The organism is Segatella copri, from assembly GCF_024330485.1.
GTDB classification, from domain to species: domain Bacteria; phylum Bacteroidota; class Bacteroidia; order Bacteroidales; family Bacteroidaceae; genus Prevotella; species Prevotella copri_L.
This window is the reverse complement of the sequence record NZ_JANDWX010000027.1, coordinates 1-42,996: the sequence shown is the minus strand read 5'-3', so window position 1 is coordinate 42,996 and position 42,996 is coordinate 1. Positions and strand designations below refer to the sequence as shown.

32 protein-coding genes and 1 pseudogene are annotated in these 42,996 nt (G+C 45.9%); 18 read left to right on the top strand and 15 right to left on the bottom strand.

Features of this window, described 5'->3' with window-relative positions:
- Window positions 1–124: 124 nt before the first annotated feature.
- The 3 genes from NNC77_RS12790 to NNC77_RS12780 form a co-directional block, all read right to left on the bottom strand.
- Window positions 125–1,960 carry a VapE domain-containing protein gene (locus tag NNC77_RS12790; RefSeq protein WP_254971257.1) on the bottom strand — a complete coding sequence of 612 codons (1,836 nt, stop codon included), beginning with the start codon at window positions 1,958–1,960 and terminating at the stop codon, window positions 125–127.
- Between the two features lie 152 nt (window positions 1,961–2,112).
- Window positions 2,113–2,565, bottom strand: a complete 453-nt coding sequence (locus NNC77_RS12785; RefSeq protein ID WP_254971258.1) for a DUF6078 family protein — start codon at window positions 2,563–2,565, stop codon at window positions 2,113–2,115.
- Window positions 2,566–3,360: 795 nt separating this feature from the next.
- Window positions 3,361–3,732, bottom strand: a complete 372-nt coding sequence (locus NNC77_RS12780) for a hypothetical protein (RefSeq protein WP_118081704.1) — start codon at window positions 3,730–3,732, stop codon at window positions 3,361–3,363.
- A gap of 247 nt (window positions 3,733–3,979) precedes the next feature.
- Here NNC77_RS12780 and NNC77_RS12775 point away from each other — a divergent pair, with 247 nt between their 5' ends.
- Entirely contained in the window at window positions 3,980–5,560 is a 1,581-nt protein-coding gene (locus NNC77_RS12775) for an ATP-binding protein (protein WP_254971259.1), read from the top strand.
- Between the two features lie 62 nt (window positions 5,561–5,622).
- Here NNC77_RS12775 and NNC77_RS12770 read toward each other — a convergent pair whose 3' ends face one another.
- On the bottom strand, window positions 5,623–6,462 hold the full coding sequence (locus NNC77_RS12770; RefSeq protein ID WP_200756420.1) for a LytR/AlgR family response regulator transcription factor: 840 nt from the start codon (window positions 6,460–6,462) through the stop codon (window positions 5,623–5,625).
- Window positions 6,463–6,495: 33 nt separating this feature from the next.
- Window positions 6,496–8,559 carry a tetratricopeptide repeat protein gene (locus NNC77_RS12765; RefSeq protein ID WP_254971261.1) on the bottom strand — a complete coding sequence of 688 codons (2,064 nt, stop codon included), beginning with the start codon at window positions 8,557–8,559 and terminating at the stop codon, window positions 6,496–6,498.
- A 212-nt stretch (window positions 8,560–8,771) separates the two neighbouring features.
- Between NNC77_RS12765 and NNC77_RS12760 the strand changes: the two genes are divergently transcribed.
- Window positions 8,772–10,391: an RluA family pseudouridine synthase gene (locus tag NNC77_RS12760; RefSeq protein WP_254971262.1), complete on the top strand. Its 1,620-nt coding sequence runs from the start codon at window positions 8,772–8,774 to the stop codon at window positions 10,389–10,391.
- 68 nt (window positions 10,392–10,459) lie between these two features.
- On the opposite strand, the gene NNC77_RS12755 is transcribed toward NNC77_RS12760, so the two are convergent.
- Window positions 10,460–12,118, bottom strand: coding sequence for a putative transporter (locus NNC77_RS12755; RefSeq protein ID WP_217326909.1), 1,659 nt, complete (start codon window positions 12,116–12,118; stop codon window positions 10,460–10,462).
- Between the two features lie 153 nt (window positions 12,119–12,271).
- Here NNC77_RS12755 and NNC77_RS12750 point away from each other — a divergent pair, with 153 nt between their 5' ends.
- The 7 genes from NNC77_RS12750 (at window position 12,272) to NNC77_RS12720 (ending at window position 21,026) form a co-directional block, all read left to right on the top strand.
- Complete coding sequence (locus NNC77_RS12750; RefSeq protein WP_254971263.1) at window positions 12,272–13,141, top strand: PfkB family carbohydrate kinase; 870 nt, start codon at window positions 12,272–12,274, stop codon at window positions 13,139–13,141.
- Window positions 13,142–13,207: 66 nt separating this feature from the next.
- On the top strand, window positions 13,208–15,283 hold the full coding sequence (locus tag NNC77_RS12745; RefSeq protein ID WP_254971264.1) for an AAA domain-containing protein: 2,076 nt from the start codon (window positions 13,208–13,210) through the stop codon (window positions 15,281–15,283).
- Between the two features lie 15 nt (window positions 15,284–15,298).
- Entirely contained in the window at window positions 15,299–15,700 is a 402-nt protein-coding gene (locus tag NNC77_RS12740) for a hypothetical protein (RefSeq protein ID WP_217745456.1), read from the top strand.
- Window positions 15,701–15,753: 53 nt separating this feature from the next.
- Complete coding sequence (locus tag NNC77_RS12735; protein ID WP_254971265.1) at window positions 15,754–17,118, top strand: MATE family efflux transporter; 1,365 nt, start codon at window positions 15,754–15,756, stop codon at window positions 17,116–17,118.
- Between the two features lie 103 nt (window positions 17,119–17,221).
- The gene (locus NNC77_RS12730) at window positions 17,222–17,773 is read left to right on the top strand and encodes a sigma-70 family RNA polymerase sigma factor (RefSeq protein WP_254971266.1); all 552 of its coding nucleotides are present in this window, start codon (window positions 17,222–17,224) and stop codon (window positions 17,771–17,773) included.
- A 10-nt stretch (window positions 17,774–17,783) separates the two neighbouring features.
- A complete protein-coding gene (locus NNC77_RS12725; protein ID WP_254971267.1) occupies window positions 17,784–18,434 on the top strand; it encodes a DUF4974 domain-containing protein in 651 nt (216 codons plus the stop codon).
- A gap of 21 nt (window positions 18,435–18,455) precedes the next feature.
- The gene (locus NNC77_RS12720) at window positions 18,456–21,026 is read left to right on the top strand and encodes a TonB-dependent receptor (RefSeq protein ID WP_254971268.1); all 2,571 of its coding nucleotides are present in this window, start codon (window positions 18,456–18,458) and stop codon (window positions 21,024–21,026) included.
- A 935-nt stretch (window positions 21,027–21,961) separates the two neighbouring features.
- Here NNC77_RS12720 and NNC77_RS12715 read toward each other — a convergent pair.
- Window positions 21,962–22,207 carry a hypothetical protein gene (locus tag NNC77_RS12715; RefSeq protein ID WP_117727369.1) on the bottom strand — a complete coding sequence of 82 codons (246 nt, stop codon included), beginning with the start codon at window positions 22,205–22,207 and terminating at the stop codon, window positions 21,962–21,964.
- A gap of 539 nt (window positions 22,208–22,746) precedes the next feature.
- On the opposite strand from NNC77_RS12715, the gene NNC77_RS12710 reads away from it, so the two are divergent.
- The 6 genes from NNC77_RS12710 (at window position 22,747) to NNC77_RS12685 (ending at window position 28,886) form a co-directional block, all read left to right on the top strand.
- Window positions 22,747–23,112 carry a DUF2946 family protein gene (locus NNC77_RS12710; RefSeq protein WP_254971270.1) on the top strand — a complete coding sequence of 122 codons (366 nt, stop codon included), beginning with the start codon at window positions 22,747–22,749 and terminating at the stop codon, window positions 23,110–23,112.
- A 39-nt stretch (window positions 23,113–23,151) separates the two neighbouring features.
- Window positions 23,152–25,371: a TonB-dependent receptor gene (locus NNC77_RS12705; protein WP_254971272.1), complete on the top strand. Its 2,220-nt coding sequence runs from the start codon at window positions 23,152–23,154 to the stop codon at window positions 25,369–25,371.
- A gap of 176 nt (window positions 25,372–25,547) precedes the next feature.
- On the top strand, window positions 25,548–26,912 hold the full coding sequence (locus NNC77_RS12700) for a sigma-54-dependent transcriptional regulator (RefSeq protein WP_254971274.1): 1,365 nt from the start codon (window positions 25,548–25,550) through the stop codon (window positions 26,910–26,912).
- Window positions 26,902–28,092, top strand: a complete 1,191-nt coding sequence (locus NNC77_RS12695; RefSeq protein WP_254971276.1) for a sensor histidine kinase — start codon at window positions 26,902–26,904, stop codon at window positions 28,090–28,092. Before NNC77_RS12700 ends, NNC77_RS12695 begins: the two co-directional genes overlap by 11 nt.
- A 78-nt stretch (window positions 28,093–28,170) precedes the next feature.
- Window positions 28,171–28,491, top strand: coding sequence for a nucleotidyltransferase domain-containing protein (locus NNC77_RS12690; RefSeq protein WP_022111204.1), 321 nt, complete (start codon window positions 28,171–28,173; stop codon window positions 28,489–28,491).
- A 5-nt stretch (window positions 28,492–28,496) separates the two neighbouring features.
- A complete protein-coding gene (locus tag NNC77_RS12685) occupies window positions 28,497–28,886 on the top strand; it encodes a HEPN domain-containing protein (RefSeq protein ID WP_089543306.1) in 390 nt (129 codons plus the stop codon).
- Here the strand turns inward: NNC77_RS12685 and NNC77_RS12680 are convergent, their stop codons facing one another.
- The 6 genes from NNC77_RS12680 to NNC77_RS12655 form a co-directional block, all read right to left on the bottom strand.
- Window positions 28,887–29,564, bottom strand: a complete 678-nt coding sequence (locus NNC77_RS12680; RefSeq protein WP_022121551.1) for an ABC transporter ATP-binding protein — start codon at window positions 29,562–29,564, stop codon at window positions 28,887–28,889.
- Window positions 29,565–29,628: 64 nt separating this feature from the next.
- Window positions 29,629–32,031, bottom strand: a complete 2,403-nt coding sequence (locus tag NNC77_RS12675; RefSeq protein WP_218487484.1) for an ABC transporter permease — start codon at window positions 32,029–32,031, stop codon at window positions 29,629–29,631.
- A 78-nt stretch (window positions 32,032–32,109) separates the two neighbouring features.
- Window positions 32,110–33,363, bottom strand: a complete 1,254-nt coding sequence (locus NNC77_RS12670; protein WP_254971279.1) for an efflux RND transporter periplasmic adaptor subunit — start codon at window positions 33,361–33,363, stop codon at window positions 32,110–32,112.
- 56 nt (window positions 33,364–33,419) lie between these two features.
- Window positions 33,420–34,763 carry a TolC family protein gene (locus NNC77_RS12665; protein ID WP_118066717.1) on the bottom strand — a complete coding sequence of 448 codons (1,344 nt, stop codon included), beginning with the start codon at window positions 34,761–34,763 and terminating at the stop codon, window positions 33,420–33,422.
- A gap of 147 nt (window positions 34,764–34,910) precedes the next feature.
- Window positions 34,911–35,591, bottom strand: a complete 681-nt coding sequence (locus tag NNC77_RS12660; protein WP_218434823.1) for an ABC transporter ATP-binding protein — start codon at window positions 35,589–35,591, stop codon at window positions 34,911–34,913.
- A gap of 51 nt (window positions 35,592–35,642) precedes the next feature.
- Window positions 35,643–37,994 (bottom strand): FtsX-like permease family protein, encoded by a 2,352-nt coding sequence (locus NNC77_RS12655; protein WP_254971281.1) that lies wholly within the window; start codon window positions 37,992–37,994, stop codon window positions 35,643–35,645.
- 244 nt (window positions 37,995–38,238) lie between these two features.
- Here NNC77_RS12655 and NNC77_RS12650 point away from each other — a divergent pair, with 244 nt between their 5' ends.
- The 3 genes and pseudogenes from NNC77_RS12650 to NNC77_RS12640 form a co-directional block, all read left to right on the top strand.
- Window positions 38,239–38,757 (top strand): response regulator, encoded by a 519-nt coding sequence (locus NNC77_RS12650; RefSeq protein WP_254971282.1) that lies wholly within the window; start codon window positions 38,239–38,241, stop codon window positions 38,755–38,757.
- A 38-nt stretch (window positions 38,758–38,795) separates the two neighbouring features.
- On the top strand, window positions 38,796–39,683 hold the full coding sequence (locus NNC77_RS12645) for a sensor histidine kinase (protein ID WP_118152701.1): 888 nt from the start codon (window positions 38,796–38,798) through the stop codon (window positions 39,681–39,683).
- Between the two features lie 34 nt (window positions 39,684–39,717).
- Window positions 39,718–39,972: pseudogene (locus tag NNC77_RS12640) on the top strand (MFS transporter); the annotation flags it as partial.
- Window positions 39,973–40,570: 598 nt separating this feature from the next.
- Here the strand turns inward: NNC77_RS12640 and NNC77_RS12635 are convergent.
- Entirely contained in the window at window positions 40,571–42,010 is a 1,440-nt protein-coding gene (locus NNC77_RS12635) for an AAA family ATPase (protein ID WP_118152703.1), read from the bottom strand.
- Window positions 42,011–42,441: 431 nt separating this feature from the next.
- On the bottom strand, window positions 42,442–42,996 hold a 555-nt coding region (locus tag NNC77_RS12630; protein ID WP_181976513.1), incomplete at its 5' end, for an IS3 family transposase.

Below are 42,996 nucleotides of genomic sequence, written 5' to 3'. Positions count from 1 at the left end.
CACTGGAGAAATATAGAGACTTACTTCCTGACCGATGGAAAAAGCAGTAGCAGCATTTGTTTAATCAGCTGTTACTGCTTTTTTTGAATTATGCAAGGTATAAACGCGGAGCCGTTTACATCCATCACGATTTTCTCACTACCAGATACCGCATTCCGTCGTTGAAACGCTTGCGATGGATGGTTGGCATCTGAGAAAGCTTGCGGCCGAAGGCTATGAGACTGTTCAACTTCAACGATGAACCGATGTGACTTTTCAGCTCTTGGAAAATCTCGGCTGCCGTAAGATACTCACCCTGTTTGGCATCATCGGTCAGGTCGAAATAGAGACCGAAATACTGGTCTACCGGCGAAACCACCTCAAACTTCCTGTTGTTCGCCATAATCAGTCGGGTCTGCTCCGCATCAAAATAAGTTTTCTCGCCTGCCCGTAATGCAGAAAGCGCCTGCGCATAGAGCTGTTCATAATTCGGACGCTGGCTCACATCGATAGGACCCGTGAGCTCCACACCCAGAAAACGGCGATTACCGGAAGGATCGGAGAGGATATCCTCCATATTGCTCGTGGCGATAAAAGATGCCATTCTCGGAAACTCCTGAACATGACTGCCATACGGAGGCTTTATCTTGACACTCGGCAACTGGATGATATTCTTCAGGAATCCCTGCTGCACCTGAGGAGAAATCTGGTTGAACTCATCCAGGTTGATAACCAGCGACTGGCACATCGCCTGAAGCACCTGCCGTTTCTCTGACAATACGAGATTATCATTATATCCCCATTGCAACTCCGGCGGAACCAGAGACCGGCAGAAAGTACTCTTGTTGTAGCCCTGCTTGGAAATGAGAAGTGGTGCCACAGAGTTGCCGTATTTGCGATGACTGTAAGCACGCCACTGGTCAACCATCGCCAGGAACCAGGTATAGAACCAATCCTCCCAATAAGGATTATCAGTAGGCACCGTGCGCGCCAAGGCACGGATATGATCCTTGCCGTCCCACTTCCCCTCACACTTGAACAGGAAGTTTTCTACAGGATTATAGGTAGAAAGAAGATCCGACTCCAGATAATTGCGCACATCCTTGATACTCACACGGATGTTGGCGAGCTGTACCTCCAGCGTCATACGCTTCTGCACACGGGCATCCACAGGCTGATAGCCCCAATAATCCTTTTCCTTCGGTCTATATTCTGTGCATTTCATTACCGAATTATAACGGAGATCATATTTCTTACACAGAAATCCGATCATACTCATGATATTGTCACTCAACTCCTTACGGTCGTTATCCACACCTCCGGAAGAGTGGTCAGCCTCCTTCTCATCAACGCTCTCCACAGGTTTTTCTGCACCATGAAAGACTTCATTCAACGTCAGGGGCAAGGCATCTTCACGATAATAAGGAAAAGAATCTCTTGTCATCAGAAAATCGGAAAAGATAGAAGGCTCGGGCATCTGCATCTTTGCCTTTACTAGCGTCTGATAAAGCGGAGCAAAGGTCAGGAAGGCCTGCTTGTAAATCCTGTCGGCTGCAACCTCCTCATCAGGTAACCTCCCCTTTGCCAGCGCATATTTCGCCAGAACATGCAGACTGATGCCATCGGCTCCCACAAAGGCTGCAAGAGTAGAAGGCAGACTGGCTACTTTCTGCTTGATGGCATCCACGCCTCCATCCTCATTTATATCAACAAACGTAAGCAGCAGAACTCCGTTGTTTTTCTTCATCTTCAGGAGTCCATTCTCCGATTTCTGAAATTCTGCTGCAGGGTGAACATGCATCCAGGTTGGCATATCCTTATACCCATCATAACCATTCGTGAGATAAGGTACATATTCACGGAAGTTCTCCACGGTATTCCTGGCGTCATCGTTTATAATGCGCCCCAGGAAACGTTCCAGACTCTTGGTACTTACCAGGAGCTGGTTCTTTTTATTTCTATGTGTTATGGTAAATTTCATTGTCTGTCATTTTAAAAAGTTTATCGATACGAAACAGTTTGGTTCATACCATGAAACAGTTTGGTTCAAGCGGAGAAACACTCTGTTTCACCCTGTGGAACAAACCGATACGTCGCATTCCCGCTGTGGATACATCGGCAGGGGATTGTGCTTTATTCGTAAACGAATCCGATTTCTTCTGCATAATGATCATAGGCAGGTTCCCCATAACCATATTCAGCAAAGACCTTCTTCACCTGCTCCTGCATTTCCGGCGTAAGATGTTTCTCCCCCCGATGTACACGATAATAGGTAGTACGGTTGCCCAGAACATCCATGATGCGGTACTTGATGGTCTGCATTTCGACATGTTTTACCTGGTCGTAGAGATGGGAAAATCCCCATGCTGCCTTGAACTGGTACACACGCATGAAATGGGAACAAGATGCATGGAGGTTAGCATCGGGATAAACAGCATTTCCGGCAGTAACATCATCGGGTTTGGACTTTGCCGAGATGAATCGGATGCATTCTGCTGCCCGAGGACAATCGGCATTGAAGCAGTACATCCAATGATAATCTACCAGACTTTTGATAAACGCAGGATCATTAAGATTTAATTCCATAAAAAATAAATTTTAAATTAAACATTAGGTTTCGCAGTGGTTATTGCCATTGTGGAATCTGTGTTGTCAACACTCCGCAAAGATACAAAATTTTAAAGCCAGATGCAAGCTTTGTCCCGAAAACTTTCATCTTTGTCCCGAATCACGTGCATAAAAAAAACACTTTCAGCAAGAAGATAAGCTGAAAGACGTGATGGATAAAGTCAATAAGTGATGGATAGCGTGATGGATTTTGTAAACATTTCGTCCATCTATCACGCTACACAAAAGAGGCAACCACCTCATTATCAAACGATTAAAGATTAAAAAAGAGAAAACGTGAGGGATGTGAGGGATAAAATGAGAAAAAACTTAGCGCAAGCAGAAAAAATGATTTTGCACTCAAGTTTTGCATATTCAGAATGAGCCGATAAATGAGCCTCCATCCAATCGACAAACAGCCGAGATTAACGTAAAAAACATTAAAAACGACAAGATTCTCTGAGAAAAGCATTGCCTTATCCTAGGAAATGTGTAAAATCCAGTATATCGAAACCTAGGAAACGTGTAAAATCTGGCATATCAAAAGCTAGGAAACGTGTAAAATCTAGCATTTTGAAAGCTAGGATACGTGCAACAACAAGAATACCAGGAAGTTATGAAACGTAAAATCTATAGTCAATTATTAACAGAACTTTCGCATGTGGTTCTAGTACGGGCTGAAGGCTCAAAAGCTCCTAGCTCAGGGCGCGTGGAGCAAACTTGCGTATATATTGTCAATAGAAGCGCTTTCAACCGTACAGATTGCCAGATTTACTATTTCCGTTTTTGCTGTTCTCTTATTATCCTAACCGTCAAATCGGCAAACTTTTTTATTGCTGCCTGAACCTGTCCTCGTCCGAAAGTCCAGAAGATGAGGGCGGCAGAGGCTGGTGCAGCATGTGTTCCTACATACTGGCGCATTTTAAGAACCGTGCAGTTTTCAATACCAAGTTCTTTCATGGCAGCGAATACTTGGGCTGCTGATACTTCAAAATCAGCCTTAGTGCGCTGATCTCTAAGTACCAATGCGGTCTTGTTTACCTTAACTACCTTGTATTCCTTATTGGCGTTACTGCGATATGTCTTGATAGTCTTAATCTTTTGAATAAAGTTATCGAATGTCAATATATTAATATCTTCCGTCATAACTAATGGGGTTTAAATGTTGTGGTGATAAGCAAATCATTCCACCTTTTGTTATAATTCTCCTCTATTATGGTGCAAAAGTAAGTTTTTTCCGTGAAAAAACCAAGAAAAAATGCATTTTTCTAGAGCATGTACAATATATTCTTTTATCAGGTATCTATTTACATCTTTTTAATTGCCAAAAACTTGCATGATTCAAAAATTAGCCGTATCTTTGCGGCTAAAGATAGGAATAGGAGAAAAGATTATGGCAAACAATGAATGCAGAAAGCTGCCGGTAGGCATACAATCTTTCAATGTCATCAGAGAAGAAGGATACCTCTATGTTGACAAAACTGACATGGTTTGGAAATTGGCGAACCAAGGTTTAAAGTATAATTACTTGAGCCGTCCTCGCCGATTCGGTAAGTCTGTGCTTGTTGATACACTCCAGGCTTACTTCGAAGGAAGGAAAGAGCTCTTCGAAGGACTGAAAATCATGGAGTTGGAGAAGGAATGGAAACAGTACCCGGTTATTCGATTCGACATGAGCCGAGGGGGAGCGACTGCACATGAAGTTAAGGCATACCTGGATCGAACTTTTGATGTTTATGAGCAATTATATGGCATCCATATCAAACCAACAGATTCACTAGGAAACCGCTTCGACCTAATCATAAAAACCGCCTATGAGCAAACAGGGCTCAAGGTTGCCATTCTTATCGATGAGTACGACTCTCCTCTCCAGCACTCGTGGAAAACTCCCGAGCATGAGGGTTGCACAGAAGTATATAGAAGCGTGTTTTCCATCTTGAAAGCTGATGATGCGTACCAACGTTTCGTCTTCATTACGGGTATCACCAAGTTTACGCAGATTTCTCTTTTCTCTGTTCTCAACAACCTGACCAATATCAGTTTCCTTCCTGAATATGCAGCTATCTGCGGTATTACAGAAGAAGAAATCGGGGAGAACTTCAAGCCGGAACTGGAAAGAATGGCTGAAGTGAACGAGTGGACCTTGCAGCAAACTCATGATAACCTGAAGGATTACTACGATGGATACCATTTCAGTCGCAGAAACATGGTGGACATCTACAATCCTTTCAGTCTCCTTAATGCACTCGACGCACAAGACTTGAGCTGTTTCTGGGTTTCATCAGGAGCAACCTCCATGCTACCTAAGTTTGTGGACAACATGGAACTGCGCTTACGAAATTTCGAAAATTGTCCGATTTTACGCAAGACTCTTGAGAGTTCTGATGTCATAAATGGTGGTGCCGAACTCTTTCTCTATCAGACGGGTTACCTTACCATCAAGTCGAGCGATGAATTTGGCTATTTCTTAGGTTTCCCAAACCAAGAAGTGAAACAGGATCTTTACGAGGTTGTGCTGCCAAGCCTGACCATGAAATCAGAAAGCGATATTATCAGTCTGCAAGGCAGTCTGTTCCGCCAATTGGGTACCGGGCAAATCGCAGATGCCATGAAAACGTTGAAAGCATTGGTTGCCGATGTGCCTTACAGCAACAAGAAACTTGCCTCGATGGATATGGAAGAGCGCTACCGTCTCATCATCAGTACTATTCTGAATGCCATCGGTCTGAAAGTGGAGGTAGAGCATATGCTTGCAACAGGAAGGATCGACCTCATCGCCCAAACTTCACGCTACATCTACGTGATAGAACTGAAACTGAAAAATAATGGTGGTAAGAAGGCTGCCATTCAGCAGATACTGGATAACAAATACCTGGAGCCTTTCATGGCTGACAATCGAAAGGTGATAGGCCTCGGCATAGAACTGGACGAGGAAGGAAAAGGGCTATTAGATTGGGGAATTACTGAAGAATAAAAACATAGAAGAAGAGGGCGTGCAAAGACTATATCTTGCACACCCTCTTTTTTTCCATATCCCTACAATATCTCCAACTGATCCTTTACCGCCTTATAGCAGCGGCGGGAAACCGTGATTTCTTCCTGGTCGAAAGGAGGAGAAAAGATGCAGCGGAGCGTATAATTCTCGATGCAGAGAAGATAATCGAGATTGATGATGCAATCCTGACGAACCTGAGCCAGAGAAGGCGACATGGAAAGGATGGTCTTTGCCGTGACCTGCCTCTTCAATTTATAAACCTGCCCATTCGACAACTTCAACTGCCAAAGATGAGTAACCTCATCAAAAGTGCAACTGAACACATCATCGGGCTTCAACATCAATAAACCCGAAATGGTCTGAATGGCAAGACGCTTGGCTGCTGTTCCCAGCATCCCATTCATTCCCGAAAAATCCTGAGCCTTCTGAGAAGCCAAGACTGATTCTGAAGAACAGGAAGAGGACTCTGGAACGGAAGAAGCATCTTCATCCACATCATCTCCATCTTTCATTTTCTGCCGGATTCGGTCTACCACCAGTTCAAACTCATCCTGCTGATAAGGTTTCAACAGAAAATCGAAGGCAGAGGCTCTGAGCGCATCAATCATATACTTATCGAAGGCGCTGTAAAATACTACGATAAGTTCCATCGGAATTTCATCTCTCAGAGATTGCAACACCTCAAAACCCGTCTGTCCAGGCATTTCAACATCGATGAACAGCACATCAGGCTGTATGCTCATCACCAGATTCTTTGCCGATACCGCCGAAGAGGATGTGGCAATCACCTCAAAATCTTCCAGAGTTGCCAAATCATCCTGCAACCTGTGGATGCTCTGTGGTTCATCGTCCACAATCACAACCTTAATTCTATCTTGCATGTTATTTCGTTTTAAATCCTTATGAAAAGTTTCTTACTTAAAGACATTATAATCGTAATTACATGGAACTCCGATACTTACACATATTCCTCTATTCCTGGTACCACCCTCCTCTTCTGATGCTCCTCTGTTGCTCTGCATCTTGAAAAACATCTTGCGTTCGTTGCTTGCATTAAGCATTTCGATGGTACTGTTCAGAATTCTCAATCCGGTTCCCGTACTGGCAGCACAATTTTTCTTTTTCTTGCCAACGGTACCCGAAACTCCACATCCGTTGTCTGTAACATCTATGCGGAGCATATCGTCCTCAACCCAGATGTTTACATCCAGCAAAGGCTTATCTCCCGTCTCTTTCATTCCCACAAAAGCATGTTTCAAAGCATTCTCTACAGGAATCTGGATAATCATAGACGGCAGCATGAGCTTCATATCCACATCCTTGGCAACATGGAACTGAGGCATCGGAAGGAACGGATTGGTTTCATGGCGAAGAGTAGAATAGCTCGTCACCATCTGCAGTTCCTCTTCCAAACTTACCGCCATCTTATCGCAAGAAAGCAAGTAGGCACGCAGTACCTGTATCAGGAGCTGAAGCGGTTTGACATTAACCCCCTTCGGAAGATTAGATACGAAGATATTGAGCACATTAAATACAAAATGAGGCGAGAAACGATTGCGCACATTCTCCATCTTCAGAGCCATCATCCGGTTCATCTCCTCATGATGCTGATGCTTGCTGCGCATCCATTTGTAACGGATGAAAGCGATGAGAGCCAACACGCTCATTACCAGCAAGCCGATAATCAGGAGCAGGATGACTCTAAAGGATCTTACCTCTGCTTGCGTGGTGCTAAGGGATAAATCACGTCGAACGATGGCCGTATCCTGCTTGAATCTCAATTCATTCTCCTGAACATTCGAAACCATCGTAGCGTTACGGAGCGAATCGTCGTACTGATTCATCAGTTTCTGATATTGCAGAGCCTTGGCATATTGTCCCTTGCGCTCACAAAGAGCCGCCAGTCCCTTATGATAAAGGTAAAGATAATTAGGCGACATCTTGGAGAGATCGTATGGCTTGTTCAAAATCTCAGTAGCCTTCGCCAGACTATCCTGCTTCAGAGCCAGAGATGCATTCAACCCATCCACATAGAATTGCACATCGCTCTGCATGGAGGGCTGGGCAAAGAAGAATTTCGTGGTAAGAGTCAGATATTTCTGTGCAGAATCCAACCGGTTGAGCTCCAGATAAGTCTGTCCGAGATTAGCATCAACAATAGCCGTCGCCAGGGGCTGTTCCATCTGCCGTGTAGCCTTTTGAGCCTTCAGGAAGCATTTCAGAGCCTCAGACGGTTTTTCCTGACTGCTGTACACATTTCCCCAACTGTTGTAAAAGAAATGAACATCTTTCGGATTCTTTGGCGGATACAGGCGTTCAGCCTTCTGGAAATAATGATGCGCCAGCTGATAGTTCTGCAAATCATTATAAACCTGTCCCAGTCCTGAGAGAATACTGTTCTGGGCTTCATGCTGATTCAGAGAATCTGCCAGGAAATAGGCACGGCGATACCAGGAAGAAGCATCCGCCAGCTTACCCATCTGTCTTGACGCATCGGCAATATTGATACATACATCAATCGCCTCGCCGCAACTGTCAAGGTTCATGATTTCATGATAAGCTTTCTCATAATAAATTAAAGCCTCCTTCCTCTTGCCGGAAACCAGCAAAAGTATGCCTTGCAGATTATCAGCATAAGAAAGAATTCTGTTGTCAGGAGTTTGTTTGCAATAAGCGTTAACCGAATCTATCAACGACTGGCATTGGGCATCAGCCCCCTTCATATAATAACATTTAGCTATTAATAATTTTTTCCATTGATCGCTTTTATCGGGATTACCTTCACATTTGAAATTTCTTATCAGCATGATCATCGAATCAGGATGACTCTGCATGAGAGATTGGTGACCGGACACAAATTCATCGATATCTTTATGCCACAACTCATCATCCTTCTGCCGATGAGAACAAGCGGCAAACAGCAGCAGCAGAACGAATAGCCACAGAAGGCACAGTCCGTTCTTAATCTGCATCGTCATTATCTTTCTATATACACTTACCATGATAGACTATTTAAATGAATTTATGTTTCAGTTGCGAAAGTACAACAAAAAATCCAAATAGACAAAAAAATAACTGAAAAACTCATTTTTTATATAAAATATGAACTAAAACGCGTTTAAATGTGTATCTTTGTAGCATGGAAATGCATTTATTCAAAAATATAGAACTAAATAATATGCCTGAAAGGATGAACAATCCATTCAGCTACGAACCTCATCCGCTCTGCATCGAAGCATGCAGAGAGTTGCAGGATGAACTCTCACAGCGAAACGACTGGCGGGAGGAAATAGACCGTGGAAAGATGTTCGGCGTACTTATCGTAGAAGCCGACAACAGTAAGATTGGCTATCTGAGAGCTTATAGCGGACAGATTGGCGGCAGAAGCGACTGGGAAGGTTTTGTGCCAGCCGTTTTCGATTATCTTCAACCCGACGGATATTTCAAGGTACATGAGGCTGAGATTTCGGAAATGAACCAGCAAATCAGACAGTTTGAAGCCAACGAAACCCTGATAAAGGCGAAAAGCCTGATTGATGATTTGCAGCAAAAGCGCCAGGAAGTTATCGCAAACTATCAGACAAAGATAAAAGAAGCAAAGGAAAAGCGAGATGCAAGGCGCCAGGAAGCCCTTTCGGCAGGAACGCCCCTGAGCGAGGAAGAGGAGAAAGCGATGATAAAAGAGAGCCAGTTTATGAAGGCAGAACTGAAGAGGCTGAAAAAGTCGATAAACGAAAAGACGGCGTACGAAACGCTATATGAAAACTACGAAAAGGATTTGAATAGTGCAAAACAGCTCCGCAAACAGTTATCTGAAGAACTTCAGGAATGGCTGTTTTCGAAATTTCAGATGCTGAATGCGGAAGGAGAAACCAAGGACCTGCTGGAGATTTTCAAGGACGAGGCGGTTAAGATTCCACCTGCCGGAAGTGGAGAATGCTGCGAGCCGAAACTCCTGCAATACGCTTACCAGTATGGCTACAAGCCTCTGCAGATGGCGATGTTCTGGTGGGGAGAGAGTCCGAAAGAAGAAATCAGACATCATCTTCAGTTTTATCCTGCCTGCAACGGAAAATGCAAACCGATACTACATTGGATGCTGCCTAAAACAGTCTTTGAAACCCAACAGACCGAAACTACTATATATAATAAGGTGGAAACGCTCTACGAAGACCGTGAACTGGCTGTCATCTATAAGCCCGAAGGTTTACTCTCGGTTCCGGGGAAAGATGCAGCCCAGCCTTCTGTCTACGCTCTGATGCGCAGGAAATATCAGGAAGCTACCGGTCCGCTCATCGTCCATCGTCTGGACATGGCAACAAGCGGACTGATGATTATTGCCAAGACCGAGTTTGCCTATCATCGCCTGCAGAAGGAGTTTCTGAATCATCGGGTTCAGAAGAAGTACGTAGCCATCGTTTGCGGAAAAGACAAAGAATCGTGCAACCGGATTCTGAAAGAAGCTGAAGGCGGAAGAGGTTACATCTCGCTCCCCCTGATAGCAGATTTCCTAGACCGTCCACGACAGATGGTAAACCGCGAACAGGGCAAGGAAGCCATTACAGAATACGAGGTTCTAGAGCGTATTGACGATACCCATCTTCGCCTGGCGCTCTATCCTAAAACGGGCAGAACGCACCAGCTGAGAGTGCATTGTGCTCATCAGGAAGGTCTGAATGCCCCCATCATCGGCGATCCGCTCTACGGCAACGAGCCGGCAACAAGACTGCATCTTCATGCAGAGGAAATCACATTTGAGCACCCGATGACGGGAAAGAAGATGACTATAACAAGAAAGGCTGATTTCTAACCGAAACCAGCCTTTCTTCATATCTGCGGATGACAGAATCCGCAGAAACAGATGAAAACATCGTAACATCAGACAAAGAACATCACGATAACCTGAGCTATCACCACTCTGATAAACATGCCGAGCGGATAAACCGTAGCATAACTGATACTTGGCGTATCGCCATCCAGCGTCTCGTTGGCGTAAGTAAGCGCCATCGGATTCGCCATACTTCCACAGAGGATTCCGCAGATACTGCCGAAGTCATACTTCTTGGTCTTCAGGATGATGAGACCTACGATAACCACAGGCACAACCGTGATAAGGAAACCGATGCCTACCCACATCAAACCTTCCGGACGGACTACCGTCTCGAAGAACTGTCCACCAGCCGCCAATCCCAGGCAACCGAGATAGAGGGCAAGACCCAGTTCTCGCAGCATCAGACCAGCACTTCGCGTCATGTAAGAGATGAAATGCACACGAGGCCCCAGCGCACCAATCAGAATACCCATTACGATAGGACCACCGGCAATACCCAGACGCACAGGAGCCGTCATTCCAGGAATATCCAGAGGAACGGTTCCTACGGCTAGACCGAGAATGATTCCGAGGAAGATAGCGCCGAGGTTCGGCTCGTTCAGGGTCTTTACGGCATTACCCAGAAACTGCTCTACATGGTCGATACTCGTAGGGTCGCCAACTACCGTCAGTCGGTCGCCGTACTGCAGACGGAGGTCATCTGTAGCAAGCAGACGGATATCACCACGAAGCACTCGGCTCACATTCACGCCATAGGAATTTCGCATCTGCAGACTGCCCAGGCGCTTGCCGTTCAGTCCCGGACGGGTAACAACGATAATGCGGCTTTCAACCTTCGCATCAATCGCATTCCAGTCTACCTTATCATTATTCCACTCCTTATCCACCTTCTTTCCGAAGAGAATCTGCATCGCCGAGACCTCGTCCTTATTGGTAACCACGAGCACATTATCATTCGTATGAAGAACCGTATCAGCCTGAGGAACTATCACCTGTTCGCCTCTCCACACACGGGAGATGATGAACTTGCGATGCGTCATCATCGTAATCTCTGCGATGGTATTGCCGTTCAGGGCAGGATTCACGATTACATATTGTCCGATAGACGTATGGTCGTCATCATCATTATTGCGAATCTCCAGATCTTCCGGTTTCACAAAGAGTTTGCGCAAGAGCATCATCGCCAGGATAACGCCCACAACACCCAACGGATAAGTAACGGCACAGCCCAGAGCCGCACCTTCGCTAGGCAAGCCCAACTGCTGCAACGCCTGCTGGGCAGCACCAAGGGCAGGCGTATTGGTTGTGGCGCCACACAGGATGCCCATCATATCAGGCAGACTGATTGGCAAAATCCAGCACAAGCCGAGCGAGAACAAGGTTCCCACCAGGATGACAGCCAGACTCCAAAGATTGAGTGAAATGCCTTCGTGACGCATCGAACCGAAGAAGTTAGGACCCACATAAAGACCCAGCACATACACAAACATGGTAAGGCCGAAGCTTTCTGCAAACTCCAGCATATTCTGGTCAATAGAGAGTCCGAGATGACCCGCTATAATACCCACGAAGAATACGAAGGCTATGCCAAGGGAGATTCCTTTGACATGAATCTTGCCGAGGGCAAGACCCAAAGTACAAATCAAAGACAGGATGACGATGCCTTGCACCGCCGAATGCACGTTGATTAAATTATCAAACCACATAATGTTTCTTTATATCTATTCTAGATAATATTTTAAAATTGCTTTTTCTTGATGCAAAGGTACATTAAAATGCGAACAAAACAAAATAATTCCCATTTTTTTTTGTATTATTCTCGATTTGCAGTATCTTTGCATCCGCAAAATGTAATAAAAATGAAAGATATTTGTTGTATTGGGCACGTAACAAAGGATAAAATCGTGACCCCGAGCAGTACAGTTTACATGGCTGGCGGCACCTCTTTTTATTTTGCCTACGCCATCAACCAATTGCCAAAGGATGTAAGTTTCTCGCTCATTACGGCGATGGATCCTACCGAGAAAGAACCGGTTGAAAAGATGCTCAAGGCTGGAATAGACGTCACCTTGAACCCATCGCGCAATACGGTTTTCTTCGAGAATATTTATGGCGATAATCCTAACGACCGTAAGCAGCGTGTGCTTGCCAAGGCAGATCCTTTCACCATCCAGCAGCTGGAGCATGTAGAGGCCAAGGTCTTCCACCTGGGCAGTCTGCTGAGCGATGATTTCTCGCCAGAAGTGGTTGCCTTTCTTGCCAAGAAGGGAAAAGTTTCCATCGATGTGCAGGGCTATCTGCGCGAGGTGAGAGACGAGAAAGTTTACGCCATCGACTGGAAGGACAAGCTCGATGTGCTCAAGAACACCTATTATCTGAAGGTGAACGAGACCGAAATGGAGACCATTACCGGACTGAAGGACCCGAAGGAAGCCGCCAAACTGATTCATGTCTGGGGCGTAGCCGAGGTTATCATCACGCTGGGAAGTGAGGGCTCTCTGGTTTATGTAGATGATACTTTCTACGATATTCCTGCCTATCCTCCTCATGAAGTAGTAGATGCTACCGGATGCGGCGATACCTATTCGGCAGGCTATCTCTACAAGCGCCTGCAGGGAGCCAATCCGGTAGAAGCCGGTAAGTTTGCGGCAGCCATGTGTACCATCAAACTGGAGCACAATGGTCCGTTCAACCGCACCATCCAGGACGTAGAACGCATCATGAAATAAATTTTAGATAATTTATCCTATTATCTTCTTATTTTTGCCTGAATTGGTGTAACTTTGCATCCAATTATGGAACAGATTTCACCAATTCAGGCATTATTGCAGCAACGCACCCTGCTCCAGCTGGAGTATTATACCGAGAAAGAAGCCTTCCGCAAGCTTACCGAACAGATGGGAATGCAGCGGAAGGTGAAACGAGGTGATGCCTGGTTCCCGCTACAGGTGGGAAAGAGCTTTTATAATTCGCTGAACCAGACAGCCATAGAGGTTTTCCGAACCTCTGACCAGGATATCGAGCACAATTTTGAGTTCGGTCGCCCCGTCATGTTCTTTATGGTCAAGAAGACGAGCAAGATGGGCAAGAATGAGAGCCAGGGCAACGCAGCCCTTCAGCAGCCAGAAAACGCTTCAGACGCTAATCATAAAGTTCAAAATTCAAATCTCAAAGGTCAAAGTATTAAATATTTCTCCTTCACCGGAACCGTGAGTTATGTGGATGGCGACAGAATGGTGGTTACCGTACCCGATTCTGCCCCTCTGCTCGAACTTCAGCAGTCAACCGATCCTATCGGCGTACAGCTATCCTTTGACGAAACCAGCTACAAACTGATGTTCGAGGCCTTGGACCGTGTGATGAAGGCGAAGAACAACCGTCTGGCTTATCTCCGCGATTTATTCTATTCCCATCAGAAGGCAGGAAGATTCTCCTTCGAACCGATGAAGTTCCCTTGGCTCAATCCTACCCAGGAAAGAGCTGTAAACGAGGTGCTATGGGCGAAGGATGTGGCCATCGTTCACGGACCTCCGGGAACCGGAAAGACTACAACCCTGGTGGAAGCCATCAACGAAACCCTGATGCGCGAAAGCCAGGTTTTGGTGTGTGCACAGAGCAATATGGCGGTAGACTGGATATCAGAAAAACTGGTGGATAGAGGCATCAACGTGCTCCGTATCGGAAACCCGACCCGCGTGAACGACAAGATGCTGGGCTTCACCTACGAGCGCCGCTTTGAGAGCCATGCTGATTATCCGCAGCTTTGGGCTATCCGCAAGGCTATCAGAGAATTAAGAAAAAACAGGAAGAAAGGAAGCGAGAACTATCATCAGAAGATGGACAGGCTGAAGAGCCGTGCTGCCGAAATAGAACTCCGCATCAACGCAGAACTCTTTGGCGAGGCGCGTGTCATCGCCTGTACCCTCGTAGGCTCAGCCCATCATCTGCTGGAAGGCATGAAGTTCGGTACCCTCTTTATCGACGAGGCTGCCCAGGCTTTGGAAGCTGCCTGCTGGATTCCGATGAAGAGAGCCAGCCGGGTGATTCTGGCGGGCGACCATTGTCAGCTGCCGCCTACCGTAAAGAGTATTGCGGCATTAAGAGCCGGACTGGGCAAGACCCTGATGGAGCGCATCGCCGAAAACAAGCCTGAGGTGGTAACCCTGCTGAAAATCCAATACCGCATGAACGACGAAATCATGCGATTCTCGAGCGACTGGTTCTACGGGGGCGAGGTGGAGAGTGCGCCTCAAATCAAATACCGGAGCGTATTGGATTATGACCATCCGATAACGTGGATTGATACTTCGAACGAGGAGAATCAGATAACCATAGAGGGGGAAGATGCTCCCGAGGATTCTGCTTCCACATCATCTTCTGTATCTGCAGCCAATCAGAATTCTGATTTGAACTTCAAGGAGCAGTTTGTGGGCGAGAGTTTCGGGCGTATCAACAAGGCAGAAGCCGAGCTAACCCTGCTGACTCTGGCGGAATACTTCACCAAGATAGGCAAACAGCGCGTTTTGGAGGAAAGAATCGATGTAGGCATCATTTCGCCTTATCGTGCTCAGGTACAATATCTCAAGAAGCTCATCAAGAAATATGAATTCTTCAAGCCTTACCGCCGCCTGATAAGCGTGAATACGGTAGATGGTTTCCAGGGGCAGGAAAGAGACGTAATTCTCATCTCCCTGGTACGCTCCAACGATGAGGGACAGATCGGATTTCTGAAAGACCTCCGCCGCATGAACGTGGCGATGACGAGAGCCCGCATGAAGCTCATCATCCTGGGCAACAAGGACACGATGACGAAACATCCTTTCTACAAGAAACTGTGGGAGTATGTGGAAGCTATCAACAACAACGAATAAAATAAAGACTATTTTATGCTACAACGAGACTACATACAGCGACTGATTCGCGAGTTTATGGCGGCACTCGAAAGAATGCTCGAAAAGAAAGAGGTGGAGGTGAGACGTGAGAAGATCAGGGAGCTCTACAATCAATACGTAGGCCCTTACGCCTTCTACAGCATCGCCACCATCGAGGACGTGATGAAGGCAATGGCAGGAATAGAGGACGAGGAGAAGCGACTCTCCAAGATGGACATGCTTGCCGAACTCTATTATCACGAGGCAGATATGGTGGGACAGCCCACAAGAGACGAACTCCTGAACAAGGCGTTCATGCTCTTCGATTATGTGGAAACCCACGGAGATACCTTCTCCATCGAACGCCGCAACAAAATGGCACAAATCAAACAGAAGATTGGAGATGCACTCAAATAAAGAGTGCATCCTCCTTATATTTTTAGGATAACAAAAACTAATCATAAAGTTCAATGGTCAAAGCTCAAAGTTCAAAGTCTACTAACGACATGACTGTAGGCTCGCCTTTGCGAGCCATCATCAAATTTGCAATTCCGCTGATTCTAGGTTACATCCTTCAGCAGATGTACCTCATCATCGATGCGGCCATCGTGGGAAGATGGATTGGCGTGGGGGCACTTGCGGCAGTAGGCGCATCCAGCTCCATCATGTTTCTCATCATGGGTTTCTGCAACGGCTCCTGTGCCGGTTTTGCCATCCCTGTCGCCCAGGCTTTCGGCGCCAAGGATTATGCCAAGATGCGGGCTTACGTAAGCAACAGCATCCGCATCGCCGTGGTGTTTGCCGTGGTCATCACCTTCCTTTCCTGCATCTTCTGCGGAAAGATTCTGCACCTGGTGAATACGCCGAAGGAGGTGTTCGATGATGCCTACATCTTCCTGATGCTGCAGTTTGCGGCGATTCCTTTCACTATCGCCTACAATCTGCTCTCCGGTCAGATCCGTGCTCTGGGCAACTCGAAACAGCCTTTCTATTTCCTCATCACAGCCTCCGTCATCAACATTATTCTCGATGGCATTCTGATTCTCGGTATGGGGTTAGGTGTAGAGGGAGCAGGTATTGCCACTTGGCTTTCTCAGGGAATTTCCGTGCTGCTCTGTATCTGGTTTATCAAAAAGAAGATGCAGATTCTGATTCCGAAGGGAGAAGAAAGAAAATTCGATAATAAGAAGATAAGCATTCTGCTGAACAATGGTGTTCCGATGGGTCTGCAGTTCTCCATTACCGCCATCGGTCTCATCATGCTGCAGAGTGCCAACAACGCTCTGGGAACGGTTTATGTGGCTGCATTTACTGCCTCTATGCGCATCAAATATCTCTTTACCTGCGTTTTCGAGAATATCGGAGTGGCGATGGCTACCTATTGCGGTCAGAACCTGGGAGCCAGGAAGTTGGATAGAATCGGTCAGGGCGTAAGGGCTTCCATCAGGATGATGCTGGTTTATTTCGTCTTCACCTTCCTGCTCATCTATCCGTTTGCCGACGAGATGATGATGCTCTTCGTGGATAAGGGCGAGGCAGAAGTGGTGACTTATGCTGCCCAGTTTATGCGCATAGCCAACTATTTCTATCCTTGTCTGGGCTTGCTCACCATCCTGCGTTACAGCATCCAGGGCTTGGGTTACAGCAATCTCTCGATGCTGAGTGGCGTAATGGAAATGATAGCGAGATGCGGTGTGAGTCTCTGGCTGGTGCCTGCCCTGGCATGGACGGGTGTCTGCTTCGGCGACCCTGTGGCGTGGGTCCTGGCAGATTTCTTCCTCATTCCCGCCTTCCTGTGGCTTTATAAGCATCTGAAGAAGGAGCAAGTCCGATAGGGTATTTTTGACGTTTTAAAAATTTGCATTAAAAAATATTCTGCTAAGGGTTAGGAAAATGAAAATTCGATTGTAATATAGGCAAAAGAAAAGAAATAAAGTAATGCAAATAAACAAAGAAACGATAGAACAGCTCTTCCGGCAGCATTATCTGAGGATGTACCAATTGGCCAGGGTACTTCTGAAGGATGATGCAGCCAGCAAGGATGTGGTGAGCGAAGTCTTTGCCGATGTGCTCGACGGAAAGATTCAACTGGGTCTTGATAACGAGACAATAGCCAGCGAACCGCCCCTGCCTTCCACCAACGCCGGGAGCTATCTTCTGGTGTGTGTGCGCCATAAATGCCTCAACCTGTTGAGCCGACAGAAGATGAAAGACCGGGTTCATCATCTCCTGAAAGCCGATACTTCGCCTTCGATAGTTCCCCTGGAAGCGACGATTGCCGAAATAGACAGGGAGACCGAAAAGTACGAGGCAATTCAGGCTTATATGGATGCTGAACTCACGCCACAAACCCGCAAGGTACTCGATCTCCGTTTTCGGCAGAAACTGAAATATCGGGAGATTGCTACGGAATTGGGCATCAGCGAAGTGGCAGTTTATAAGCATCTGGCGCAAGGCATCAGAAAATTAAAGCAAAAGTTTAACCCTTAGCAGATTTATTATGGACAAGTTTGAAAAAATACTGGATATCATCGACCATCAGGAGAAGTATTCTGATGAGGAGATTCGTGAAATATTGCAGGATGAGGAATGCCGAAAACTCTATCAGACGATGGTGGAAGTGGATTCTGCACTTGAAAACCCCTCTCCTATTATTAATATAGATGAGGAATGGGAGAAATTCAGCCAGGAGCATCAACTTCAAGAAGAGGCATCCCATCCTATAACTTCCTGGCGTAAACTGGCAGCATCCATCGCCGGTTTTGTCTTGATTTCGGGTATTGCCTTTGCCGCAATCCATACTTACATCAAGCGCAGCCAGGAACCAATTCAGGTAACCGCAGATACTCATCCGGAAGTCATAAAATCAGATTCCGCAAAGCAGGTAGCAGCAAAGGATTCCCTGACTCATCCGAAACCAGAAAAGCCAGCCATTCACAAAACTTTCGAGAATGTGGCTTTCGAGCAGATGATTTCAGAGATTGCTTCTTATTATGATTTACAAGTGAAGTTTGAGAATAACGAGGACAAGACCCTCCGCCTCTATTACGAATGGAACAGTCATTCGAGCATCGAGAACATAGTAAAAGAACTGAACCAATTCGAGAATGTAAACATCGAATTGCAACAAAACGAGCTGATTGTAAAATAACAAATAAAAAGCAACATCATTATGAGAAGATTTTCAGCCATCATATTCCTGCTGTGCACGTTCGCCCTGGCGATGAGCGCACAGCACATCCAGCGCAACTATCACAACCGCAGCATGTCGGACGTCCTCATCGACCTCGACAAGGCTTCCAAGCGCTACAAAATCAGTTTCATCTACAACGAACTGGAGGATTTCACAGTTACCCAGAACGTGAAGACAGCCAATATTCCCGATGCTATCCGCAAGGTAATCGGTTTCTATCCGATGCAGATGACCGTGGGCGACAGCCTCATCACGGTAGAATGCATACGCAAGAGCGAGCGCAAGCTGATAGGCAGACTGATAGACAATCACAATCTTCCTGTAGAATTCGCCAATATCCAACTGCTCAACCCGAAGGATTCCTCCTTTCTCTGTGGAGGCGTGAGCAACGCCAATGGCGATTTCGTCATCCCCTGCCAGCAGAAGCAGGCCCTTATGAAGGTTTCTTTTGTAGGCTATAAGACCATTTGCAAGCTGGTATCTATTGCCCGCATCGGAAATGTGAGGATGCAGGCGAATTCATACCTGTTGAAAGGTGTGACCGTTGAAGCCGCAAGGGTTGTAGAAAAAGTAGATAGACAAATCATCTTCCCTACAAAAGAGCAGGTGAAAACGGCTTCCAATGGTTATGATCTGTTGGACAACTTGTCTTTGCCTACCATTATCGTAAATCGAGCAGAACGCAAAGTTCTGTCACTAAAGGGCGGAGATGTGCAAATACGTATCAACGATGTCAAAGCTAGCATGCAGGATGTTTTAGCCTTGCAGCCGGATGAAGTTACAAAGGTGGAATTCATCAATGTTCCAGGACTCAAATATGGAGACAACAATCTGGATGCAGTTATTAACTACCAGGTCCGCCGACGCTATGCCGGTTATGTGGGTGGAGTTTCTACGATGCAAGGCACCAAGGCTGGTTTCAATAATAGCGACGGTTATTTCAAATACAATGTGAAGAAATCGGAATTCAGCATCAACTACAGTTTCTCCTATCGCTCGGTAGAGGAACGAAGCTATGAGAGTCTCGGTACTTATCATCTGCCCACAGGAGAAACTCTACATCGCAATTATTTAGGTTATGATTCTCCGTTCCTATACACCACCAATAATGTACAGTTGGGTTATAATCTTAGTGAGCCAGACAAATATACATTGAATGTACGGTTGAATTTCTACAATCACAACAGTCCTGTGAGAGGCATGAACCAGCTTTATCAGGAAAGCGGCAAGGCAAATCAATATCTGCAAAACAACAGAAAAATGCTGGAGCAGATTCCATCTCTGGACATTTATTATTCGCTCAACATGCCCCATGACCAGAACCTGGCTCTGAACCTGGTGGGTACTTACATCGGCACAGATTACCAGTATCGTATGAGGGAATATACGTTCAACAAATCGCCGGATGAATCTGTAAAGAACGCTCCGCTGACCGATTACAGTTATGATGCAACTGGTAGAAAGCGCTCTCTTATTGGTGAAGGAACATACAGCAAGAACTGGAAACAGATGGCTTTATCGGTAGGTGGACAATATAATATCAGCCACACAGATAACATCTATGTGGGAAGCAGTAATGCTGATACGGAATTGAAGTACAGCAATCTCTATCTTTTCACCCAGCTACAGGGACAGCAGAAGTGGTTCAGTTATCAGGTGGGAGTTGGTGCAACCAGGTCTTCCATCCATCAGGGGGAGAACGGATACAGCAAATGGCTGTTTCGACCACAGGTAACTTTACAGGCAAAGGCTAGCGACCGTCTGAGTTTTAAATGGAGCAGCAAAATCACGTCAGACATCCCAAGCCTTTCCGACTTGAGCGAGTTGCGCCAATATTCCAACAGCTTTGAGGCGCGTGACGGCAATAGCGGTCTGAAGCCATTTACCGGCTACAACAATACCTTGTCGGCTTCCTGGAACATTCCGCTGATGTCTGTGTACCTGGAGGGAAACTGGACGTATTACGACAAGCCAATAGCCACTTCTATCTTGCCCGAAAAGCGGGAGGATGGCTCTTATCTCTTTGTGAGCAAACCGGAGAATCAGAAGAATCATGATTACAAGCACCTGCTGTTGACTCCAGAAGTTCACCTCATCAAGGATCATCTGGATTTGAACCTCATGTACGAGTATCAGAATGTCAAGACAAAGGGTTTGGATTATTCCCACGAGTTCAATTACTTCAGTTATGGAGCAGAAATTCGGTACATGACGGGCAATTGGAACATTGGCTATGGTGCCTATAAGGTGGAAAAGAGTTTTTGGGGAGAAAAGACAAACGGCGGAGAGCCAACCTCCAATCTTGCCGTAACCTACAGTTATAAGAACTGGCAGTTTGGCGTTCTCGGATTATTCGTATTCTATCCTCATGGCTGCGTGTATAAGGATGAACTTTTCAACAAGTATGTGCAGCAGAAGAACAAGGTACGCCTTGCTGACCAGGGCAACATGCTTGTCTTTACTGCCAGCTTCAACTTCAGTCATGGCCGCAGATACCATACAGGCAGCCGTAAGCTGAACAATAGCGATAGAGATAATGGTATCAGATAGAATAGTTTTATATTTTCCTGAAATCACAAATAAGCAAAAGGCTGAACTTCCTAACCCGAAGTTCAGCCTTTTTGCATGTCATCAGTAATCCAAATACGCATTTTATCGTTTATAGACGACAAGCATCATTTTTAGGGTAATTTTGCGCTGGGACGATTACCCTTCTAAGAGAAGAAAATAATATTTCCAGTTAGGAAAATAAAAATCTCTAACTGGGAAAATATTTAGGATGGAAATGACTCAAAACAGACAGTTGAGACTCACTTTCCGGTTTTTCCGACTCTAAATCGGGTAATAGTCTCAGTTATCCCGTTTTTGCTTGCATTTTTTAGGAAAACATGATTTTGTATTTCAGCAAGGTCTAAATCTACTTTAAAGCAAAAAACAAAGCAATTTTGAGGGTTTGGGAGACCTAAAAAGAATGCTTTTGTAAAATCTTTCGAATAATCTATAGGGCTGAGACCGAAAATAAAAAACTGAGAAACCTTCATAAGTCGTTGCTTTCTAGGGAATTAGATTATCGCCTCTTTTCCTTTTACTTGCTTCCATAGTCTCAGTCTCAGAGTCTCAGTTGTTTTTCAAGCACCCCCTCTTCTTCTTATATACTTATATATTATATATATATTAATATATAATTAATTAATAATCAATAAGTTATAAAGATAAAGAAAGAGAGAACGGAAAAATGGTACCCCCTTTATTTATAACTGAGACTCTGAGACTGAGACTCTCTGCTCATCCCGAACAAAAAAGCAGGAGTCTGCCAGCATCCCTGCCAGCAGACTCCTTTTCCATAAACCGAACCTAAATTTTACACTTTCTTTTTCTAGGAAATGCAATTACAATGTAAACCTAAATATAACCTATTACCTTGATGAAACTTCTAATACGCTTTTCTCTATTATAACGCTTTGCAAATGAATACCTTCTTAAGACTATTCAGCAACAGCCTGCTGCTCTACAGCCTTGTCCGCAACAGTCTGCTCTGTAGACTCCTGCTTAGCAGAATCCTCAACGCTAGCCTGAGAACTGATAGCTGTGCCTTCTACTGTTGAATCGGCTGGAGCTACTGTATCAACTGGAGCTACTTCAGAATTACCCATCATTTTGCTAGAAGCAAAAACATTACTTACTGAAACCATTACCATAGCTGCGATAGCTGCAAAAACGAACTTCTTCATAATCTTATCTTTTAAACTGTTATTACTAATATTGTTATTTACTTTCGTTGTGGATTCATTATCAAACCCGCTATTCATTATCACAAGATGCGTGCCAGAAAATGAGCAAATCGACAACTTCGCCTGATTATCAACCACTTATCATTTCCGTACCAAAAACAGAGAGTGGGGAAAATGGGGAATGAGTGGGGAAAAAATCCACAAAAAAATGGGGATTCCGTTCCAGATAACTTCCATTTTCCCCAAGAATAAGTTATATAACACAAAGGAGTAAAGAAGAAGGACAAACTAAAGATGCATACCCTCTTAAAATTAATTGGAAGAACTGGAATCTGGAAGAATTAGAAAACAGATGTTTAAACGAAAAACCGAGAAATATCTCAAAGAATGGAAAAGTGATGAGCACAAACACTCATTCTTCCCCTCTACATGGCTTTTCTGCTGAAAAACAAATAATCTTCGTTAAAATATCGGAATCCTAAGAATAATCCCGACAGAAATGATTAATTTTGCAAACAAAAACAGAATACTGTAGATAAATGCAGAGGATAACGCATAAGAGAATCAGATGTTCCTGGCTGCTGCTATTGGTTTACCTGCCTTTGCTGCTGGTCGTTACGTTTCACCATCATGGTGAAGCACAGGGAACTCATGCAGATTTCTATTGTGCTGATTGCGCCCATCATGTTCATCACGACGGCCATCTGATAGCCCTGCAGAATACCATGCACGACTGTGTGCTCTGCCAATTGCAAAGCACTCCTTATCTGGCTCCATCCCTCGTGGTTTGGGTTGCCATCGCCGTGCTCCATCTCTCCCCTCGCCGTGCCTTCTGCTCTCCTTGCCTGTACAGGGCGAAGGGGGTAAAATCTACCCGTGCCCCACCTTATTCTCTGTTTTTATAAATAATTGAATATTAACAGAATAAGGTAACAAATAACATAATGAGAACAATATTGAAAGCAATATTGCTGATGAGTCTGTGCTCATCGGCAACAGCCCCTGCTATGGCTATAAACAGAGCAAATTATGATAAGAAGGACGGAAACATTCATGAAGAGGAAGCAAGCGATTCTACCAGACACCAGCCGCTGACGGAATCGAGCGTGAAACTGAACGAAGTGGTGGTAACAGGCTTAACGGGCAGCCAGAAACTGAAGCAGTCGCCAGCACCCATCTCTTTCGTTTCTGCCCGCCAGCTCGAAATGCAGCCTTCTACCAACATCATCGATGCCATCGCTCATCAGCCAGGCGTTTCGCAGATTACCACGGGAAGCGGAATTTCAAAGCCCGTGATCCGTGGCCTGGGCTATAACCGCGTGGTAGTGGTGAACGATGGAATCAGACAGGAAGGACAGCAATGGGGCGATGAACACGGAATAGAAATCGACCCCGCTTCGGTTCATTCCGTAGAGATTCTGAAAGGTCCGGCAAGTCTCATGTATGGATCGGATGCGATGGCAGGCGTCCTCATCTTCCACTCCGCTCCTACCCTTGCCAAAGGCGACATGAGAGCAAATTTCTCAACGGGTTATCAAACCAACAACGGACTTTTTGATTATTCGCTCAACTTTGCCGGCAACCAGGGCGGATTTGTATGGAACACCCGCTACAGCGGAAAGATGGCGCATGCCTATAAGAATAAATACGATGGCTATGTATTCGGTTCATCACTCAGAGAGCAAGCATTCTCGCAGCTTCTAGGCTGGAACTACCGCCAGGGGCATTCGCATCTCACACTCGATTATTATCATCTCACTCCGGGCATCGTAGAGGGAGAAAGAGATGAGAAAACGGGCGAACTGGAAATTCCGGAAGGCTACGATGCCAAGAGTTACGGCAAGCCGATGCCTTATCAGCAGATTCATCATTACAAGGCTGTACTTGATAATTCCTGGTTCCTGGGCGACGGCAATCTGAAGTTCCTCCTGGGTTATCAGCAGAACCGCCGTCAGGAGTTTGAGGAGGAAGAGAATCCGAAGGAATGCGGACTCGATTTCATGCTCCATACCATGAATTACGACCTGCATTATCTCTCGCCGGAAATGAATGGATGGAAGTTCTCTACGGGCATCAACGGCATGTGGCAGCAGTCGATTAATAAAGGTTCTGAATTTCTGATTCCAGCCTATCATCTCTTCGATTATGGTGTGTTTGCCACGGTGAGCAAGGAGATAGGCAAATTGAACCTGAGCGGCGGCATCAGATACGATCATCGCCATCTGCACAGCGAGGCTTTGAGAGAAGAGGATGATGCAGAATCGCATCGTTCTGAATCGAATGATTCATTCCGTTTTCAAGCCTTTAAGCGCAACTTTGAAGGAGTAACCGGAAGCATCGGATTGGCTTATGAAATCCTGCCCGATTTCAATCTGAAGCTGAACCTGGCAAGAGGATTCCGTGCTCCGAACATCAGCGAATTATCATCGAACGGTGTGCACGAGGGAACCCAGCGATACGAATTGGGAAATACCAGTCTGAAGCCGGAAAACAGCTGGCAATTCGACCTTGGTCTGGATTATTCTTCGCCTATCATTTCGGCAGAGCTCTCGCTGTTTGCCAATCGCATCAACCATTACATCTATAGCGAGAAGTTGGCAGATGAGAACAATCAGCCTGTCCTCATCGACGACACGCCAGCCTATCAGTTTACTTCGGGCGACGCCCGCATTCTGGGTGGTGAGGCGAGCATCGACATCCATCCTGTGGAGCATCTGCATATCGGCAACACCTTCTCGTATGTCAACTCGGTTCAGTTGCATCAGCCATCCGAATCAAAGTATCTGCCATTCACCCCAGCCCCTCGCTGGGTTTCGGATGTAAGGTATGAGTTTGTCTGCGACGGCAAGACTTTCGACCATCTCTTCGTAAAGCTACAGATGGATTGCAATCTCCGCCAGAACCATTATTTCGCAGCCAACGATACGGAGACCGCTACGCCATCGTACACCTTATTAAATATGTATGCCGGTACCGACGTGAAGCTCCATGGCAAGCGCCTTCTCTCGCTCTATCTTTCGGGCGAGAACCTTACCAACCGTGCTTACCAGAACCACCTGAGCCGTCTGAAGTATCTTGACGTAAACCAGGTTACAGGCAGAAGAGGCGTTTACAATATGGGCCGCAACTTCAGCATAAAGATAGTGGTTCCGATAGAGCTGTAACTCCCCTTTTGGAATAAGTAATTCCTCATCAGGAATCAGAATTTTGAATAAACAAGTGCCGATAAAGATGCCAAAAGCTGCCGGAAAAGCAACTTTTGGCGCCATTATCGGCATTTTTTCGTCTAATTATTAGACAAACATTACCACTTTTCTATGATATTTCGTAACTTTGCACCATGATTAAGAAACAAGGAACGATATTGATTGTTGATGACAACCGCAACATTCTTACTACGGTAAGGATGCTGCTGGAACCCATATTCGATGGCATCATCACCATCGCCAACCCTAACTCCATCCCAGCCAAACTGAGAGAGGAGCACCCCGACGTGGTGCTGCTCGACATGAACTTCTCCAGCGGAATCAATTCGGGAAACGAGGGATTGTACTGGCTCAGGGAAATCAAGAGCCTCAGCCCGAAAACCGAAGTGGTGCTCTTTACCGCCTACGCCGACATCCAACTTGCCGTAACAGGCATCAAGGAAGGTGCCGCCGACTTCATCGTGAAGCCTTTTGAAAACGAGAAGATGATCCGCACGCTGGTAGAGGCTAGGGATAAGAACAGGGCTGTGGATAACATTATTAACAGGAATGGTGGAAAACCTGGTGGAAAAGATGCGCAAAGCGCTATGTATTGGGGAGATAGCGAAGTTATGAACAATTTGAGAAGTATTGTGGAAAAAGTTGCAGCAACCGATGCAAACATCCTCATTACGGGCGAAAACGGAACGGGTAAAGAGGTGTTAGCCAACGAGATACATCGTTTATCCACAAGATGTGGAAAGAAAATGCTGCCTGTGGATATGGGAGCCATTACGGAAACGCTTTTCGAGAGCGAACTTTTCGGTCATGTAAAGGGTGCCTTTACCGATGCCAAGGTGGATAAACCGGGCAAGTTTGAGCTTGCCGACGGCAGCACCATCTTCCTGGATGAGATAGGAAACCTATCCTACGGTCTTCAGGCAAAACTCCTTACCGCCCTGCAACGCAGAAGCATCGTAAGAGTGGGCGGAAGTAAGCAGATTCCCATCAACGTACGACTGGTTTGCGCCACCAACCGCAACCTGCAGCAGATGGTAAACGATGGCGAATTCAGAGAGGATCTGCTCTATCGCATCAATACCATCCATCTGGAATTGCCTGCCCTGAGACAGAGAAAATCAGACATCGTTCCGCTGGCAGAAAGATTCCTCCATCAATATGGCGATTTATATAATAAGTTGAATCTCCGTTTTTCGGAAGAGGCTGAGAAAAAACTTACCAGTTTGCCATGGTACGGAAACATCCGTGAACTCCAGCACGCCATCGAGAAAGCCGTGATTCTGTCTGATGGCGGAATGATTTCTGCCGAAGATATTGACGGCGGAAACCAGCAGAGAAAAGAGAAGCCTCTGGAAGAGGTTCAGACGCTCGACGAGATGGAAAGCCGAATGATAGAGAAAACCATCAGGGAATGTGAAGGAAATCTGTCGGTAGTAGCCGCAAGACTGGGCATTTCCCGCCAGACGCTTTATAATAAGATTAAGCGATATGGATTATAAACTAATTATAATTATCGTGCTTTTGCTCGTGGCTGTAGTGGGTTACATTCGCCTCTACCGCCACTATCGCCGTAACATCAAAAAGGTAACCTTCCTTTTTGATGCGATAGATAATGGGGATTTCTCCTTCAACTTTCCTACGGAGAAGAGGTTTAAGGAAGATAATATTCTACACCAGTCCCTCAACCGCATCAAGCTCTTCCTGCAGCATACGAGAGAGGAGCAGATGGAGCGGGAGAAATACTACGAGCAGATTCTGAATGCGGTGGATACGGGCATCCTGGTGGTGGATAGTCACGACAACATCCTGCAGCACAACCAGGCAGCCCTCCGGTTGCTCGATACGGATGTGCTTACCCACATGAACCAGGTAAAAGGAAAGCTGAAGGATGAACACCTGGCAAAGCATGAGACGCAAGCCATGCTGAAAGACAAGCACGTGCGCATCATCGCCCTGAGCGACGTGAGCCATGAGCTGAGCAACCAGGAAGTGGATTCTTGGATTAAACTGATTCGTGTGCTGACCCATGAAATCATGAATACCATCACACCGGTTACTTCGCTGAGCGAGACTCTGCTTACCCGGGTTACAGAGGATAAAGACTTGAAGCAAGGCTTGGAAACCATCCACAAAACAGGAACAGAACTGTTGGCTTTCGTCAACAACTATCGCCGTTTCACCCATGTTCCCCAGCCTCAGCCTGCTCTCTTCTATGTGGAACCATTCCTGGAAAGAATGGCGCTGCTCTGTAACCACGAAGTAGAGATAGAAGTTTCTCCCAAGGATTTGCTGGTTTATACCGATGAGAGCCTCCTCTCTCACGTTGTAACGAATCTTCTGAAAAATGCCGTAGAAGCTTTCAGGGAAAAGGAAAGAGAAGACAAGCAGGAATGCCGCTCCGCGGATTTGCAATCCGCGGCAAGCAAGAAGGGATTTATCCGTCTCAAAGCCTATGCCAACGCCCAGGAATCCATCATCATCGACGTGAGCAACAACGCTGGTCTCATCCCCGAAGATGTAGCCTCTCATATTTTTATCCCGTTCTTCACCACGAAGCCGGAAGGAAGCGGAATCGGTCTCTCCCTCTCCCGCCAGATTATGCGAGTAAGCGGCGGCAGTCTCTCGCTCCATCAGAACAAGGCGCAGGGAATCACCACCTTCCGCATCATCATCCCATAAAAAAGTATAATTTTGGGGAGGAAAGTTTGGCACTTTCGCTTTTTTACCATATCTTTGCCATTATAAAAGATTAAGCTTATGTCAACCGACGATAAGACCATATTAAAGATAAAAGATATAGCTAAATCTGCTATTCCTTCAGGAAGCAAGGCTATATTGTATGGATCAAGAGCGAGAGGTGATGCTCGCAACGATTCAGACTGGGACATTCTTATCCTTTTAGACAAAGACAAACTGGAACAAACAGACTATGACAAAGTAAGTTACCCGTTTGTCTTGTTAGGTTGCGACCTCGGCACAGAAATCAATCCAATTCTTTACACAAAGAAAGAATGGGAATCGTATAACTTCACCCCTTTTTACGAGAATGTAAATCGAGACGGCATTAGTTTAATATAAAAGTTATGGATCAAGTAAACAAAGACACATTAATCAGTCTGCAAGTAGAAAAAGCCAAGCGATTTTTAACTCAAGCAGATGAAATGGTTGAACTAAAGCATTGGGATTTAGCAGCCAATCGCTATTATTATGCCTGCTTCCATGCCGTACAAGCTCTATTCATAGCAAAAGGTGTTAATGCCCACACTCATGCTGGCATTAACACCCAATTCAGCTTACACTTCGTAAAGACTGGTATCGTAGATATCTCTTATGGCAGTTTCCTCGCCCGTATGTTCCAATTAAGGCAAAAAGCCGATTACAACTGCGCCTACGAAATTTCCGAAAATGACATCCTGGAAATTATTGGCTTATCACACGATTTTATAAAAGCCATATTAAACTTAGTCAAATAATTACTGATTGCCCTCCGCCTCCACAATCTGTCCATCAAACAGGCGGATGGTGCGATGGGCTATCTTGGCATCATGCTCATTATGCGTTACCATGACGATGGTGGTGCCCTCGTGGTTCAGCTCAGTAAGCAGATGCATCACCTCGGCACCATTCTTGGAATCGAGGTTACCCGTAGGCTCATCGGCTAGGATAAGCTTGGGACCGAAGACCACAGCACGGGCGATGGCTACTCGCTGCTGCTGACCACCAGAAAGCTGATGAGGGAAGTGCTTGGCACGATGGCTGATGGCCATTCGCTTCATAATCGCCTGCACCTTTGCCTTGCGCTCCGCCTTCGGAATGTTGAGGTAAGTAAGAGGAAGCTCGATGTTCTCCTCTACATTCAATTCATCTATCAAGTTGAAGCTTTGGAACACAAATCCGATTTCTCCCTTTCTCACATCCGTACGCTCCTTTTCCTTCAGGTTTGCCACCTCGTGATTACCCAGGAAATATTTTCCCGAAGTAGGGTTGTCGAGCAAACCGAGAATGTTGAGCAAGGTGGATTTGCCACAACCGGATGGTCCCATAATGGCGACAAACTCGCCGTCTTCTACTGTGAAAGATACGTTATTTAAAGCAATCGTCTCCACATCTTCTGTGCGGAATGACTTGCAAAGATTCTCTACTTTTATCATTTCTTCTAATGTTTAATGTTTAATTTGGGCATACGCCCTTAAATCTGTGAAATCTGTGGGAGACTTATTCATCCTTGAGATACTTCACCGGATTACTATTCGCCACCTTGTAGCAGTTGATGACGACGGAAAGCCCGATGATGACGAGCAAGATGATGGTAACGCCGATAAACAACAAAGGCGTCATCGTAATCTTCTCGCTGAACGACATGAGCCATTGTCTGGCTATCAGCCAAGCCCCCAAGTCGCCCACGATGATGCAAGGCAAGGCAATCTTCATGATGTCCTTCAGGAAGATGCGAAGAATATCCTTCACCTTCGCCCCGTTCACCTTTCTTATTGCAATCTCCTTGCGGCGGCGGTTCACCTCATCACTCGTATAGCCCACCAATCCGAAGAGGGCGATAACCATCGTTACGATGCCGGCTACCAGGATTCCGTTGCGGAAATGGAGCTGGGAAGCATACTGTGCCTTGAACTCAGACTCATAGTCGAGTACCTCCACTTTGTTGTTTGGATACATCAATTGCACCTTATCTCTTAGGTCTGCCAAAGCCTCTTCTGTCAAGTCATTGTACTTGACGAGCATATAAGAAGCAGGAGTGGCTGAATAAAAATAAACAAATGAAGCAGATCTTGAATCTGCATTTTCCGTGCTGACCGTACCATACTTCACATCATTGACCACACCACAGATTGTCATCGTTTCATTTTCGTTGCAATGTGCGGAAATCCACACTCTCTTGCCTACAGCACCGTCTTTCCAATGCCCCAACTTCGTCAACTTCTTCGCTAAAGTCTCGTCGATAATCACTTGACGACTACTATCCGTTCGCTCCGTGAAGAAAGAGCCTTGTACAAACTTTATGCTCATAAGGTCAAAGTAATTGTCATCAACGCCCTGCGTGTCATGGATAATCATTCGAGTACGATCATCCCCTGGCAAAGTCAAATTATTTCCATTTACACTCCAGTTTTGCAGTGGCACACAATAGGTAGATGCCACTTGCTTAACATTCGGCAAATGCTTGAATTCCGACAAGCATTGCATTCGTTGGTCTGGCTTGATTCCCTCTACATAAACGATTGCCACATCCTTGTAATCATAACCAGGATTCAGATTCACCATTTTATTATATTGACTATTGACCACAAAGAGCAAGCTGAACAACAAGCCAGAGATAACGAACTGAATACCGAGCAAGGCGAGCTTCCAACGATTACGATTCTCGCTATATCCACGGAATGCAATCGCCACTGGAATTTTATTGTAGAGCCATCCCGGCACCAAGCCGCCAACCAAAAGCACAAGGACGCAAATGGCAACCAATATCCAACTGCCACGATTAAACAACAATGTACTTACAGGAGCAGAAAGGAAATTCTCTATCGTTCCCTTGCAAAGGAAGACGAGGATAGCAGCCAATATCACCGACAACCCAACATGCACCAAAGCCTCGGAGAAGATAATCGCATGAATGTTCTTCGGCTCTGCACCATAGCACTTGCGCACCGCCATCTCACGAGAACGAGACACGAGGTTGCCCACGATGATGAGCAGATAGTTCATCACGGAGGTAAAGAGTAGCACAAAAGCGATGATTCCCATAATCCACCCCATCATCTTGATGTAAGAATTTTGGGTATATACTTTGCTAAGAACCGTAAAATCATAATCCAAAGATATTCCTGATTGTTTCCATTCCTTCAAAGGGAAATGGTCTTTCCTCATCTTGTCAACGTATGGACGAAGTTCGCTCGCTTGACATCCTTTAGCCAATCGGATATAGGAGCTATAACAGTCGTTGCCTAACCAATTATTTCTTCCATCATACCCCAAAACTTCCCCGATACTGCTTAGCGACAAAAGAACTTGCTCGTCATGTAGAGAAGCACCCCAAGGAAAGCTCTCGAACACACCACCTATCGTGAAAGTGATGCCGGGATGTTTTGGCATTATAAAATGCTTGCCTACCACATTGCCACCAATCTTTGCAGCCATCTTGGAATCTATCATACAATAGAGCGGACGAGAGAGGACATCCTTTGCTTTGCCCACTAATATCTTTTGTGGGAACATATCAAAGAAGCAACTATCTGCCAGTAATATATTGGCAGAAATGGATTTTTGGTTTTCCAAGTTGCATTGGTTTTCTCCAATATCTACCACTCGTGTTGCAGCCTCCACCATAGGAGCATATTGCTTGATGCCTGGGGCTGTGGCTCCTGATGTTGCAAAATAGGAAAAAGGGTTCTGCCCCTCTGCGTCACTTCCCATCGTTCCCACTTCTGAAATCTGGTACGTCCTTTCCCATCCTGGGAAATACGTATCGTAAGTCTGCTCGAAATAAATCTCGGCAATAATTACCGAACTGATTGCCAATCCGAGCGCCAGGCACAAAATCTTCACGAAGTTGTGCTGGCCCCTTCGAGGCAGATTCTTGAATGCGTTAATAATATGATTCATATCAAATATCCTGTTTCAAGGGCGCTAGCCCAATTTATCACTAATCACTACTAATTAATCATTACTAACTAATCACTACTAATTAAAAACTAATACATCATTATCCTTATAGGCCTCATAGCCGCTAACGATAACCTGCTCGCCCGGCTCCAAGCCTTCAATCACCTCATAATATTGAGGATTCTGGCGACCGATGGTTATCTTGCGGCGATAAGCCTTCTTGCCACTCTTGTCTAATACAAAGATCCATTGACCACCCGTTACACTATAAAACGTGCCTTTAGGGATAATTATTGCCTGCTTCGACTGACCGAGCTGCAAATCTACATAATAAGTCTGACCGGTTCGGATATTGTCAGGGCGAACACCTTTGAAGATGAAGTCGATGCGGAACCTACCGTCTCTTACCTCGGGATAAACCTTGCGGACCTGCAGGAGATAATGCTTGCCGTTCTGGTCGAAAGTGGCAGTAAGTCCCGGTTTTACCCGGTCGATGTAATGCTCATCCACCTGCGCCTGCACCTTGAAATCGCTGAGGTCGTTGATGACTCCAATCTTCTGTCCGGCAGAAATGCTCTGTCCCAACTCCACATCAAGCAAACCGATTTCGCCCGAAATGGTGCTGCGGATGTTCAGCTTCTCCTTGCGCTGGCGAACCAGCTGCACATTCTTCTGCATGGCTTCCAGATTATCACCCATCTGCTCCATCTGCGAACGGCGGAGCTGTGCATCCTTCTTCAATCGCTTGCTGATGAGCGCATGCTTCTTGACGGCAAGGTCGTAATCTTCCTTAGCCTTCAGATACTCCTCGCGCGAATTGAGCTCTTCCTTGTGCAACGCCTCCTGATGCTGATAGGAACGGCGCTTGGTAATGACATCCTGCGAAAGCGACAGTTCCTCGTTGCTATTGTTCAGACGGTCCTGTTCCATCGATATCTGGGTGTTGCGAAGCATGTCCTGCTTTTCGGCAAGTTCGCTTTCGGCATTCAGAATCTCCAGGTCGAGATTCGAATTGCTCAGTTTCACGATCACATCGCCCTTGTTCACGTGGGCACCTTCATCCACCACTTTCTCCAGAACGATACCGCCTTCCTCGGAACTGATCTGCACCACGGAGATAGGAACCACCTGACCATCCACCGAAACATAATCGTTGAACTGCGCCTTCTCCACGGTTCCGATGCTCAATCCCTTCCTGTCCACCTTCAGGGTGGAAGAGAAATTGCTCAATCCCAACCAAATGAGGACTGCGATCAAAACCGCTCCTCCGCCAATCCATGCCCAATACTTGCGAGGCACGAGATATTTTTTCTTTTCTATTTTTATATCCATAATTTAAGTGAAGAGTGAAGAACGAAAAGTGAAGAATTCACTTGCATTCTCCAGGTTTATTTAATTAAATTTTCTCCCTGGTAATAAGCAACCAGCCTCTGTTTGATGATGAGCAGCATCTGCATCTGGAGTTCCTTGATTTTGCTTTCCAGAAGCGTCTGGGCTGCGGTATGAAGATCGAAGGTGGAAAGCATTCCTTCCTCAAACTTGCGGCTCGACATGTGATAGGCGAGCGAATCGGAGGCCACCTTCTTCTGCATCTGATGCAACTCCTTGGCGTAACCCTCTGCATCCATTACCGCCTGGGCTATCTGGTCGTGAAGTTTGCGACGGGTTTCCTCCAGGTTCACCTGTGCCAGTTGCCAGTCGTTGCGTGCCTTCTTCACGCTGTGCCATCGGTCGCTATTATAAAAAGGTATGGAAAGGGTCAACGCGAGATATTCGCCCTGGTTGTTGTGAAACTGCGAGGCAAACCCATCGTATTGCCCTTTCTGAGAGAGATTCTTATAATAGTTGGTAGAAATGCCGCCACCGAGAGAGAGTGATGGCAGCAATCTGCCTTTTGCTATCTTATAATCATACCGTGCCCGCTCCACTTCGTATTCTGCCGACTTCAAATCGGGAGAAATATGCTGGAAACCCTGGTAAATGGCTTCGGAATTTGTATAAGAAGCTGAAACCTCTTTATTTTCTGCCTTTAGCTTCAGATTCCGCTCTTCAGCTATCTGAATTTTCAGTTCTTCATCCACCGGAAAATTCATCGCGGATTTCAAGGCGAGCAGACTCTGTTTTGCCACATTCTCCTGATGCGTAAGATTGTATTCGTCTTCCGCCACCTGCGATTCCATCTGCACCACATCCGGTCGGCCTTTCTCGCCCAGTTCATACAGTCGCATCATCTTAGCCAGCATCCGCTTGCTTTCGTTCAGTTTCTCGCTTGCTATCCGAATGCTTGCCTCAGCATAGGCTGCATCCACATATTTCTGCATCACGTCGATGGCTCGGTCGTCCTGAATTTTCTGCATCGCCGTGGCTGAATAATCCCGGCTCAACTTAGCCTGCTTCAAGGCGTTGATGGTAGCGAAACCATCGAAGACATTCAGTTCGGCATAAAGCTGATAGTAGTTGTTGAATGTCGTTACATTATTATAAGTATTGGTTTCCGGGTCGATGTTTCGTCCCCAGGCATACTGTCCCTGCACGCCGCCCGTAACGGTAGGCAGAAATCCTGCCACAGCATGCTGGTAATCCTGCTTGCGTTGGCGAGCATTCACCACCTCCCGCTTCACCTCCGTGGCATGTTCCACGGCGTAAGCCATGCAGTCGTCAAGGCTCCAACTCTGTGCCGAGACTCCAGCCGCCCAGACCAACCATCCTATCAATATTCCTATTCTTTTCATAATCTTCTTCATTTTGTCATGATAAGGACAAGAGCCGTGCCAAAACAGCATTTCTCCTGATAATCAAACCATTAAATAAAAACTCTCATTAAACAAACTGTCCAACAATTAGACACCACCGTCTAATTGTTGGACAGAAACCGCAGCTTAAAGCTGATCATTCATCGCATCCACCACTTGTCCATCAAACAGATTGATGATGCGACTGGCGTAAGTAGCATCGTGCTTGGAGTGAGTCACCATCACGATGGTGGTACCCTCATCATTCAGTTCGCTGAGCAACTGCATCACCTCCATACCATTCTTGGAATCGAGATTACCCGTAGGCTCATCGGCAAGGATGATGCTTGGCTTGCCCACCACGGCACGGGCGATGGCAACCCTCTGCTGCTGACCTCCGGAGAGCTGATGGGGATAATGCTTGGCACGATGACTGAGCTTTACCTTGCGCAGGATGTCGAGCACTCGTTCCTTGCGCTCCGCCTTGCCAATGCCTAGATATTTGAGCTGCAGGTCGATGTTCTCCTCTACCGTCAACTCATCTATCAGATTGAAATTCTGAAAGACGAAACCGATGCGACCCTTGCGATAAGCCGTGCGCTCACGCTCCTTGAGATGTCCTACCTCCTCATCGCCCAGCCAATACTTACCCTCGGTAGGTGTATCGAGCAAGCCGAGGATGTTGAGCAAGGTAGACTTGCCACATCCCGAAGGTCCCATGATGGCTACAAACTCGCCATCCTTTACATTGATGTTCACGCCGTTCAGGGCGATGGTCTCTATCTCTTCTGTACGAAATATTCTCGTTAAATTCTCTGTACGTATCATCTTGATTTAATGTTTAATGTGTAGTGTTTAATGTTTACTTAGCTCATCATGCTATTCCATCTTGATGCAGTCTATCGGATTCTCCAGAGCGGTGCGCAGGGTATAGCTGAAGACCGATACCAAGGCTAGCAGCAAGGTGAAGATAGCTCCTGCTACCAATGTCCACCAAGGGAAATCGATGCGGAATTTGAAACCTATCAAGTATTCTTGCATCAGTTTGACACACAATGGGATGGCGATAACCACAGCCACACACGATGTGATGAGGAATCGCTTGGAAAGTTGCCATGCCGCATCAGCTACCGAGGCACCCATCACCTTGCGCAAGGCTATCTGTCGGCGCTGCTGGTTGCCGTAATATACCGACATGCCAAACAAGCCGAGGGCGGAAATCAAGATGGAGATGCCCATGAAGGTGATGATGAGCACCATCATGTTGCGCTTCTCCTTGAGGGCATCCGCCAAGGTGTCGTCCAGATACTCCGTATCCATATCCGTAGGTACGCCCAACTGCTCCTTAGCCACTTGCTTGCAGGCACTCTGGATAGCAGCCAAGGCTTGGGCATGGTCGCCACGAGTCTTCACCAAGATGGTCCAAAGCACATCATGATTAGAAGGAACACGTATCGCATTATGATTTCCAAATTTGTCAGATTTGAACTCATCAAGAGCATCGCCACAGTGGAAATCTTTCACAACGCCACAAACCTCATATTCCGGCTTGCCTTCACGATTACCGAAATATGGTTTCTTGCTCGATACGCCAAAGGTTCGCTTGGCTTCCTCGCTAACCCAGATTTTGCCTGGCGTTGGGTCAGAATATCGCTCCAGCACCTTGAAGCCCATCATCTTCATCGCTATGGAATCCAATACGCTCAATCGCAAGAACGCTAAATTTTCTCCCTTCTCATCATGCACTCCATTAGCAAAGCTGATGACAGGATTGTTGCCGATAGCCGTAGCCTCCTCCACCTCAGGCAGAGATTTCAATCTCGCTATCAACGCTGCGTTTCTGACATCCACATTATCAAATCCGAAAGTGGTGGAGATGCAGAGAATGTCTTTCGTCTGATACCCCAAAGGTATGTTGGCGAGATGGCGCATCTGGAGCATCATCGTGATAGCCATCACCACCAGCGACATACTGATAACACTCTGTGCCACAATGAATATTTTACTAAACCACATCTTGCTGCGCAAGCGGATGGTACCCTTCACCACATCTATCGGATTGAAGCGAGACACCACGATGGCTGGGAACAAGCCCGACAGCAAGGAGATAACGAGATAAGCCACCAACAGGCATCCCCAAACGGCAGGCGAAGAGAAGAGCGAAATCTTCGTATCCAAGATGCTATTAAATAAAGGTGTGAATGCCCAAGCCAGCAAAATGCCCAGCAAGAAGCAACCTGCCGTGAAGAGTGCAGCCTCCTTGATATAGCGCAATACCACACCCAGTACCGACTCACCCAACAGGCGGCGGGTAGCCATCTCCTTGGCTCGATTGCCTATCTGCGCCACGGTGAGATTGATGTAATTGAAGATGGCTGAAAGCAAGAGGACGAGTGCCACAATCAAAAGGACATTGACCAAGGTCTTGCTGCCATGACGGACATGCGAGCATGTAATATCTGAAAAATACAACTTGTCCCAGCGCACCAAGCTAGAGCCCCACAAGAAACTGCCAGTCGTCTTCTCACGACTCCACCATTTCTTCCAATAGCCCATATATTTATTGAGCAACGTGGCATTCACCTTTTCTGGGTCAGCGCCATCTGCCAATCGGACGATGGTAACAACCTCGCCAAACTGATCCATCGGATACAAATCTGCGTCCTTAAATTTCATGGAAACAAAGATGTCGGTGGATTCCAGCAAGTCTTCCCTGCCAAAATCATCCACGATGCCCACTACCTTGAATTGCAGCGTATCGCATGTAACTACCTGCCCAATAGGATTTGTATTGCCAAAAGCCCTCTTGGCAAAAGACTCGGAGATAAGGGCCTGGTGCTTATCCGTGAGCACACGGTGAGCGGAGCATCCCCTGCACTTCATCCCCATCATATCCAAGAAGTTAGGATCTATGGCACGTGCCTGCACATGAAAGTATTGACCATCCACCACAGCACCCTTGTCTGTATAATAATCGCTAAATCGGGTCCATTCCTTGATTTCTGGGATGGAAGGAAAGAACTCCTTTGCTGTACCCAAGGTCATGCCGAGATAATCGCCCGAACCTGGCACATAGAGATTCTTGGCATCTGGCTGATACGTGCCCACCCGATACTCCATGAAGGCGTAAGATACCAAAATCATCACAAAAGCCAAGGCTATCGAGAGTCCAAAAGCCTCGATAGCCGTATAGAGCTTGTTGCGTGATAAGAACTTAAAATAACTTTTCATATCTGTTGTTTCTTTATTTTCTGATACTTTTTCTGATGCATCCTATCTGATGCTTTTTTCTGACGCAAAAGTAATCATTCCTTTTGATTCTGCCAAGAATCAGAAGCTAGCGGCAAGCGGATTGTATGAAATTCATACACTCTTCTGTATGATAATCACACATCATCTTCCGTTTTGTTGGCTAATTCAAGAAAAAAGTGTACTTTTGCAAACAAAGACAAAAGATATAACAGAACACAAATAGATGAAATACGGAACAATACTTGTTATCGACGACAATCCATCGATACTCACAGCCCTGAAGATATGCCTGGGCGGCACTTTTGAGAAGATTCTCACCTTGCCTCGCCCAGACACCGCCCCCACTCTGCTCCAACAAGAGCCAGTGGACATCATCTTGCTCGACATGAATTTTTCCTTGGGCGTAAACAGCGGACAGGAAGGTTTGCTTTGGCTCCGCACCTTCCGCCGTCTCCATGCCAACATCCCCGTGGTGCTCATCACCGCCTACGCAGATATCCAGCTCGCCATCAAGGGATTGAAAAGCGGAGCCGCCGACTTTGTAACCAAGCCTTGGGATAATGACGAACTCATCAGAACCCTAAAAGATGCCATCGACCGAAGCCAAGAAGTAGAGACGCTGGAGAGCATCGAGAGCACTCATATTCACAAGGTTGTGGATCAATGCCACGGCAATATCTCACGCGCCGCCGAACTCCTCGGCATCACTCGCCAAACGCTTTACGCCAAGTTAAAGCGATAATTTTCCATCACAATCATTCATGATTATCAACATCTGATATGGACACCATCTTCCACATATATATAATAGGTATCATTCTCCTCGTCATAGGAGGTATCATCTATCTCTTCTTGCGCCATCAGCGCAACCTGAAGAGCCGTGCCTTCTTGATGCAAGAGGCTATCCGCAATGGCGATTACTCCTTTCGTCTATCCACCAAGGGATTGCTCTCTGGAGAACGAGCCTTGCAGCAAGCCCTCAACGATATGGAGAACGACATCGGCAGACTGGTGGCGCAGCATGAGGTGGAATCTTGGCAAAGGCTAACCCGTGTGCTCACCCATGAGATTATGAATGCCACCGCCCCCATCTCCAGCATCTGCCAAGCCTATCTTAGCAATCCCGACATCCAAGGCTCGCCCTACGAGGAAGGCATCCGAGCCATTCGAGACACCAGCAAGTCGCTCACCAGTTTCGTGGACAGCTACCGCAAGCTCACCCAGCTACAAGAACCTGTCATCGAGAACATCCCACTCAAGGATTTCGTGGAAGGCATCAAGCCGCTCTATCCTCAGATAGAATGGCACATCCATATCCCTGAAGATGCCACCTGGTCTGCCGACAAAAACATGCTGCATCAGGTATTTATCAATCTGACCAAGAATGCCATCGAGGCTCACGCCTCAGCCATCGACATTCGATGCTTCCACAAACATCCAGAGAGCATCGAGAGTTCACAATTCTCGGGCATCTATTTCAGCAACAATGGCGCCCCCATCCCAGCCGATGTGGCAAAGGAGATGTTCATCCCCTTCTTCTCTACCAAGCCATCAGGTTCGGGCATCGGCCTCTCCATCTCCCGCCAGATGCTGATGATGCAATCCATCAATCTCTCACTGGCCGAGCACAATGTGGCAGGCTATCATGTAACATTCCGAATGGAATGAAATATATGATAAAGAAGATGAAACAAAAACTTTTGGTGGTTTGATGGCGGTAGATATTGCGCCTAAGAATGCATCGGGTGCTGCTCTTGGCGTTGTCGGCGTAGCGAGTTATGTGGGTGCCGGCATCCAGGACATCATGAGCGGTCTGCTCATCGAGGGCAACAAGCATCTGGTAAATGGCGTAGAGACTTACTACTTTACCTATATCAATTATTTCTGGATTGGCGCAGCCCTGATGTCTGTCTTGATGACTTGCATCGTCTGGAAGGCGAAAACAAAGACAGTTTAAGAAATAAACGAAGCTATCATCAAAATACTCTTCACTCTTCACCTTTCGGCCGGGAGCCCCTGTGTTTATCGGCATTCCGAGGGGTGAAGAGTTGTTTTTATCTCTTCACCCACTCTTCACCACTCTTCACCTTCAGGAACGGAAACAGAGGCGAAAGACTGATAGGAGGATTGCAAATCAGCCAGAACTGAGTGGGTGAAGAGTGGTGAAGAGTAGGTGAAGAGTGCCCGAATACTCTTCACCCCTCAGAATGCCGATAAACACAGGGGATTCGGGGCTTTTGGTGAAGAGTGAAGAGTATTTGGCAGGATGCCTATACGAAAACAAAATAAAGGAGTTTTCGATAACTGTTCCAGTAAAACAGCCGACTAGCCACTCATGCGCTAGTCGGCTGTTTGCGTTTTACCAGTTGACTGTTTATATTTTGCCAGTTGGCTATTTTCGGTTCTCCCATCGGCTGTTCCCGAAAAACAGCTAACCTAATAATCGGGCATAATAAAACGAATATAGCTGCGCTAACGATTGTAAGTACTTTCATCAGCCATCGTAAGTACTTTCATCTGCCCTCGAAGCTACTTGCACTAAAGAACTGTATCTGTCATTTAAACAAATCATCCATTGTAACGACACTTTGTACCCGACCAGCATATTCGTTGAACTTAAGCCCATAAGTAGTAACCAATGTAAGATGCAAGGAACTCCTGCATTTCGTTTCTTCAGCAAACGTACTCAGTTTATGGCGCAGATTCTTATCATAAGCAGCATTGATGGAGAAATCATCCTCGCAGAATTTCATTTCACAAACATTGATGACGCGGTCGGCTCTGTCAATAATCATATCTATCTGCGCACCATCTTTCTCTTTTCTGCTTTTCCAGGGACTCACCTCTGTCTGCACTCCACTAATACCGAGCGCCTGCTTGATTTGTGGCAGATGATAATAGCAAAGCGATTCAAAGGTAAAACCTCGCCATGCTGTCAGCTCAGGTGTCAGCAGGTTGTCTTGCCAGAAATGCGGATTGGTCGTCTTTCTGCCATCAATAAATGACAAATAGAATTTACTGTAGAAATCTGTCAGACGGAAATATACCTCACGCTTGGGATAATCATACTTAACATACGATGTTATGAAATCACTCACTTCGAGTGATTTTAATGTAGCAGAAAGCCCCCCGCCATTAGGTATTTTTGTAAGCGAAACAATTTCTTTTCGCGTATATCCCTGTCTTTTTTGAGCCAGAAGGCGCACGATAGTCATGCAATCCTCCGCATTAGTAAAGAGAGAAGAATAGAGACGGTCGAACTCTAAGCCGAGTTTGGCTGCAGGCTCGAAGAAAAGCCTGTCCATATTCTGAGCCAGACTTTTGCCTTTCTGAAGCATGGAAATATAATAAGGAATGCCACCTGTAGCCATATAACATTGTATCTGGTCGAACTTAGACATCACGATGTTGTTAGCCTGATAGTATTCTTCACATTCGCCTAATGTAAACGGGCGCAACTTGATTTCATCAGTTGTGCGATCAAACAAACCGCCTTTGTTGTTTAACAGCTTGTCTGAAATCCATGACGTGGCAGAGCCGCAGACGATAAGCATGATATTCTGCTTTCCTGCAGCCCATCCATTCCAAAAATGCTCTAATGCTGTAACAAATCCCGAGCGGGGAGTGTCAAGCCATGGCAATTCATCTATGAATATCACCTGACGTTTGTCTGCATCTTGCTCTTCCAAGAGATTGATGAGTGCATCAAAAGCTTCGAGCCAAGAGGATGGCACCTTCTTACTCTTGCTGCCATAGCGAACAAGACTGGAGTAAAAACTAGCCAACTGTTGCTCCATTATTTTTTGACCACTTAACTCGTAAGGAGATAAGCCCGTATGGTAAAAGCTCATTTTATCCTGAAACAATTCTCTTACGAGAAAGGTTTTACCGACCCTTCTTCTACCATATATTACTGCAAAAACAGGTTTATTTTCCTTGTAAAGATCCAGGAGTTCCTTACTCTCCTGCTTTCTTCCGATAATTTTCTGTGCCATAATCTTTGCGTTTATTTTGCTGCAAATATACAAAAAATATCGTTTCGAGCAAAATAAACACACGCTATTTTGCTCGAAATGGGGTAAAAATATCATTTCGAGCAAAATAAAGAGTGGCTATTCTGCGCAAAATGCATCAAAAGACCCGTTTCGAGCAAAATAGCGATACATAAGAAAAGCTGGAAAAGGCATCCTAAACACAAGGACTATGTCTTATACGTGAAAAAGTTGTCACCTTTAGGATGGTTAAACTAAATATGTTACTATCTATTTTTCTTATCACTAAATGAGTTACGCATTTTTAATTTTATCACTATATGGGTTGTCAGCGAATCCCCATTATACCTAACTAGGTTACTCTTTTTAAGGAGCTATCCCTAGAAAGGTTACGGTGATGATATTCTTTCAAATGCAAAGATACACATTTTCAACTAATTAGAAGAATTTTCCCAAGGATTTTTCCACATTTTCTGCTGTGGCCCCGCTTGAGTATGTGCAACAGATGGTGTTTGATTACCGATACTCATATGCGGTCTTTCGTCGTTATAAAACGCAATAATCCTGGTCAGTTCCTTCTTACATACTTTACGAGTAGGAATTGTCATCCTATAAAGCCATTCCGTTTTTAAAATGCCGTTTGCACGTTCTGCTATGGCATTCTCCAAAGGATCTCCTGTTTGAGTCATACTTATTTGTGAGCCATGACTTTTTAGGATAGATACATAATTCTGACTGCAATACTGGCTTCCTCTGTCTGAGTGATGAATGAGTCCTTTTGCAGTTTCTTCATCAATGCTTTTATATGCCATTTTAAGCGCTTCTAATGGATATACTGTTTCTAATGTTGGACCAACAGCCCATCCAACAATTTTATGGGAATACAGGTCTGTTATAAGCGAGAGATAGCACACACCTTCATTGGTTTCAACATAGGTGATGTCACTTGCCCAAATCTGGTTCGGATGGGTAGGAACTACTCCCTTAAT

What these genes read in the sequence shown, in the direction of transcription:
- NNC77_RS12750 (WP_254971263.1), top strand. Translation starts at nt 12,272, where the DNA reads ATGAAAGATATTTGTTGTATTGGGCACGTAACAAAGGATAAAATCGTG.
- NNC77_RS12635 (WP_118152703.1), bottom strand. Translation starts at nt 42,010, where the DNA reads ATGGCACAGAAAATTATCGGAAGAAAGCAGGAGAGTAAGGAACTCCTG.
- NNC77_RS12695 (WP_254971276.1), top strand. Translation starts at nt 26,902, where the DNA reads ATGGATTATAAACTAATTATAATTATCGTGCTTTTGCTCGTGGCTGTA.
- NNC77_RS12700 (WP_254971274.1), top strand. Translation starts at nt 25,548, where the DNA reads ATGATTAAGAAACAAGGAACGATATTGATTGTTGATGACAACCGCAAC.
- NNC77_RS12780 (WP_118081704.1), bottom strand. Translation starts at nt 3,732, where the DNA reads ATGACGGAAGATATTAATATATTGACATTCGATAACTTTATTCAAAAG.
- NNC77_RS12730 (WP_254971266.1), top strand. Translation starts at nt 17,222, where the DNA reads ATGCAAATAAACAAAGAAACGATAGAACAGCTCTTCCGGCAGCATTAT.
- NNC77_RS12720 (WP_254971268.1), top strand. Translation starts at nt 18,456, where the DNA reads ATGAGAAGATTTTCAGCCATCATATTCCTGCTGTGCACGTTCGCCCTG.
- NNC77_RS12665 (WP_118066717.1), bottom strand. Translation starts at nt 34,763, where the DNA reads ATGAAAAGAATAGGAATATTGATAGGATGGTTGGTCTGGGCGGCTGGA.
- NNC77_RS12725 (WP_254971267.1), top strand. Translation starts at nt 17,784, where the DNA reads ATGGACAAGTTTGAAAAAATACTGGATATCATCGACCATCAGGAGAAG.
- NNC77_RS12690 (WP_022111204.1), top strand. Translation starts at nt 28,171, where the DNA reads ATGTCAACCGACGATAAGACCATATTAAAGATAAAAGATATAGCTAAA.
- NNC77_RS12660 (WP_218434823.1), bottom strand. Translation starts at nt 35,591, where the DNA reads ATGATACGTACAGAGAATTTAACGAGAATATTTCGTACAGAAGAGATA.
- NNC77_RS12670 (WP_254971279.1), bottom strand. Translation starts at nt 33,363, where the DNA reads ATGGATATAAAAATAGAAAAGAAAAAATATCTCGTGCCTCGCAAGTAT.
- NNC77_RS12785 (WP_254971258.1), bottom strand. Translation starts at nt 2,565, where the DNA reads ATGGAATTAAATCTTAATGATCCTGCGTTTATCAAAAGTCTGGTAGAT.
- NNC77_RS12770 (WP_200756420.1), bottom strand. Translation starts at nt 6,462, where the DNA reads ATGCAAGATAGAATTAAGGTTGTGATTGTGGACGATGAACCACAGAGC.
- NNC77_RS12645 (WP_118152701.1), top strand. Translation starts at nt 38,796, where the DNA reads ATGGACACCATCTTCCACATATATATAATAGGTATCATTCTCCTCGTC.
- NNC77_RS12680 (WP_022121551.1), bottom strand. Translation starts at nt 29,564, where the DNA reads ATGATAAAAGTAGAGAATCTTTGCAAGTCATTCCGCACAGAAGATGTG.
- NNC77_RS12740 (WP_217745456.1), top strand. Translation starts at nt 15,299, where the DNA reads ATGCTACAACGAGACTACATACAGCGACTGATTCGCGAGTTTATGGCG.
- NNC77_RS12745 (WP_254971264.1), top strand. Translation starts at nt 13,208, where the DNA reads ATGGAACAGATTTCACCAATTCAGGCATTATTGCAGCAACGCACCCTG.
- NNC77_RS12760 (WP_254971262.1), top strand. Translation starts at nt 8,772, where the DNA reads ATGAACAATCCATTCAGCTACGAACCTCATCCGCTCTGCATCGAAGCA.
- NNC77_RS12675 (WP_218487484.1), bottom strand. Translation starts at nt 32,031, where the DNA reads ATGAATCATATTATTAACGCATTCAAGAATCTGCCTCGAAGGGGCCAG.
- NNC77_RS12735 (WP_254971265.1), top strand. Translation starts at nt 15,754, where the DNA reads ATGGTCAAAGCTCAAAGTTCAAAGTCTACTAACGACATGACTGTAGGC.
- NNC77_RS12685 (WP_089543306.1), top strand. Translation starts at nt 28,497, where the DNA reads ATGGATCAAGTAAACAAAGACACATTAATCAGTCTGCAAGTAGAAAAA.
- NNC77_RS12650 (WP_254971282.1), top strand. Translation starts at nt 38,239, where the DNA reads ATGAAATACGGAACAATACTTGTTATCGACGACAATCCATCGATACTC.
- NNC77_RS12710 (WP_254971270.1), top strand. Translation starts at nt 22,747, where the DNA reads ATGCAGAGGATAACGCATAAGAGAATCAGATGTTCCTGGCTGCTGCTA.
- NNC77_RS12775 (WP_254971259.1), top strand. Translation starts at nt 3,980, where the DNA reads ATGGCAAACAATGAATGCAGAAAGCTGCCGGTAGGCATACAATCTTTC.
- NNC77_RS12655 (WP_254971281.1), bottom strand. Translation starts at nt 37,994, where the DNA reads ATGAAAAGTTATTTTAAGTTCTTATCACGCAACAAGCTCTATACGGCT.
- NNC77_RS12705 (WP_254971272.1), top strand. Translation starts at nt 23,152, where the DNA reads ATGAGAACAATATTGAAAGCAATATTGCTGATGAGTCTGTGCTCATCG.
- NNC77_RS12790 (WP_254971257.1), bottom strand. Translation starts at nt 1,960, where the DNA reads ATGAAATTTACCATAACACATAGAAATAAAAAGAACCAGCTCCTGGTA.
- NNC77_RS12765 (WP_254971261.1), bottom strand. Translation starts at nt 8,559, where the DNA reads ATGACGATGCAGATTAAGAACGGACTGTGCCTTCTGTGGCTATTCGTT.
- NNC77_RS12715 (WP_117727369.1), bottom strand. Translation starts at nt 22,207, where the DNA reads ATGAAGAAGTTCGTTTTTGCAGCTATCGCAGCTATGGTAATGGTTTCA.
- NNC77_RS12755 (WP_217326909.1), bottom strand. Translation starts at nt 12,118, where the DNA reads ATGTGGTTTGATAATTTAATCAACGTGCATTCGGCGGTGCAAGGCATC.